Source organism: Xanthomonas sp. WHRI 1810A, from assembly GCF_040202885.1.
Classification (GTDB): domain Bacteria; phylum Pseudomonadota; class Gammaproteobacteria; order Pseudomonadales; family Pseudomonadaceae; genus Aquipseudomonas.
The window spans coordinates 230,687-287,240 of the sequence record NZ_JBEGED010000003.1; the positions used below are offsets into that span (position 1 = coordinate 230,687).

The window sequence follows — 56,554 nt, forward strand, 5'->3', positions numbered from 1 at the left end:
GATGCCAGTTCAAAAGGTAACTTATCGTATTGAGTGGAGGTCAATCGTCTAGCTATACGATCTGGATCAAGCCCGGTATTGGTACTTATCTCCTGAGCTATAATCTCTACTGCAGCTATTTTATCCAACTCTGTGATAGAGTCTGCACCTAACATCCCAGGCAACGCTTCAGACACAAAATAAGATATTAGGGCGCTATCAAAAGTAAGCCCGGCCTCTTCAGGGAGTAGTAGCTTCCATAGCATCAGAACCAGATCAAGGTCTGCACCATCTGTTTTAGTCAATGGCGCTTTCATCCAGTAAGCGTCATAGCTAGATATGTTCCTAGCGGTGTGGTCATCACTGACCTTTGCAAGATCGATGCCCCAACCTTGAATTGTCTTAGTTGGCTTTACATATTGGAGGCCTTTTAGGACTTCCGATAGCGGCACCTCCGTTGTGAGCTTTATTTGGTCTTCAAATAAACTCTTCGCGTCTGATCTACCGGTCCAGTGCTGCCACAATCCCCACACTGCCTTGTGAGTCGGAGAGCTTTTGACAATTTTTCTAACACCATGCTGATCAACATAGTAATGAGCGTTTTGCTTTACCCTAATTCCGCTCCAACTTAGTAGTGACAGCGCGGCACGTAGCTCGGCATAATATGCAAAATGAAGAGATGTCTGGTGAGAGTTATTGAGGAAGGCAGCAACCGCTGCTGACGCATATCGCCATCCCTCCACCATATGAAATACTTGCTCAGCAGCCAACTCTTTTGCTCCAGGTACAGCACCCGGATACAACAAATCTTCAAACTTATTTACTGGCCCTAGATTATTGAAAGCTTTTTGCACAGCAACGCCACTAGCATTAGCGCATATATTTGCATAATCCGTAATGTCAGTACTTTTTTTTGTTTTAGGCGGCATCAGGCGTTCCCTTGCAGACGAGACGCTAATGCTGCCTTTTGTGAGATCAGGGAGAAATTCGACTCAGCAAGTACCTTGAAGCATGCTTTCTGTAGTAAAGAATATCCGCTACTACCTCGGTACGCCGCCTGCATCTGACTCTCTTCCGATGAAAGAGATTTCGAGCCGCTTGTTCTCCAATCGATATTGTTCACGAGCTCATTCGAAATATTTCTCAGATAATCAGTTATTTTGGGAAACCCAGCTAGCTCTTCCAAAGCAATGGAAACATCACTATCATTTGGCTTATCCGAAACCTCACTAGATTCCCACTCTTCAAGTTCCAGCTCATTGTAGGCGAGCTGACTCATTGCGTTAAAAACAATGAATATCACCCTACAGCCTTGGTCTGTAGCTAGGAGTGTATTAGGCCCAGAAAAAGCTACGTTTTTTTCAAATTCGTTTGCGATAAGCTGCTGACTTTTATCGTGCTCTTGCCGTAACGCCTTGGCCCATTTAGCGTCAGTTCTTTTTACGGCTATATGCACTTGAGTCCAACACGCCACGAGGAAAGCAGCCTGCTGAGAGCGCTTCCAGGGAAGAACTTTTTCTGCGCCATTGCCATCTATCGATCCAAACAGCCCTCCAATCTTATGAAGCGCGCCCCACCGCCTAACGAAACTAACCATCAAAGATCTGATAAACGCGGCGTTTGAGACATGACCTTCCTTGCGTCCGCCATGTAACTCAATACGCTCTTTCCACGGGCTGCTTTCGTGCCTCCAAAGAACTTCCGTCAACTCCTGCGCGCGATGCTCTTGGTAGACTTTGACACCCTCTCCACTTTCTAACCAAGATTGACTACGAAGTTCTGGATAAAGATCGAATGCTAAACTGGTATTGATTTTTCTCGGCTCAACGTTGATCACCCAAAATAGGTACGCTTGCCATGATTCAGTTAATCCGTGGAAGAAAACGACGGGGACCTCGTAATCGTCATCGACCCCAGCGTGTAATTCATCAATAGCAAACAACCTGTGCTGACCATCGATAATTTCGACGGGCTCTAATGAATAGTTCTTCCGGCTATCCGGTACCTTTTTAGGAATTTCTAAGACATGGCCCACACCATCACTGCTTATTTTTAGAGCGCTATCATCTTCGAGCACGACTTGTTTTCCGGCACGACGTCGCGTCTCTCCGGGTTTAATTATATTTACAAGAATCGAAGTCGGAAGCCAACCAGGATGGATGAGCTGCTTATGCTCTTCTACATCGAGATTTTTTTGATTGGAGAGAGGATAGCCATACTGTATATATCTTGCGATATTCTTAGATCTACTAAGTTGGTGCGCCCGCTGGTACCCCACGTTTTTGTCACCGCTTCGACGGTCCTCTACAGTTCGCCTGCTAACACCTGCTAGACCCCGAAGAACGCGGAGGGATACAGATGCTATGTAAAAATGATGCGGAGGTTCGGGCAGCTCCGGTTGCCATTCGCTCATTTCCCAAGACTTTAACCACTGGTTCACCTTTAAAAGCGGCAATCTTACGTCTGTGTCCATACATTTTCCTCACTTAAACAGTAACCGGCAGCCAAAGCAGTAGCCTGCTGCGATGCTATCAGCTCCTTTTTTTAAAAACAGTTAATTCGGTTCTGTAGGCAGGTTTAGGGGTGAAAGCCGGTGTGGCCCTATGTCCGTGTGGCAGACCCATAGCAGATCCTCTTGCCTGCACGATAAAAGCACACCTTAAAAATCTCTTTAACCGCCACCACGCCGCTGGTTCGCGCATCCGAAAGCCAGTCACGAGCAATATCAAACCATTCATTTGAAGGAGTGCACATATTCCAACCCCGTCGACGATTCTAGTGGCAATGTCGCAACCTCCACGCTCGTCAAGCTGATCACCCTATTTCTTCTGGTGAGTTGCGGACGTCAATACCGAATCATATCAACCGATAGGGGTCTTGTGGATGGCAAGTATATGGACTGGGGATAGCTCGTCAACCGGGCCTTGGGGTGTAGAAAGCAGTGCACACCTCCCTTGCCCTTCCGAAGCAACTGCGCATATAGTCCGCATCGTCGCTGCAAACTCAGCGAACGGGCTTGGCCGCTCGACCACTAGGCGCATAAGCGCCCACCATCCGAAAGCAGGCGCTTTTTTTGTGCCCGCAATTTCGAGTTATGGCAGCTGTGCGTGGGACACCTTTGGGTGTGCCGGGCACCTAGTCTCGGTCGGCCAACCCGCGTACAGCTGCCACCCTATTTTGCTTGGCCGCAAACGGTGGCAGCTCCTCTTACTAGGAGCATCACATGAAGCAATCGCACGCCCTTAATTTCTCCCTACGTGTTTTCCGCCCAGCCGTACGCAGGACCATCGCTGTACTCCCTGCAACCTCCAGCCTCGCCAGACGCCCTGCTTGTTTCAACAGCCATATGCAACGGAACCGACCTGTAGTGTCCGCCACCTGTTTCATGCAGGAGGCGAACTGATGAGCACCTATATCCCGTTGACTAACAACCCATCCAACACCCCTGTCCTGCTGATCGACGCAACTGCGTCATATCTAGACCTTGAAGCCTGTGCGGATCGACGTTTGAGCGCCGCGAAGGGTCTGCTGGACAGTCTTGCGCACATGAAGCTCACCGATGTGGAGCCCAAGGATTTACATCATTTGGCCGATGCTGCTTATTTGCTGCTGGAGGATGCGAGCGATTTGTTTCAAGCGGCGCGGGCCGTAGTAGTTGGGGAGCGGGGGCGATTGAATCCAGCGACGGAGTGATTCAGGACGGTTGCATGGTCAGGTTTGCTGCCGCTTCGCGGCAGATCGCGGGCAAGCCACGCTCCTACGCCTTCGGCAGAAGCGGTGTGATGCATATTTGGTGCTGATTCTCTTGGAAGCGGTAGGAGCGCATCCGGGCACCGTGGGCTTATCCGGGTTGGCCTGATGCGTCTGGGCGTGTCAGGCATGCTGGGTTCGCAGGATTTGCTGCCGCTTCGCGCCAGATCGCGGGCAAGCCACGCTCCTACGCCTTCGGCAGAAGCAATGATGCATAACGGATCTGTTCTCGTGGAAACGGTAGGAGCGCTTTCGGGCAATGTCGGTTTATCCGGATTGGCTTGTTGCGATTGGGCGTGCCAAGCATGCCGCGTCCTCAGGCTTTGCTGCCACTCCGCGCCAGATCGCGGGCAGGCCGCGTTCCTACGCCTTCGGCAGAAGTAGAAGGCGGCGCCACGACAGCGAACTGATCTAGGTCCTCGGTGGCTTTTACTGTTCAGTCTATCCGCAGTCCGGAAGCCAACTGGAAGTCATTCGAGATCACAGCAAACCCCGAAAAATCACGCCTATCCACCACATCTGAGTTGACGCTGATGTCACCTTTGGATAATTATTCTCACAACGCATGAGACCAGCTCTCGTGCCTACCTTCCGAGACCCGCCTAGCGAAAGCTGCGGGTTTTCGTGTTTCTGGGGCAAGGATGCAGCAGTGATGCAGCAGTTATGACGCAGTATGTCGCGTGCTTGGACTAATTTGCGCACGGCGGCCAGTACATTTCATGCGGCCTGGAACATCAAAAAACAGCCGAAATTCCAGCAGAGAAAGCCGGAGAAGCTATGCCGGATGCAGCGGGTGAACTTGCGGGCGAGCAGTAAATGTTGATTGGGGACTGCGGCTGAACCAGCAATGTTGAGCTAATGCGCGCTTGCGGAGTAAGCGGGCGACAGCCGGGACGACGCTAAACGCATAACTTGTAGAAGCTGCCGAAAGCTTTGGGGTCGCGCTCGACTGATGTGGTGTGTCAGTAAGATCGATTCGCAGCCTTCGGCGGCTCGGCAGCTCCTACAAAGGGCGCAGCGATTGGGGGGGGGAAAAATCAAGCAATGGCCGAAACGCGGTGTTTTTTGAAAAAAAGATGCATTTTTTTTCATACACAAATTGACACACCTCATCCCCCTGAACCCGTACCCCTTAGCCGATACAACCGGGCACGTTGTCGCACCCAAACGAATGGGTCGCGGTTGCAGTGAATCGTTTCATCTGTCATAACAGGTTGGCTTCGGGCTCGAAAATCTAGAAAAACATAGATTAATGGGTCGACGATAGCTGCTCCAACGTCTGACCCCGCGCGTCAAATAATCAAGCCAGTTTTGCTCGCTGCCCGAAGCGGATGCCTGTGCTATCCAGTCTGCCTTTCAACCTCATCGAGGCCATTCATACGGCGCGCCCAAACGCCGTGCATCAAAAAGGACCGGAAAATTGAGCGATCAATCGACTCCGAACACTCCACTCGTTAGATTCTGCGACAAAGTTGGTATCCCTTATCCCATGTTCTGGGGTTTTGTCGGCCTGTTGATCTTCATGATCGGCGATGGCGTAGAACTCGGATACCTCTCACCCTTCCTCAGCGAACGCGGCATGCCCGGCGACGAAATCGCCATGATCTTCACCATCTACGGTGTCACGGTCGGCATTTCATCGTGGCTCGCCGGCGCGCTCTCCAATATCTGGGGCCCGAAACGGGTGATGTTCCTGGGATTGATCATCTGGAGCGTGTTCGAAGTGCTCTTCCTGGTCTACGGCCTGCAGGAATTGAGCTACTCCATGATTCTGCTGACCTACGGTTTGCGCGGTTTCGGTTATCCGCTGTTCGCCTACGGTTTCCTGGTCTGGATTGCTGCTTCCACCCCGTCCCGCAAAATGGGTATGGCTGTGGGCTGGTTCTGGGTGGCCTACGCAGCAGGCCTGCCGATGCTGGGCTCTCTGGTGGCGAGCATCGCAATTCCGCTGATTGGCGCATTGCAGACCTTCTGGTTGTCCTTCGGCCTGGTGGTCGTGGGCGGTGCGATTGGCCTGATCGGTATGCGTGAAGCGCACGGCATGCGTCGATTGGCGCCTGAGGGTGAACGCCCGCTGGTGTCGATGGCCAAGAACATCACCATCATGTGGACGCGCCCGAAAGTGTCGTTGGCCGGCATCGTCCGCGTTATCAATACCTCGTCGATGTTTGGCTTCCTGGTGGTGATGCCCGGGTTCTTCATGGATACCGTCGGCTTCACCCTGGAAGAATGGCTGCGTCTGCTGACGATCGTGTTCATCTTCAACATCATCGGCAACATCAGCTCCAGCGTGATCAGCACCAAGATCGGCTACCGCAACACGATCCTGTGGTTCGGCGCGGTGGGCAGCACGATCAGTACGCCGCTGTTCTTCTTCATGCCGCAGGCGTTCCCGAACGACTTCCTGATTGCTTCGGTCTTCGGTGCTTTCTACGGCCTGACACTGGCCTGCTTCGTGCCGCTGTCGGCGCTCGCCCCTGCGTTGGCACCGCACAACAAAGCGGCTGCCTTATCGGTGCTGAGCCTGGGTGCAGGCGCGTCGACGTGGGTCGGCCCTGCGGTGGTCGCGATCTTCAATGAAAGCTATGGCATTGAAGGCGTGGTCTGGGCGTTCTGCGGGTTGTACGCGCTGAGTGCTGTGCTGACCGCGTTCCTGAAAGATCCGGAACCGGTGCATGACCCGATCCTGATCAAGATCAAGCGTCGGATCAAAGTGTTCGCGCCGCGTCTGGATTATCGTTGGGCCCACGCTGAAGACCCGAAGCAAGGGGAAGCTAAGTCATAGCCCCAAGCTTTTGTAGCAAAAAAAGCCGCCGCAGATTGCACACGCAACCTGCGGCGGCTTTGTTTTAGCCAGACGCTTAAGCCGCCCTACGCGCGATGCAACGTCGCCAGGAAGGCGGCCGCGCTGACAAACAGCCCGGCAAACGTGCGGTTCATTCGGCGTTGCTGCCGGGGTGTCTTGAGCAGGCGCAGGACCTTGGACGCCAGCCCCGTATAGCCCGCCATGACGATCAGGTCGACGCTGACCATCGTCGCCATGATGATCGCGTATTGCGGCACCTGGGCCAGATGGGTGTCGATGAACTGCGGCAGGATCGCCAGCATGAACACCAGCGCCTTGGGGTTGCTGAGGTTGATCAAAAAGCCACGAGCGATCAGCGCCAGCGGTTTGCCGGCGGGGCGAACGGACGCGTCACCCGCCAGGTCGCTGGGCAAGGCACGCCACTGCTTGATCCCGAGATACACCAGATAGGCCACGCCGAACCATTTGATCAGCGTGAAGGCCAGTGCCGAAGTCGCCAGCACAGCCCCAAGGCCTGCACCGACGATTGCGATCTGGACCATGAGCGCCAGCTGCAGGCCAATCGCATTCCAGTAACCGCGCCAGAATCCGTATTGCAGGCCCGCGGACATGGACGCGATGGCGCCCGCGCCGGGCGAAATACTGATGATCCAGCAGGCGGCAAAAAAAGCCAGCCAGGTTTCGAGCGACATCACGCACCTCAGGCAGTGAAAAAGCAGGCGTTCAACCTAGTATTTCCGCTGACCGAAAACCAATGATTTCTAACTGTTGCGGTGAGATGAGTTGAAACTGTGTTCGCGCGGCGAAAGGATCAGGACTGTGCCTGATCCACCGGACGGCGCTCGCCCCTGATGAGGGGCAGCGCCAGCGATTCTATCAGGACAAGGCTTCCAGCTCGGCCTGCATCGATTCCAGCAGTTCGAGTGCCGTCATCCACGCGTCTTCGAGTTCGCCTTCGCGGACTTTCAGGCGGGCCTGTTCAGCCAGGGTGTCGCGCAGTTTGTCCTTGCTCGCCGCTTCGTAAATCGCGCTGTCGCCCAGCACGGTTTCGATCCTGGCCAGCTTCTCGTGCAGCGCGCCCAAGTCTTTTTCCAGCTTGTCGGCTTCGCGCTTGTGCGGCGCCAGTTGCTGACGCAAGGCGGCCGCCTGCTGACGCTGAGCCTTCTTGTCGGTCTTGTCGACGTTGACCGGCGTGTTGCTGGTCGGCGCATTGCGCAGCCGATAATCCACCAGCCAGCGGGCGTAGTCGTCCAGGTCGCCGTCGAATTCCTGCACAACGCCATCGGCCACCAGCAAGAAGTCGTCGGTGGTGCTCTTGAGCAAATGCCGATCGTGAGACACCACCAACACCGCGCCGCTGAATTCCTGCAGCGCCATGGTCAGCGCCAGGCGCATTTCCAGATCCAGGTGGTTGGTCGGTTCATCGAGCAGCAGCAGGTTCGGTTTGTCCCACGCAATCAGGGCCAGTGCCAGACGCGCCTTTTCGCCGCCTGAGAAATTCAGCACCGGCTCGTCCAGGCGAGCGCCGCGGAAGTCGAAGCCGCCGAGGAAGTCGCGCAGGGTTTGTTCGCGTTCGGTCGGCGCAATGCGCTGCAAGTGCAGCAGCGGGCTGGCCTTGGAATCGAGGGAGTCGAGCTGGTGCTGCGCGAAATAACCGACCACGGTGTTCTCGCCACGCACCATACGCCCGCTCAACGGTTCAAGCTCGCCGGCGAGGTTTTTGATCAGCGTGGATTTACCCGCGCCGTTCGGGCCCAGCAGGCCGATGCGCGCACCCGGTGTCAGTTGAAGCTTGACCTTCTGCAGGATCGTGACGTCGCCATAACCCAGGCGCGCGTCAGACAGATCCAGCAACGGGCTGGAAATTTTGCTCGACTCGCGGAAGGTGAAATCGAACGGCGAATCCACATGCGCCGCCGACAACTCTTCCATGCGCTCAAGGGCCTTGATGCGGCTCTGCGCCTGCTTGGCCTTGGTGGCCTGGGCCTTGAAGCGCGCGATGAATTTCTCCATGTGCGCGCGCTGCGCCTGCTGCTTGTCATACGCTTGTTGCTGCTGCGCCAGACGTTCGGCACGCGCCCGCTCGAAGGCACTGTAGCCGCCGCGATAGAGCGTGATTTTTTTCTGTTCGACGTGGGCGACGTGATCGACCACGGCATCGAGGAAGTCCCGGTCGTGGGAGATCAGCAGCAATGTCCCGGGATAGCTCTTGAGCCAGTCTTCGAGCCAGAGGATGGCATCGAGGTCCAAGTGGTTGGTCGGTTCGTCGAGCAGCAACAGGTCCGATGGACACATCAAGGCCTGCGCCAGGTTCAGACGCATCCGCCAGCCGCCAGAGAAATCGCTGACAGGGCGCTCCATCTGTTCGTTGGTGAAGCCCAGCCCGGCCAGCAATTTGCGAGCGCGCGCATCGGCGGTGTAGCCATCGGCGCTGTCGAGCTCCGAATGCATCCTGGCCTGAGCCGCGCCGTCCTGGTTTTCTTCGGCCAGCGCCAGATCACGCTGGACCTGCCGCAAGCGGATATCGCCATCAAGGACGTAGTCCACCGCCTGACGATCGAGGGTGTCGATCTCCTGGCGCATGTGGGCGATACGCCAGTCGGCGGGCAGCAGGCAATCGCCGGAGTCTGGGGTCAGTTCACCCAGAAGCAATGCGAAGAGGCTGGATTTACCGGCGCCGTTGGCACCGATGAGACCGGCTTTCTGGCCGGCGTGCAGGGTCAGCTCGGCGTCTTCTAGCAGACGTTGCGGACCACGCTGTAAGGTAAGGCTTTGAATTCGGATCATAATGGCGGCGGAGTCTACCAGCTTCGTCCAGAACAGGTGGATGACTATGCCCTCAGCGCTTTGGACTTTCACCCTCGATTTCTACGCACGACCGGGCGTCGAGCAGGCCTGCCTGACGTTGCAAAGCCGTGGCGCCAATGTGTGCGCGCTGTTGTGCGGCGTGTGGCTGGCGCAACGCGGCGTCGAGTGCAGTGATCAGCGTGTGCAAGAAATCGGACAGTTGGCCACGCCGTGGCACGCAGACGTCGTGACGCCGCTGCGGGAATTACGCACGCGCTGGAAAAAACAGTCGGCTGGCGATGAACAATGGGAAGGCCTACGCGAGCAGCTCAAAGGGCTTGAACTGGAGGCTGAGCATGAACTGTTGCGCAGACTGGAAGCGTTGACTCAAGGCTGGCCGAGGCAAGACGCGCACGACGCAGATGCCTGGTTGAACGAGCTGGCCGGAGCAGCTGCCTACGAACACCATGACGCGCAGCAAGCGCTGCGCGTCATGGCGAGCTTCGTTTAGGAAGCGCTGCCCGGTGTTGAACCGTTGGCAGGTGTGGCTGCAGCGGACGGTGTCGCTGGAGTAGCGGCAGGCGCTGCTGCAGGTTTGGCGGCGTCTGAAGACGCAGCTGCAGGAGCCGCCGGTTTTGCTGCCGGCTTCGCGGCAGCCTTGGCTGGCGACCTGCTGACCGCTGGCTTGGCGGCAGGCTTGGCCACTGCAGACTTGGCAGCCGGTTTCGCCGCAACGGATTTGGCAGCGGCTGGTTTGGCGGCCACTTTCACTGGGGCTTTTGCAGCAGGTTTTGCAGCAGCAGCGCTGGTGGCCGGCGCTTTAGGCGCGGGCTTGGCCGCCGACTTCGGCGCAGCAGGTTTGGCAGCAGCCGTTTTTGCAGCCGCTTTAGGCGCAGGCGCTGCCTTGACGGGAGGTTTTGCAGGCGACTTCGCTGCCACAGGTGCCTTGGCAGCGACTGGCGCTTTAGCCGCAGGCTTGCTGGCTGCCTTGGCCGCCGGTGCTTTCGCGGGCGCTGGTTTGGCAGGCACTGGCTTCACAGCGGTTTTCGCGACAGGCTTGGCAGACGCTTTCGCAGGGATTGCCGGTGTTGCTTTGGCTGGTGCTGCTTTTACAGTCGCCGGCTTGGCCGCGCGATCACTCAGCGCTTTGCCCACGGCTTCTTTCACACGTCCAATACCTTGCGCCAGCTTCAGGCTTTCCTCAGCGTCGCGCTTGAGGTTGAGGATGTAGGAACGGGTTTCGGTCTGACGATTTTTCAGGGCGTCGAGCAGGGTTTCCAGCTCGGTAACGCCGTCTTTGGCCTTGGACTGTGCCTTGGCTTTTCCAGCGGTCGCGGCGTCCTGCAATTTGGTGCGCGACTTGTGCAATTTTTCCTGCGCCTTGCCGCGTTGCTTTTCCAGCTTGGCGAGCAATTTCTCGGCGTCAGCCAAAGCCTGGGAGCAAGCGTTTTCAAGGTGTTCGAGCAGGCTGCTGGACAGTTGTTGGAGTAAATGCAACGGAGTGTTTACTGGCTTCTTTTTGGCCGACATGACTTACCTCCTGGCTGTTTTGAGTGCGGCTCATACTAGACCTCTGCCTGCACCGCCGCTAGGGCATCTTGACACTACAAACCCCGCTCTGTTGCACATCGCGGAAAATCCCTGCATATCCTCATCACATTAGCAGCGCCGCGCTGGCATAATCCCCACTTCCCAGGCCGGAGAGCATTCATGTCGCGCTACCTGTTCACGTCATTGTTACTCTTGCTACCCCTCGCCCACGCAGCTGATGCCCCTGCCTCCGACACCGCCCACGATCTGGCGTACAGCCTGGGAGCAAGTCTGGGTGAGCGTCTGCGTCAGGAAGTGCCGGACCTTCAGTTGCCCGCGCTGATCGAGGGCCTGCAGCAGGCGTATCAGAACAAGCCGCTGGCGATCAAACAGGAGCGCATCGAGCAGATCCTCAGTGATCACGATGCCGCTGTCGCTCAGGCTGAAACCTCAGGCCAGACCGAACCGCAGACCGAAGCCGCGCTGAAAGAAGAACGCCGCTTCATGGATGCCGAGAAAGCCAAGCCGGGCGTGCGGGTGCTGGCTGATGGAATTCTGATGACGGAACTGACGCCAGGCACCGGCCCCAAGCCGGACATCAATGGCCGCGCGGAAGTGAAATACGTGGGCCGCCTGCCTGACGGCACTGTCTTCGACCAGAGCACAGCGCCTCAATGGTTTCGCCTCGACAGCGTGATTGCCGGCTGGACGACGGCGCTGCAGGAAATGCCCGTCGGTGCGAAGTGGCACTTGGTGATCCCGTCGTCGCAGGCGTATGGCGCAGAAGGCGCAGGCGACCTGATCGATCCGTTCACGCCGCTGGTATTCGATATCGAGCTGATCGCGGTCTCTCAATAAGGCCGCTTCTCCAGCCAGCGCCTGACGCCGGGAACAAAAAAGGGGGTGCATGCATGCACCCCCTTTTCATTGCCAACCGTGCAGCTCAACCCTCAAGCCTGAACAGCGGCGTCCTGTTCTTTATGCGCGTTGTGCAGCACTTCGATCAGGCAATCTTCCAGCTCGAAACGCTCGTGCAGCAAACCACCCAGCTTGTTGAATTCAGCGGCGACCACTGCGCAGTCTGAAAAATCGCCTTTGTCGCACCGGTCATTGAATGCCAGCGCAGTCTCGGTGATGACGTTAAGCCGTGGGTAGATCGTGTCAGCCAGTTCCAGACCGCGATCGTCATTGAACGCCTTGGCTTCGCTGTTGAGCTGTTCATAGACTTCAAAGTGGCCGGCAGAAACGTAATCAACCAGTAACTCGCAAAACGTCTGCAGTCCCTTTCGGTCGGCGGCCAATGCTTCAGGCGTATCGCCCAGTGCATCGTAGGACCGGATCAGTTCATTGCGACACTGCAACCAACGATCGATCAGCTTGTGAACCCCACCCCAGCGTTCCTGAGCGTTCTGACAACTTTCCAACATGATGTTCTCTCTTCCCTTCAGGGGATGCTGCCTGTGATCGAATTGAAGATGCGGCCTGCCGAGCAGAAACCGGATCAAGACACGCCGACAGCAGCAATATTCCAATAACGCGTGCGGCCCAGATTATGCCCGCACGACTGGCCCATCAAGGTACGCAGGACAGAAAGTTCATACAAGCGTTTAATCCCTGACGTCGGCGTCCATTGATCTGAAGCGCATAAAGCCGATTAAAAAGAAATACAGCGCAAACAGGCTCAGGCCGGTAAACGCCAAAAGGCTCCATTCAGGAATGCTGAGGCCGAACAGTGACCAATTGATTTCAGGACACCCCGCATTGCCTTGCAGCACCAGGATAAGGACCTTCAGGTAGGGTTGGGTATCGACGAGGTAATGCAGATTGGCCAGGCAGGAGGCCATGTCTTCCGGCGCAGATGCCTGGAGGAATACTTGTCGGCCGGCAATCGCGGCACCACTTGCCGCAATCAGGAGCAGACTGCCCGAGTAGGCCCGCCAGCCGCGCTTGCCCGGCGCATGCACGACCGCCAGCAGACAGATCACGCCGTACGCGGCGTAAAGGCAACGCTGCAGCAGACACAGCGGATTCAGGGAAGGCCCAAGGTGGTACTCAAGATAAATCCCGGCACCCAGAAAGGATGCACAGGCGTTAGACGCCAGGAAAAACAAGGTGCGTAGCCGAGCCAAATGCATGGAAAATCCGTGACAAAGGACGAAGGCGGTTACGGTAGAGGAAAGCATGCATCGCTTTCAAGGACGCCGGATAAGGATATTTCTTTGTTTAACTAAGGACTTACTGATCCCGGGCAGAAGATTTTATACAGGCGGTTCTAGGAAAGAGCGACCAAGGCGCAAAAATCAACGAAAGCTCCTACTGCCTGGAGCGCCGAAATGAAAAAAGACCCATTAACGGGTCTTTTTTTCACGGCCTCGGAATGAGGTCAGACGCTGCTCAACATCGGCAGTGGACGCGCCAGTAAACGCTTGTCAAGCAACCCCAGACCTTCCTGGAACAGCTGATTGCTGCGCTCGGTTTCGCCCAGTTGACCCAGCAGCCTGGCAAGCTCCGCGCACGCTTCCGGGTGACGCTGCACGCGCAGGCTGGCTTCCAGGTAATCGCGTGCCTTGCCCCACAGACTGCTCTGCAAACACAGACGCCCCAAGGTCAACAACAGGCCTGGATCTTCAGGGTGGTTTTTGAGCCAGCCTTCTGCCGTTTGCAACTGCTTGGCCGGATCGCTGCCGCGCACCAGCCCGTAGAGACGCGCCAAGTGGCTGTTGTAGTCGCGCTTCATCGCAGCACGCAGCACTTCTTCAGCCTGCGCATCGGCACCGAGGCGACGTAACTGCTCGGCGTACGCCAGCACCAGCGTAGGCTCCTGGCGCTGCGCCGAACTCAGTTGCTGCCACGCCTTGTCCAGTGCCGGCAATCCCGTCAGGTCCGCGTCGGTGGTCTGTTCGCGATAGGCCGCCAGCGACAGGTTTTCGCCCCACGCGCGACGCTCCAGCTCAGCCAGTTCTTGCGCCGGCAAGACCTTGTCCTTGCGCAACTCCGGCATCATGCGAATGACTTCCGACCACTCGCCCAGCTGGCGATACAGACGCTGCAACTGGCGCAACACCTGCGCATTGTGCGGGTGGCGCTGCTGCATGGCCTGCAGGGTCACGAGTGCGCCGTCGCTGTCGCCACGGTCCAGTTGCAGCTGCGCATGGTTCAGCGCAATCGCAAGCTCGGCATGGGGTTGACGCTCAAGCGCCCGTTCCAGCAACGCATCGCTGTCTTCGTAGCGGCCTTGCTCGTTGGCCGCCCGAGCAGCACCGAGGTAGTAAAGCAGCGGCTGGCGTTCAGCTTCGGCCGCACGGTGCAGATGACGCTGTGCGCTGGCCCATCGACCTTCCGCCAGGTCCATCTGGCCTTGTTCGATCGCGATTTGCACACGACGGCTGCGGTTACGGTTTGACCAGGGATTGACCACGCCACTGGAGGTGGTCAACAGCCCCAGCAAAGCGCGCACCAGCCACACCACCAGCCAGATCGCGGCGAGCAGCGCCAACAGTGCCCAGAGGCTGGATTCGTATCGGAAGCTGTCGTAGGAAATCAGCACGTAACCGGCGTGCTCGGAAATCGCAAGCCCCACCAGGGCAGCGATCACGATGACCGCGAACACGATCAGATAGGCGCGCTTCATTGAGAAGTCTCCGGCTGCGCCTCATTACCCTGCTTGCTCAAGGCACCGCCGACTGGCGTGTGGCGCTGTTCGAGATACGCCTGCACCGCGCTCAGGCTTTGAGACAGGTCTGGCGTCACCACGGCAACCGGTTGTTTGGACAACGCGTCGATCTGCGCGCCCATCAACTTGCTCTGTGGATTGTCCTGATTGAAATTGCTGTCCAGCACGCTCCTGGCTTCAGCCATGGCCTTGGCGTAAACCTGTGCTTCGCCATTCAGCGCTGCCCACTGCGCTTGCTCAAGGGCAAGGCTCAGGGCCAGGCGCACTTGCGTCAGGCTCTGCCCGGCCAGCAATGGACGCACACTCTTGTCGGCGTTGAAATCGATGCGCACGAAACGGGAAATCTGATCCCACCACTTTGCCCAATAGGTGTCTTCGTTGCCCTCGGTGAGGCCGAACAGCGATTGGCCGTCGTCCTTGTATTCCGGGGCCAGTGCGTTGAGTGCGATGGCTTGCTCGCGTACCGCAGCCAGCTTCAGGAACAGGCCGGTACGGTCGGGCTGATCAACGCTGCCCAAGGCCGCGAGGCTCTTGGCCAACTGTTCCCGAGCGCCAAAGGCTGCGGGATCGTCCTGCTCACGCAGGATCTCATCGGCGCCTTCCACCAGGGCGTGTGCGCTGTTGACGTCCTGCAGCGCGGACAACCGCAAGCTGGCCAATCTGAGCAGATGTTCAGCCTCGGCCAGGCGCCAGTCTTTGCGGCTGGCGCCCAGGACCGTTTCAACACGCTGGCTCAAACGCTGTTGATCGCCCTGCAACTGGCTCACAAGACGGCGGCGCTCTTCAAGCTCGTCGGCCGCGGGTAGTTTCGCAAAACGCTCGGTGAGCAGTTGTTGGTTCTGCTTGAGCACTTGCGCCTGGGCGCCCACGTCCTGCAATTGGCTGGACTGTTGCTGAGTGCCGCTCTGGATCGCGCGCAGTTGCCAGACACTCCAGCCCCCTACGGCAACGCCGGCGGCGCCCAGCAACAACGCCAGAATGATTAGCCCACTGCCGCGTTTGCCCGAAGGCTCTTTTCGCACGGGTTCCGGGATTGGCTCAGCGTTGTGGGTCAACACCGGTTCAATGTCATCTTTAGGCAAGACTGTCTCGCTCACGTATCCATCCTTTGCATTTGGGCGTCATCGCGTCACACGACCCGTCGATTTTTACGCCTGAGAGGCAGGCTCGGGGTATTCCCCCAACGCCGCCAGCAAGGCCGCGGCACTCGCGCCACGGCAGTCCACTACGTTGCGAGCCCCTTGGGTGCGCGCTAGCTCAGCAACCCGAGGGCTCGGTACAAATAAGGGCAACTGCGCCAACTCAGGCCAGAAATCGCCCGCCAGCTGACGCAAGTGCTGAAAACCTTGTCCACTGCTGACCACCAGCCCGTTCAAGCGTTCCGCCCGGACACGATCCGGCAACGCCAATGCCTCGTATTGCGGGAGCTTGCGACGGTACAGTGGCAGATAATCCACACTCACACCGCGTTCACGCAAACGCTCCGCCAACAGCTCGCGCCCGTCCTCGCCGCGCATGATCAGGACCTTGGGATCGTGACCGGCGATGGCGTGCTGCAACTCGGGCAAGTCAAGCAGCGCCTCGCTGTCGTCGCCTTGCTCGGGGAAGCTCACCTTCAGGCCATAGTCATCAAGCAATTGCGCGGTACCGGCGCCCACGGCAAACCAGTCCTGGATCGGCGGCTGCGGCCAGATCTCGTCGAGCATGTCCAGGCCCAGCCGTGCGGCCGGCTTGCTGACGACGATCACGGCGCAGTACTGATGCAGCTTATAAATAATCGACTGGTTTTCCGGCGTGATCGGCAGCGGTTCTATCTCCAGCAACGGCAGGCTGGAACTGAACACCCCGGCGTCGGCCAGCACTTGGGCAAGCGCCTGGCACTCTTGTGCAGGACGGGTCAGTAACAGACGCCAGTTGCTCACGCTTCATCCGCCTCGCCGTACACCGCCTTGAGGATCTTCGCCGCGCCCTGGGTCAGCAACGCTTCGGCGACTTGAACACCCAGCGCCTGAGCGTCGACTTGCGGCCCGCGTGCCTCGGCATGCAACAGCACGGCGCCGGAAGGGTCACCCACCAGGCCCCGCAGCCACATCTGGTCGCCCTCCAGCACCGCGTAGCAAGCAATCGGGACTTGGCAGCCACCGTTCAGGTGTTTGTTCAGCGCTCGCTCCGCGGTCACGCGCACAGCGGTGTCGTCGTGATGAAGGGGGGCCAGGAAGGCATGCAGTTCGGTATCGACGCTGCGGCACTCGATACCCACCGCGCCCTGCCCGCCAGCCGGCAAGCTGTCCTGCACGCTGATGGTGGCGGTGATGCGGTCTTCGAAACCCAGACGTATCAAACCGGCAGCAGCCAGGATGATGGCGTCGTATTCGCCGGCATCGAGCTTGGCCAGCCGCGTGTTGACGTTGCCGCGCAGGAAATGAATGGTCAGATCAGGACGGCGCGCCAGCAATTGCGCCTGACGACGCAGGCTGGAGGTGCCGACGATGCTGCCGGCGGGCAATGCTTCCAGGCTGGCGTAGGTGTTGGAGACAAATGCATCGCGTGGGTCTTCGCGTTCGCAGATGCAGAACAGCCCAAGGCCTGGGGGGAAGTCCATCGGGACGTCTTTCATGGAGTGCACGGCGATGTCGGCTTCGTGCTCGAGCAACGCAGTCTCAAGCTCTTTGACAAACAGACCCTTGCCGCCAATTTTCGACAGCGGCGAATCCAGCAGCTTGTCGCCGCGACTGACCATGGGCACCAGCGTGACCTGCAATCCTGGGTGCGCCTCTTGAAGACGGGCTTTGACGTATTCGGCCTGCCAGAGGGCCAGCGCGCTTTTGCGAGTAGCGATGCGGATTTCGCGAGAGGACATGAATCAATCCGTACTGAGTAATGCGGCGGATGATAGCAGCTCGGCCCCGCAGGGCCTCATTGCCGTCGATAATCTGCGCGCATCATGATCTCAATCGATTCGGCCGCGCCATGTGGCGCCGTGTCGCCGCTGGGTATGTTTCCCATGTAGGAGTGAACATGCTCGCGAGACTTCAGCACATCCAACGCAGGTGTCGCGCGAAGAGCATCGCGAGCAAGCTCACTCCTACAGGGAGCTGCCCGCAGGCGATCCCTTTACAACTGCTGCATCATCTTGCGCACACCGGCCACGTGCCGGCGGCTGACGATCAGCGCGTCCCCGTTGAGGCCTTTGAGGAACAACTGGAAATGACCCAGAGGTGTGCGTTGCAGACGCTCGATGCGGTCACGGGCGACCAGCGCGTTGCGGTGGATACGCACGAACCGGTTACCGAATTCGTCCTCCAGCGCTTTCAACGGCTCGTCCAGCAACACCTCGCCGTCCTCATGACGCAACGTCACGTACTTGTGGTCGGCGATGAAATAAATCACGTGGTTCAGCGGAATCAGCTCGATCCCTTTACGGGTGCGTGCACTGATGTGGCTGCGCGGCCCGCTGCCGCTTTCGGCTGCAGGACGCGTCAGCGCCGCCAGCTGCACACGGTTAGGTCGCTCAGCCTTGCGCAAGGCATCCACCAGATGCTCGGGGCGCACTGGCTTGACCAGATAGCCCACCGCGCTGACCTGAAAGGCTTCCAGCGCGAACTCATCGTGCGCTGTGCAAAACACAACCGCTGGAGGGGTGTCGCGTTCGCACAATTTAGCGGCGACCTGAAGGCCATCCAGGCCCGGCATGCGGATATCCAGTAACACCACATCTGGCTTGAGGCTGTCGATCAAAGACAACGCTTCTTCGCCATTGGTGGCGCTGGGTTCCAATACCCTATAGCCCTCAAGCTCACCGACCAGGCGACTCAGTCGCTCGCGGGCAAGGGGTTCGTCATCAACGATCAGGACATTCATATTGCTCTGGCTTCCTGCGTGAGTCTCGCACAAGGATAGCGTAGACAGGTGAAGTGACGACCGTCACGGCGCTCCACGCTCAGACTCGCGTGGGGTCCAAAAAGTGCCGTGATTCGAGCCCCGATGTTTGCCAGGGCCTGCTGTGTTCCATTTGAAGGAAGCCGCCCGGCCACTTCGTCGTAGGGATTACTGACGCGCAATATGAATACCCCCTTTTCATAATCCGCCTCGACCCTGACAACACCGCCCTCAACGCGAGGTGCAATGCCGTAGATCAGCGCGTTTTCCAATAATGGCTGCAAGGTTAGCTGGGGAATCGGCAAGTCGTCGGGAATTGCGCTGACGTCCCAGTCCAACTGTAGACGCTCGCCAAGTCGATATTGCTCAATCGATAAGTAACGTTTCGCCAATTCAAGCTCTTCGCCCCATGTTGTCAGGCTTCCGGGCTTGGCCAGACTGGCGCGAAACAGGTCAGACAGGTCCAGCACGGCCTGCTCCGCCTTGATCGGATCAGTCGCGACCAGGCTGGCAATGCTGTTGAGTGTGTTGAACAGAAAGTGCGGCCGGATCCTGGCCTGAAGCGATTCGATTCTGGCACGCAATTCGGCCTGCTGTTGTTTGCGCCACTGACTCTGCAGATAGAAGTAACGCAGCATCAGCGCCGACAGGATCACGGCAATCAACGAATAACGCAGGTAGCGCTCGATCATGCTGTCGACAGACAAGTCGCCGGTCAGCTGGTAGTAGTCAGTCACCGCCGTACAGGCCAGCGTCACCGCCACCACCAGCAGGCAGCCCACTGCGCCGGCCAGGCCCGGGTGCAACCGCGCAAGCCAGGGCCGCAACCCGCACAACAGTGCAGCGGACAACAACACGACCCATTGCACGAAGAGCGACATCAGCGCCATCCGCACCCAGTCGAAACTCGGCCGCGTCGGCTCGACCAGCATCAGCACGAACACCAGCAATTGGGCCAGGACGACGAGCACCAGCAACGCCTGGGGAAGACACAGTTCGGGGAGGAAAAATTCTTTGCCCGGAGGGCCGCTTCGAGCCGCGTCGCTTTGCTGTTTTCGCATCGCCTCAGTCTCTGCGCTCGCACCCCTCAGCGGCAAGCTGTCCGGAATAAAAAAACGGCAATGCTGTTATTATCGTCGGCGCCTTTTCAAAATCGGCCCACCGCACTTTTCAGTACAGCAACCAGCAGAACAGCGAGCCAATTCATGAGCACCGACAAGACCAATCAGTCCTGGGGCGGCCGCTTCAGTGAACCCGTCGACGCCTTCGTCGCGCGCTTCACCGCCTCCGTCACTTTCGATCAGCGCCTTTACCGCCACGACATCATGGGCTCTGTCGCCCACGCCACCATGCTGGCCAAGGTCGGCGTGCTGACCGATGCAGAACGCGACACCATCATCGATGGCCTGAAGACTATTCAGGGCGAGATCGAAGCCGGCAGCTTCGACTGGCGCGTGGACCTGGAAGACGTGCACATGAACATCGAAGCGCGTCTGACTGACCGCATCGGTGTCACCGGCAAGAAACTGCACACCGGACGCAGCCGCAACGATCAGGTGGCCACCGATATTCGCCTGTGGCTGCGCGACGAGATCGACCTGATTCTGGCTGAGATCACTCGCCTGCAAGAGGGTTTGCTGGGGCTGGCCGAGCGAGAGGCCGAGACCATCATGCCGGGCTTCACTCACCTGCAGACTGCCCAACCGGTAACGTTCGGTCACCACATGCTGGCGTGGTTCGAAATGCTCAGCCGCGACTACGAGCGTCTGGTGGACTGCCGCAAACGCACCAACCGCATGCCCCTGGGTAGCGCCGCCCTGGCCGGCACCACTTACCCGATCGACCGCGAACTGACCTGCCAGTTGCTGGGCTTTGAAGCCGTCGGCGGTAACTCGCTGGACAGCGTGTCCGACCGGGATTTCGCCATCGAATTCTGCTCGGCCGCCAGCATCGCGATGATGCACTTGTCGCGTTTCTCCGAAGAACTGGTGCTCTGGACCAGCGCGCAATTTCAGTTCATTGATCTGCCTGACCGCTTCTGCACCGGCAGTTCGATCATGCCCCAGAAGAAAAATCCTGACGTGCCGGAGCTGGTCCGTGGCAAGAGTGGCCGGGTGTTCGGCGCCCTGATGGGTTTGCTGACCTTGATGAAGGGCCAGCCACTGGCCTACAACAAGGACAACCAGGAAGACAAAGAGCCGCTGTTCGACGCCGCCGACACCTTGCGCGACTCGTTGCGTGCCTTCGCTGACATGATCCCGGCGATCAAACCCAAAACCGCGATGATGCGTGAAGCCGCGCTGCGTGGCTTCTCCACCGCCACCGATCTGGCCGACTACCTTGTGCGCCGCGGCCTGCCTTTCCGCGATTGCCACGAAATCGTCGGCCATGCTGTGAAGTACGGCATCGAGAGCGGAAAGGATCTGGCGGAAATGACGCTGGAAGAACTGCGCCGCTTCAGCGACCAGATCGAGCAGGACGTCTTTGCCGTGCTGACCCTGGAAGGTTCGGTCAATGCACGGGATCACATCGGCGGCACCGCGCCCAATCAGGTCAAGGCCGCGGTAAGTCGAGGACAAGCGCTGCTTGCCGGTCGCTGAAACACGTATTCGCCCGCGCTGCCGGCTGGCGGCGCGGCTTTCAGACAAGACATCGAGACCCTCATGAGCGACCCAATCGACAACGATGAAGAAGATTTCGCCGAAGCAACACTGACCGAAGCCATCGAGAATCAGATCGAAAGCGACAACCCGCCTGCCGCCAAAGCGACCTTCAACAAACTGACGCTGGTGGGCTACGGGCGCGAAGAGATTCTGGAAATGATGGCCCACGTGCTTGCCGTGGAGATCGACGGCATCCTCAAGGACGACCGCCCGTTCGACACTCAGTGGTATGAGGCCGCGCTGCGCGCCCTGCCGGACATGCCGCCGGGCGTGAAAGTCGCCGAGGAATAACTTCCTCTTGTAGGAGCGCGCTTGCCCGCGATGGCGGCGTGTCATTGCCGGATCCGGTGCAGACACACCGCCATCGCGGGCAAGCGCGCTCCTACAAAAATACGTGATACCGGCTCCCCCCTCGCAACATTCCCCCGGCAATTCCCCCAGACACAACTACACTTTGAAACGTCCCGCTGCCGCTTGACCCACGGGGCTGTCACGCCTGCGATTCACATCGCCCTGTATCAACTACAAAAGTCTGGAGCGCCTATGTCGTTTACACCTGAATTGGTTGCTGAACTGGAAATCCTGTCGCTGTTCAATCTGAGCAATACCCAGGAGGGCCTCAAAGTCCATCATGTGGCCGCGCCCACAGCCATTGCCGCCGCAAAAAGACTCCACGAGAAAGGTCTGACGACTCAAGTCGACGGGGGCTACCTGACCAGCCTGGGGCTGGATGCCGCTGAACATGCTCAGTCGCTGCTGATCATTCTGGCCGTTTCCCAAGAAGCTGCCTGACCAAACCGACATCGCGAAACCTCGCCGGGACGCGTGAAATAAAGGTTTCGCGAACCCTTCATTTGTAAGATGCTGCGCCGATAAATGTCGGCGCAGTATAAGAATCACATCAGCCGCTGAACGCCCACACCAGCGCTGTCCTTCTTTTTTGCCGTCCTGCTCGCCACCCCTGCATTGCCGCTCGCCGGCCTGAGTCGCGATGAAGCGTAGTTTTGAAATTCGACCCGATCTGGACGAAGGCATTGACCGCAAGGTACTCAGCCAGCTGCGTGCGCGCTTTCTGACCCTCAACGAAGGCCGGCTTGCCCGCGCCAATGAAGGGTTGTCGACGCGCCAGCAATCGGTGCTGACGCTGTTACCGCTGTTCTTCCACGTCAATCACCCGCTTCTGCCGGGATATGTCTCGGGCAGCACGCCGGCGGGGGTGTCTCACTACGAGCCAGATGCTCCGGCGCTCACCGAAGCACAGCGCCTGACCCGATCGTTCTCGTACAAACCGCGTCGCGGCAGTGCACCGGACCCCATTCACGGTATTTTCCTGATGGGCAGCCTCGGCACGCTGGCCCAGGCCGATCAAAGCGACATGGACGTCTGGATCTGCCACGACACCACGCTCAGCGCCGAGGCCGTCGAAGACCTGCGCAAGAAATGCCAGGCGCTGGAAGTCTGGGCGGCCACGATGGGGGCTGAGGCGCACTTTTTCCTGATCGATCCGGCGCGGTTTGCTCTCGGCGAGCGTGATGCCCAGCTCAGCGCAGAGGATTGCGGCACGGCCCAGCATTACCTGCTGCTCGATGAGTTTTATCGCACCGCAATATGGCTGGCCGGGCGCACGCCGCTGTGGTGGCTGGTGCCGGTGTACGAAGAGTCGCGCTACAGCGATTACACCCATACGCTGCTGTCCAAGCGGTTCATTCGCGCCGATGAAATCCTCGACCTCGGCAACATGGCGCACATCCCGCCCGGGGAATTCATCGGTGCCGGGCTCTGGCAGCTGTTCAAGGGCATCGAGTCTCCCTACAAGTCGGTGCTCAAGCTGTTGCTGACTGAGGTTTACGCCAGCGAGCACCCGCACGTGCAGTGCCTGAGCATGGGCTTCAAGCAGGCCGTGTTTGCCAATCATGTGGATCTGGACGAGCTCGACCCGTACATGATGGTGTACCGCCGGATCGAGGAATACCTGCGCAGCCGAGGCGAACCGGAGCGGCTGGAGTTGGTGCGGCGCAGCCTGTACCTGAAGGTGAACAAAAAACTCACGGGCCCCGCGCGGACTCGCAGCAGCAGCTGGCAGCGCGAGCTGCTGGAGCGGCTGGCCGTCGAATGGCAGTGGGACGACCGTCAATTGGCGCTGCTGGACAGCCGCAGCCAGTGGAAAGTCCGGCAGGTCGCCCATGAGCGACGCGCGTTGGTCAATGAGCTCAATTACAGTTACCGCTTTCTGACCCAGTTTGCACGCACCCAAAACGCCGTCAGCCTGATCACCAAGCGTGACCTCAATGTGCTCGGGCGCCGCTTGTACGCAACCTTCGAGCGCAAGGCAGGCAAGGTGGAGTTCGTCAATCCGGGCATCGCACCGGACCTGGCCGAAGACACGCTGACGCTGGTGCAATCGCCCAACAAGCGCGAGCCGGGTCAGTACCAGTGGGGACTGTACAACGGCAATCTGGGCGTTCATGACTGGGAGAACTTCTCGCCGATCAAACGCAGCCGGGAACTGGTGCAATTGCTCACCTGGTGCCATCGCAACAACGTGATCGATACCACCACTCACCTGGCGCTGCACCCCGGCACCAGCGATCTGACCGAATTCGAGCTGTTCAATCTGCAGGGCGCGCTGCAGCAAAGCATTGTTTTGCCGCTCCAGCCCGTCAGCGAAGAAGCGCTGCTGAGCCCCAGTGTCCCGGTGGAAATCCTGTTGCTGGTGAACGTGGGCGTGGATCCGCTCAAACACCACAAGGACCTGAACATCCTGATGACCACCGAGCGCACCGACTCGCTGAGCTACGCCGGGGTCAGGGAAAACCTGGTGCTGACCTTCGACCAGGTCACGCTCAACAGCTGGCATGAGGTGCTGGTCAATCGTTTCGATGGCCCCCACGCCCTGCTCGACTGCATGGCCGAAGTGCTCAACAGTTTCCCGCAGAATCGACCAGCACCGCTGGTGCGCGTACGTTGCTTCTGCCACAACCGGGCACCGGCCATTGCCCAGCGCGTCGAGGAGCTGATCAATACCGCGACGTTGCTGCTCAAGCGCAAACTCAATCACCGTTACCTGATCCAGGTTCAGCAGCACTACCACGTGCTGGAGATCATTCCCGGACAGGTTAGCCACGTCGCGCTGAACAGCCTGCCTGCGCTACTGGACTACTTGAGTGAGGAGCTGCCGGCGTACAGCCCGCTGCATCTGGACCCTCAAGCGCTGGACGACAGCGATCTGTCGATGATCATTCCTTATGGTCAGCCGGAATGCCTCCAGGTGTTCTACCGCGTCAACGAAACCCAGGCTGAGTTGTACGTGCTCGATGAACACAACGCCGTGTGGCATCAGACCTCGCCGTTTTACGATGAGTCGAGCCTGTTGCTGCCGCTGCAACGCTTCCTGCATTCGCTGATGTACCGGCGCGGCGCGACGTTACCTTTGCAGGATCCGCTTGAACCGTCATCGCTGGAAACGCTGTATTACCGGGTCTTGCCGGACGGCGCAGGCCGCGCGCGACGTGTTGAACAGCGACCACCCCCGACCCTGGCGCTGGACAAGGCGTTTTATGACGTGCAGGCGATCGTCGAGGAAGCCTCGCCAGGGCTGGTGAGCGTCACGCTGTTCTGCAACAACAAGGAGTTTTCCGAGCTGGAATTTGGCGAGCAGTTGTTTGCGGTGGTCGCCCGGGAGATTCTTGACCGACGACGCGAGCCGCAGCGTTATCGCTGTTACATCACGGATCTGGATTTGTCAGGCGTGCTCAGCGATCAGCGCGGGCAGACCATCCTGTTTCTGCGGTACAAGGCGCAGCTGGAGAAGTCGCTGAACGAGGCGATGGATCAGGCGTGACGCTTCAATCTTCTGTAGGAGCGCGCTTGCCCGCGATAACTGGGCGTCTTCACCGCATCGGGTGACTGACACACCGCAATCGCGGGCAAGCGCGCTCCTACAGTGAAGGTGTGCTCGCCCTGCGAACCTCGGACTCGGCCACGATCTCTCGCCGCCGCTCATCCGTCGCCGCGCGCCATTCGCGGATGTCTTCGACGTGGCGGTAGCAGCCGGTGCAGACTTTTTCGTCATTGAGGCGGCAAATGCTGATGCACGGCGATTTCACCGCCGGGCTGACGTTACTGAACAGCGGCTTGGCCGGACGAGGCGGACTGGCAGGGGTCGCGGAAGTGGCAGTCACGATCAATTTCCGTCAATCGGCTCGAAATCGATGTCGACGCCGGCCTGGCTCTTGGCCAGACGATGAAGCATCTCGCCCAGCAATTCCTCGCTCTTGTCGCACACCCAGCGCTTCTCTTCTTCGTCGTAGTCGAAGTGAAAACCACCGGCCGGCGCGGCGAGCCACAGCTGACGCAACGGTTCCTGACGGCTGAAAATCAGCTGGGTGCCGTTCTCGAATTTAACGGTCAGCACACCAGCCGAACTCTCAAGGTCCAGGTCCAGATCGCTCTCGTCGAAGATATCCTCGAGTTTTTCTTGGGTGGCATCGACCAGGTCGTGAAAGCGGGCTTCGGTCAAACTCATTGCAGGAACCTCGGAAGTGTCTACTGATGGCGCAGCGACGCAAGATACGGTCGCACTGCAGCAAATGCAAAGCATACCCGCCCAATTGCGGGTCGCGGCGCCAAAAATCCGCACCATCGCCGCACCTTTGCGCACAGTCGCGTCAAAGCCCCGCCGGACGGGAACTGCGGCGCATAGGCAATCTGTCGGGTGGTCGGTATACTCGGGCGCAATTAATGCTTATACAAAGGATTTCGCCATGAAGCGCCTGATCTCGTCCCTCGCTGCGCTCCTAGCGGTTGCGTGTCTTGTCACTGCCTGCGGTCAAAAAGGCCCGCTGTATCTGCCGGACGACGACGCGTCCAATGCCAGCAGCCCTGAAGCCAAGACCCATCCCGCCCCGCACAAGCACACGACCAACTAGGGAATATTCATGGACGCCTTCAACTACCGCGACGGTGAATTGTTCGCGGAGGGAGTTGCGTTGTCTGCCATCGCCGAGCGCTTTGGCACGCCGACCTACGTTTACTCCCGCGCCCACATCGAAGCCCAGTATCGCGCCTACGCCGATGCGCTGAGCGGCATGCCGCATCTGGTGTGCTTCGCCGTCAAAGCCAACTCCAACCTGGGCGTGCTCAATGTCCTGGCGCGTATGGGCGCCGGTTTCGACATCGTGTCCCGCGGCGAACTGGAGCGTGTGCTGGCGGCAGGCGGACAAGCCGACAAGATCGTGTTCTCCGGCGTCGGCAAGACCCGCGACGACATGCGCCGCGCCCTGGAAGTCGGCGTCCATTGCTTTAACGTCGAATCCACCGACGAGCTTGAGCGCCTGCAAGTGGTCGCCGCCGAACTGGGCGTTCGCGCACCGGTTTCACTGCGGGTCAACCCGGACGTGGACGCGGGCACCCACCCGTACATCTCCACCGGGCTCAAGGAAAACAAATTCGGCATCGCCATCGCTGACGCCGAAGACGTTTACATCCGCGCCGCGCAACTGCCCAACCTTGAAGTGATCGGCGTCGATTGCCACATCGGCTCGCAGCTGACCACACTGGAACCCTTCGTCGATGCGCTGGATCGCCTGCTCGCGCTGGTGGATCGCCTCGGCGACTGCGGCATTCTGCTGAACCACATCGATTTGGGCGGCGGGCTGGGCGTGCGCTATCGCGACGAAGAGCCGCCTTTGGCCAGCGACTACATCAGCGCGGTGCGTGAACGCCTTGAAGGCCGTGACCTTGCGCTGATGTTCGAGCCGGGTCGCTTCATCGTGGCCAACGCCGGCGTGCTGCTGACCCGCGTCGAGTACCTCAAGCACACCGAGCACAAGGATTTCGCCATCGTCGACGCGGCGATGAACGACCTTATCCGCCCGGCGCTCTATCAGGCCTGGATGGACGTGACCGCCGTGCAGCCGCGCGACGGCGCAACGCGCACGTACGACATCGTCGGTCCGATCTGCGAAACCGGTGATTTCCTGGCCAAGGAGCGCGACCTGGCCCTGGCTGAAGGCGATCTGCTGGCTGTGCATTCCGCCGGCGCCTATGGCTTCGTCATGAGTTCCAACTACAACACACGCGGCCGGACTGCCGAGGTGCTGGTAGACGGCGCCCAGGCATTCGAAGTCCGTCGCCGAGAAACCGTGGCCGAGTTGTTTGCCGGCGAAAGCCTGCTGCCGGAGTAATCCCATGCTGCTGCGTTTTACGAAGATGCATGGCCTGGGCAACGATTTCATGGTGCTGGACCTGGTGAGCCAGCACGCGCACATTTTGCCCAAGCACGCCAAGCAATGGGGTGATCGACACACCGGCATCGGTTTCGATCAGCTGTTGCTGGTCGAAGCGCCGAGCAATCCGGATGTGGACTTTCGCTATCGGATCTTCAATTCCGACGGTTCGGAAGTCGAACAGTGCGGCAACGGCGCGCGCTGTTTCGCCCGATTCGTGCTCGACAAGCGCCTGACCGCCAAAAAACAGATCCGGGTCGAAACCAAGAGCGGCATCATCGAGCTGGATATTCGCAGCGACGGCCAGATCAGCGTCGACATGGGCGCGCCGCGTCTGGTGCCCGCTGATATCCCGTTCGATGCGCCAGCCCAGGCCGACAGCTACACCGTCGAGGTCGATGGCGAACAACTCGAACTGGCCGCCGTGTCCATGGGCAACCCCCATGCGGTACTACGCGTCCACGACATCAACAATGCGCCGGTGCGCACGCTGGGCCCGAAGCTGGAACACCATCCGCGCTTCCCGGCCCGGGTAAACGTCGGCTTTCTGCACGTCGTCGATCGTCAGCGCGCACAATTGCGTGTCTGGGAGCGCGGCGCCGGGGAAACCCAGGCCTGCGGGACCGGCGCCTGCGCGGCGGCAGTGGCGGCCATCAGCCAAGGCTGGATGGATTCGCCGTTGTTGATCGACCTGCCCGGCGGGCGCTTGTCCATCGAGTGGGCCGGCCCCGGTCACCCGGTATTGATGACGGGCCCTGCTGTTCGTGTCTACGAAGGCCAAGTACGTCTATGAGCGAGATCATCCAATGACCGACCAGCCGAAGACTTCAACCGACACGCCCGGCGCCGATCACGCAGCGCCAGCCCTTGAAGCCGAGGCGGTCGCGGCCTACCTGCAACAACACCCGGAGTTCTTCGCCGAGCACGATGAGCTGCTGTCGGCGATGCGCATTCCGCACCAGCGCGGCGATACCGTGTCGCTGGTCGAACGCCAGCTCAAGCTGCTGCGCGAACGCAACATCGAGATGCGCCACCGGCTTTCGCAGCTGATGGACGTGGCCCGGGACAACGACCGACTGTTCGATAAAACGCGCCGCCTGATCCTTGACCTGATGGACGCCACCAGCCTTGAAGAAATCGTCATCGCCGTGGAAGACAGTCTGCGTCAGGACTTTCAGGTGCCTTTTGTCAGCCTGATACTGTTCAGCGACAACCCGATGCCGGTCGGGCGCTGGGTCAGCAGCGAGCAAGCGCACAAAGCCGTGGGCGGGCTGATCTCAGGCGACAAGACGATCTGCGGCGCGCTGCGCGAGCACGAACTGGATTTCCTGTTTGGCGCTGATCAGAGCAAGGAAGTCGGCTCGACCGCTATCGTGGCGCTGAACCATCAAGGCCTGCACGGCCTGTTGGCCATTGGCAGCCGTGATCCTCAGCACTACAAAAGCTCGGTAGGCACCTTGTTCCTGAGCTACATCGCTGACGTGCTCGCGCGTCTGCTGCCCCGCCACGCCAACGCTTTGCGCTCGGTTCGCTAGTCATGCAATCGCATCTGGATGCTTACTGCACTCACCTGCGCAGTGAGCGCCAGGTGTCGCCTCACACCTTGGACGCCTATCGGCGGGACTTGAACAAGGTGCTCGCCTATTGCGATAAACACCAGGTCTCGACCTGGACTGCGCTGGACGCCCCGACCCTGCGCAGTCTGGTTGCGCGCCTGCATCAACAAGGTCAGTCGTCCCGCAGCCTCGCCAGGTTACTGTCCGCCGTGCGCGGGTTTTATCAGTATCTTCATCGTGAAGGGGTCTGCGAACACGACCCCGCCGACGGTTTGTCACCGCCCAAAGGCGAACGACGCCTGCCCAAGACGCTGGATGCCGACCGCACGTTGCAGCTGCTGGAGGGTGGCGTCGAGGATGATTTCATTGCCCGTCGTGATCAGGCGATTCTGGAGCTGTTCTATTCGTCCGGGCTGCGCCTGTCTGAACTGACGGGCCTGAACTGCGAGCAACTGGACATTGCCGACGGCTTGGTCCAGGTACTCGGTAAAGGCAGCAAAACCCGCGTCCTGCCTGTGGGCAGCAAAGCCCGCGCGGCGTTGAGCGAATGGCTCACGCTGCGCGCGCTGGCCAACCCGCAGGACGACGCCGTGTTCGTCAGCCAGCAAGGCCGCCGCTTGGGCGCTCGCGCCATTCAGCTTCGGGTCAAGGCCGCGGGCGAGCGCGAGCTGGGCCAGAACCTGCACCCGCACATGCTGCGGCACTCGTTTGCCAGCCACTTACTGGAGTCATCCCAGGATTTGCGCGCGGTACAGGAGCTGCTCGGCCACTCCGACATCTCGACCACTCAGATCTACACCCATCTGGATTTCCAGCATCTGGCGACGGTGTACGACAGCGCCCACCCGAGGGCCAAACGCAAGGGTTCTTCTGACCATGAGCATTAAGCTGATCACGTTTGATCTGGACGACACGTTATGGCACACCGCGCCGGCCATCGTCGGTGCAGAAGCGTCATTGCGCGACTGGCTGGCCGAGCACGCCCCAAAACTGGGCCCCGTGCCGGTAGAGCATCTGTGGGACATTCGCGCGCGACTGGTGGACGCTGATCCGACTTACAAGCACCGCATCAGTGCGCTGAGACGCCGCGTGCTGTTTCATGCCCTCGAAGATGCCGGTTATGGTCATGATCAGGCGCAAGCACTGGCCGAGGAAGGTTTCGAAGTGTTCCTGCACGGACGCCATCAGCTGGATATCTTTCCGGAAGTGGTGCCAACGCTGGAGATTCTGACCAAGCGCTACACCCTTGGGGTGGTCACCAACGGCAATGCGGATGTGCGCCGCCTGGGGCTGGCCGATTACTTTGCCTTCGCCCTGTGTGCCGAAGACCTGGGGATCGGCAAGCCCGATCCTGCGCCCTTCTTTGAAGCCCTCAAACGCGGCAACGCGCAGGCCGGGCACGCGGTGCATGTGGGCGATCATCCGGGCGACGACATCGCCGGGGCCCAACAAGCCGGTCTGCGCGCGATCTGGTACAACCCTGCCGGCAAGCCGTGGGAAGCAGACAAAGCACCCGACGCCGAGATCAGCAGCCTTACGCAGTTGCCGGATGTCCTTGCGCGTTGGGGTTAAACGCTTTCAACCTGTAGGAGCTGCGTCAGCCGCAAATCTCAAGCAAAAAAAAGCCCGCAGCGACAGCAGGCTTTTTCCAGCGCGGTATCTGACACCCTTAGATAGGGCGGCTACCGTACTTGTTGTCAGGCTTCTTGGGCGGATCAGCGACCACGTTGGCCTCCACTTCCTGCACCTTGCCACCACGGGAAAGGAACTCTTCCATCGCGCGAGCCAGAGCATCACGCTCTTTGTTCTTGGCCTCTACGCTAGGCAGTTCATCAACCGAAACGGCGGCCTTGGCCTTGCCTTTGGTTGGCGTTACTGACGCTTCGGGGCTGTCTTCAGCGTCCGAACCATCATCTTCGGGAGCAGCGGCAAGCTCCTCACCGTCCTCTTCACCTTCCAGATCGTCTTCCAGACCTTCGTTTTCGATGTCGTCGTCGCTCATGTTCTACCTCATGACTTGCGAAAGCAGATTAGTTATAGCCCAGCTGCGCGTAATTTCTAAGACAGCCGGGAAAAATTCAACATCCGCCGTTAAACGGCGGTCATGCCCCTTCACCCTGGAGAGTGGCGAGGACGTTACGCGCACCGCCCGCATCGCGATGCTCTCCTAAATAAACACCTTGCCAGGTGCCCAATGCCAGTCTTCCTGCCGTAACAGGTAGAACAAGATGGCAGCCTAGCAAACTGGCTTTGAAGTGCGCAGGCAGATCGTCGGGACCTTCGTCATCGTGTTCATAGCCGTGAACGCCCTGGGGCACCAGACGGTTGAAAAAACGCTCGAAATCTCGTCGTACTGCCGGGTCGGCGTTCTCGTTGATGGTCAACGACGCCGAGGTATGCTGCAGCCACAAATGCAACAGTCCGACACGACACTCACGCAGCTCGGCAATCCCTGCGAGGATCTCGTCGGTCACCAGATGAAATCCGCGGGGCCGGGCCCGCAGGGTGATTCTGGTCTGTTGCCACATACAGTTCTCCGCCCTTCGGCGCGCATTCTAACGCGCTGGAAAAAAAAACAAAGCGAGTAATGAACCACGTTGTTTGTAAGCCTCTGGCTAACGCAGGAACCCCGTCGGATAACCCCGCCAGCCGCGATAATCAACCGGCTTCACCCCAGCCATTGCGCACGTCAGCGTGCGTGAACACCCTATCGACAAACACCAGACAAAAAAATGCCCGGTCGCCCGGGCATTTTTTCAAACGTGATTACAAGTTGTAGCCACGTTCGTTGTGTTGCGCCAGATCGAGGCCGACTGCTTCTTCCTCTTCGGTGACACGCAGGCCCATGACCGCGTCCAGCACCTTGAGGATGATGAAGGTCACGATACCGGTGTAGACCACCGTGAAGCCGACGCCTTTGCACTGGATCCAGACTTGGGCAGCAATGTCAGTCACAGTGCCGAAGCCGCCCAGCGAAGGGGCTGCAAATACACCGGTCAGGATCGCGCCGAGGATACCGCCGATACCGTGTACACCGAAGGCGTCCAGGGAATCGTCGTAGCCCATTTTGCGTTTCAGGGTGGTGGCGCAGAAGAAGCACACCACGCCCGCTGCAAGACCGATTATCAAGCCACCCATCGGGCCGACTGTACCGGCCGCTGGAGTGACTGCAACCAGACCTGCAACCACGCCCGATGCGATACCCAATGCACTTGGCTTACCGTGGGTCAGCCATTCAGCGAACATCCAGCCCAGTGCCGCAGCGGCGGTCGCGATCTGGGTAACCAGCATCGCCATGCCTGCAGTGCCGTTGGCCGCAGCAGCGGAACCGGCGTTGAAGCCGAACCAGCCCACCCAGAGCATTGCCGCGCCGACCAGGGTGTAACCCAGGTTATGCGGAGCCATTGGCGTGGTCGGGAAACCTTTGCGCTTGCCCAGTACCAGGCAAGCCACCAGACCGGCAACACCGGCGTTGATGTGCACGACGGTGCCGCCTGCGAAGTCGAGTACGCCCCAGTCCCACAACAGACCACCGACGCCGCTCCAGACCATGTGCGCAATCGGCGCATAGACCAGGGTGAACCAGATGGCCATGAAGATCAGCATCGCAGAGAACTTCATGCGCTCGGCAAACGCACCGACGATCAACGCCGGCGTGATGATGGCGAAGGTCATTTGGAAGGTGACGAATACGGCTTCCGGGAACAGCGCAGCTGGACCTGTGATGCTCGCTGGGGTGATACCCGCCAGGAACGCCTTGCCCATGCCGCCGAAGAAGGAGTTGAAGTTGACGACGCCTGCTTCCATACCGGTAGTGTCGAACGCAATGCTGTAGCCGTAGATGACCCACAGGATGCTGATCAGGCCGGTAATGGCGAAGCACTGCATCATCACGGAAAGAATGTTTTTTGAGCGGACCATGCCGCCGTAGAACAGGGCGAGACCGGGAATGGTCATGAACAGCACCAAAGCGGTCGAAGTCAGCATCCAGGCGGTGTCGCCTGAGTTGAGGACTGGGGCTGCCACTTCGTCTGCCGCCATGGCCAAGCCAGGGGTGACGAGGGACAACAGGGCTCCTAGCCCTGCGAATTGACGCAGAGTCATATTGTTTTCTCCTGGGGCGTTGGGGTGGGCGGCTTAGATTGCGTCGGTATCGGTTTCGCCGGTACGGATGCGAATGGCCTGTTCCAGATTAACCACGAAGATCTTGCCGTCACCGATTTTGCCGGTATTGGCGGCTTTGGTTATCGCTTCGATAACCCGATCCAGATCCTTGTCATCAATCGCAACATCGATCTTCACCTTGGGAAGGAAGTCGACTACATATTCCGCACCGCGATACAACTCGGTGTGGCCTTTCTGACGTCCGAAGCCTTTCACTTCAGTTACCGTAATGCCCTGCACGCCGATTTCGGACAACGACTCGCGTACGTCATCCAACTTGAACGGCTTAATGATGGCAGTGACTAGCTTCATGAAACTTTCTCCCGAATTGGTGGACTTGCCCCAGGAAAACAAACCCGACTCAAGTCTAAGCGCAGTGTCTGGCTTTGTAACGCGTCGATGGCCCGAATCATTCCAGATCAACGCCAGAAAACTGCTCCTGACGAAACACTTCCCCGCTTCGCCTGTCGCACTGGATTCGTCACAGCGACTGCATCAGTGCATGGGTCATAAGCCACTAAGCAGAAAGCTTGCCATTTCGCTGAATTTCATTGAATACGGTGTATCTATCAAGATTAGTGCAAGTGAGCACGTCGGCAAGATGGCCCTGCGCACAACAACAGTGCGCGCATGCACGCCACGATGCGCGATTACCGTGCAATGCCCGTCCATCCAAGGACTGTAGACCCTGCGTGGTACACTGCCGCGCATCTGAACCTGGAATCCCATCATGCTCGCGCCCAAAGATTTTCTCGACGCCATCAGTGCTCAAGCTTCCCGTTTGCTGAAAGGCGAATCCCCGGTTTCGAGCAGTGAATTCGAAACGCAATTCAAAGCCCTTCTGCAAAGCGGTTTCAGCAAGCTGGATCTGGTCAGTCGAGAAGAGTTCGACAGCCAGATGGTCGTCCTCACCCGCACCCGCGCCCGACTTGAGGCACTGGAAGCGAAGATGGCGGAGATGGAAGCCCAGTTGGCGACCCAGCCGAAAGCGTCAGGGGATAAGCCACAGGGTTGAGCGTTTAACGCTGCGGGTGCTCAGGCGCAGTGCGCAATGCGCTGAACCTGGGCCTTGATCGCCTCACCCCGCTCTATCTCTTCTTTGCGCAGGTCGTAAGTGAGCTACAAGTTCAGCCAGAACTCCGGGGTGGTCTCACAACGGGCCGCATTCCAATCTTGGTCATGGCGCCCCTGAGTCCGTCGACTTCTCCACATGCCGTAGAACATGCACGAGGCCATGCGCCGCAGCAACGACTGTCTATGAAGGTTTCGTTCAGCCACCCACTGGCGAGCAGCCTTGAGCAGCGTGCCGAACATAATAGTTATCAAATTCACCAGCTTCGACGAACTGAAAACCATGACGAGTGTAAAACCGATTTGAAGCGCTTTCCTTCAGCGCCCCAACATATAACGTCAGTGCCGCCGCATCTGCTTCCATGAAGATCTGACGAAGGACAATCGAACCTATTCCTGATCCTTGTGCGACTGGCTTGATGTAGAGGTGATCGAGCAACAGTCCGTCGATACGCGGCTTGACCACGACAAAACCCACCCGCTTGCCGGCGACCACAACGTGACGAGTAAATTCGGGGGAAAAGCCGTCCCGGAAACGTTCGCGGGCGCGCACGGGATCAAATCGACCAATGCGCTCAAGGCTCTCACGCATGGCGTCAATCCGGATGGCAACAAGCGCTTCGAAGTCACCGGCTCGCGCCCCGGCGTAGGTGACCGCAGAGGCCAGCGGTCCGAGAAACTCCTCGCTTGGAATTTCCCCTGGATGCACAGGCCACTCTCCATTACTGGTCATCACTCTTCCTTCCATTCATACACATGCCGTAGAACATGCACGGGGCCACGCGCCGGAGCAATGACTATCCTTCAGCTCGCCGCAGGAAGCGGTGCTGCCTTCAAGGAAAGACATGTCCCTCGCGATCGTTCTGAGCCGTGCCCAGGTTGGCGTCGAAGCACCCGCCGTCACCGTTGAATGCCATCTTGCCAACGGCCTGCCGACGCTGACGTTGGTGGGTTTGCCCGAAGGCGCGGTGAAGGAGAGCAAGGATCGCGTGCGCAGCGCCATCCTCAACTGTGGACTGGAATTCCCGGCGCGACGCATCACCCTCAACTTGGCACCCGCCGATTTGCCCAAGGACGGCGGATACAGATTAGTTGATGCCATGGACTCGATATGAATAAGTGAAACCATGGACATTATGAGGATAGGCGAAGCCCTCCGCGACTTACCATTTTCATACTGTTATTTTGGCTTGCTCAACGTGCGCGAACAGCAGGAGCCTCACCGAGTATCTGTCAACTCAACACCTCCTACGTGATTAAAATTTAGAGGTACCACTTTGAATAGCATTTTCGTATAGCAACTCACGTTGAGCCGAGCGCGAGACCGAGCCATACGACTAGCAAGAGCTAATGAACTTCAATACTAGCCGAGCGCCACGCCTATGCCATGCATCTCTGAACACGGCAGAAATAGGCATTAAATCTGCTTTTGATGGCCCCACTTTGGTTGGTCTTTTTGTGACTGTAAGAATTACCGTAAAAAATTGCTCTTGCTAAACACGCCTGATAGAGCATTGGACAACCGGCCGAAATGTTGATAGTTATTGAAGACCTGGTGAGCAACGAAAGCGCCCAAAATGGCAAGATTAGAAAGCATCAAGTATCATGCAAGCCATGCACGCATTGAGCTTGACAAAGTGCATTGGGAACAGTCCGAAGAAATAACAGTGCATGACTTGCCTGCATTGTTTTGGAAAACTTGTACGCCATGGAGGGAAGCTAACTCTTGGCTTCGGGAACAAGTCATCGCTAATGGAAAGGATGTTAAAACAGCGCTATCTCAAGCCTATGCTCTCCAACATTATGCATCATGGTTAGAGAAAGAGAGCTTGGACTGGAAATATTTTCCTACACGAAGGGACGAACGCTGCCTCCTGCGATATCGGGGATATCTTATTGCAGAAATGAATGCAGGGAATATTGCGCCTTCCACAGCTAAAACCAGGATGAATCAAGTTATCCATTTCTACCGTTGGGTAAAGAAATGTGGACTGATCCCATCTGCGGCCAAGCTTTGGACAGACAAAAAAATAACTATAACAACTCAAAGTATTACGGGATTTGAGCGCACGCTGCAAATTGAATCAAGTGACTTAAGCATCCCTAATGCGGGCAAACGGGGCATAGAACTGGAGGATGGAGTCTTTCCAGTCTCCGCCGAAGACCGAGAAAGAGTTTTGGACATTGCCGAGAAGTACTGTCCTGTGGAGTTATACTACATGCTTCTTTTAGGATTTCACTCGGGCATGAGAATTCAAACAATATGCGACTTGAAGATCAAGAATCTTTTGATGGCCACGCAGCACCCCGTCCGAGATAAAACTTTTCTCGTTAGGGTGGGCCCGACAGCATCTCCCCCAGTGCGCACTAAATACAACATCTCTGGACTGATAGAAATTCCGGCACTGCTGCTGGCAACATTAATCACTTACAGCAATTGTACGCGTCGAGCCAAAAGAGAGGTTCAAGCTAAAAAAGCAAATAAAGACTTCCTGTTTTTAACAAGCCGCGGTAACTCTTATGCACAAAGAGGAACTACTACCTCACCTGCAGTGAATGTGGCGATGGACGATCTAAGAAAAAAAGGGCTGTCCCGCGGCTTAGCCGTAATGCATGGGTTTTCTTTTCATCGGTCTAGAGCCACTTTCGCCACCGAGTATACTAAGGTAGCATTATCTATAGATCCGAAGCACGCGCTCACGATGGTAAAAAACGCATTACTGCACAAAAATGAAAGTACTACGCTTAGGTATATTAGGTTTGTAGAGAGCACCCCGATCAAAGCGGAAGCGAACAACAGATTCACAAGAGAGTTTTTAGGTAGGTATTATGATAACTAACCACTTGCCTGCTTTAACGTTTCCAAGTGTTAATTATGGGGCTGCGGAAACCCGCCATGACTTGCGTTGCCTAGTGTACGAGAATGGCGTAGTGGGAAACGTGCGAAATAGCAAAAAGCTGTTAGCCTCTAAAAATAAAAGACTTCTCGTCGAAAGGCTACCCCTCGTAGTCAAAATACATGAAGTCCTTAACGGAAAGATTGTAGGTGGGGGCAGCCCGTTGACGCTTAGAGGGAAGATTGTCGCAATTAGAGCATTTTTCAGGTGGGCAGAAGAAAGACGCGCGTCCATAACCATCGAGAGCATTGAAAACCTTTATTTGGCATGGGCTGACTACCTGTGGGAGCGCTTTCGCAATGGCGCCATCGATGGCGAACATGCAACTAACCTCGCCTCAAAACTAGGGTCTCTCATAGACGAGATATTGGGTTTTAACCTCGGCCTGCATTCGCGCACCCCATTTTGCAAGAGCAAAATCAGAAGCCGAAATCGGTCAAGAATGAAGAAAGCGTCTGAAAAATTGGATTTGCCAAGGGCATTCGAGTTTGGGCGATTTCTGCATGATGTTACGCGCAGCCTCACAATTGAAAATATACAATCGACCATTCCTGTAGTAATTTCACTTAGCGACGGGCGAACACTAAAAGAATACTTACGCTACAAGCCGGGTAGCAAGAATTTTAGAGTCGCCGCAATAACTTCATATACGCCCCCTGCGGATATTATAACTGAAACTTTTAGTTCGAGGTACCCTCTAATCAACCTAAGGGTAATGGCCGAATTGTTGATTTTTATATCGCAGACCGCAATAAATCTGGCCGAAGCCAGAAAGCTGAAAGTCGGGAAATTTTCCTACAAAGGCTTGAGTGACGGTTACGAAGTTAGGCGAATATACAAAAACCGAAAGAAAGGTGCTGTGGAATTTGAGATCTTTAGCGGATATAAAGAAATATTCGAGCATTACCTTAAGTGGCGCAATGAGCTTTACCCACTTGAGGCCAATGATCTACTTTTCCCCTTCTTCTCACACCAACGCAAGACATTCTCAGACTTCGCCCCAAGTTTTGAAGCTGTGAAATCGCGGTGCGAAATGCTCGGTATAACATCAATACTCGCCAGAAATCTTAGGAAATTGAAGCTAAACTGGTTTGCTCGGCAAACCAAAAACCTACAGTTGACTCTCGAACAAGGACAGCACACAAAAGAAACTTACTTTCGACATTATCATATTCCAAACTTTCAGATGGCGTTAGTTGAAATAAGCTCGTTTTACAAGGCGCATGATCCGACACTCCAAGCGGCAGGTGCGGGGGGTTGTAGTATTGCGAGCCCTCTAGCAATTAGCGCAATACCCAAGCATGCAACAGTTCCAGACTGCATAAGCCCTGCGGGTTGCCTATTTTGCGCAAGTCATCGTGACATTGATTCTCAAGACCATGCATGGTCTTTAGCATCGTACCGCCACTATAAAACGTTGGAACTCGCCACCTATAAGTCCCAACTCATTCAGCATAACTCGAATCCCTGCGCGCTTGCAATAGATGCCGTTACTTCGAAACTCCGATCTTTTGCTGAGTCAAATCAAAATCGCGCCAAGTGGGTAAAGGAAGCACTCGACAGGGTAGCCGAAAGCCATTATCACCCGAAATGGGATGGATTTATTCAACTATTGGAGGCGGCAGATGAAGATACCGCGCAATATTAACATTAGGGTTGAGTCGACGGGTGACTACATACCTAATTTCGTGTTAGATACATGGCCTCCACGATCCGACTTCCCCATTATTCGGGACAAGCAGGGCGCGACTATAAGCCAATATGGAGATGTCATATGGGATCTAACGCCCTGGTCGTCCTCCTCTTCCATAATAAATTTCAACGATAGTGCAGAGCTTAAGTTTAAGGCAAAAAATAGTCTATTCAACGGCGATAGGCTTCGGCAGATCTGCGCTTGGTGGTTGTATGGGCACCAGCCTGTTGGCACGGCCGCAAACCTAAAAGCGAGGTTCGTAAAATTATATAAAATTTTCGAGTGCTGCAGTAGGTACGGAATAAAAATCACAGAGTTGAATTCTAATATTCCAATTCTGGAAAAAATCTCGATGGAATTGGCCTCATCCGCCGCCGCTGGTCTGGTGTCAATATTGCACGGCCTCTATGAGCATCGAGCGTCTCTGGGATTCACAGTTCTCGAACCGAAGCAAATTGCGCGGCTTGTATCATCCTCTGGCACTCACGCAACCCGACAAACCCCATATATACCTCCACGAATTTGGCAATATCAGGTAAGCAGACTGCGCGAGTTCCTCGATGACTTCGTGAGCAACAGCGCTAATCTCGAGGCCTGTTTTTGTCACTGCCTAGAGGTAAGCTTACAATTCTACGGAGTGGAGGCATGCTATGGTAACCGAAAGGGTCTTGGTGCTGCTTTCGGATCTAGAATCTACAAAGATCATAGAAGCGCAGTTCACGGTGGAAAGTTCTCGAGCATTCTTAAAAAGTACCAACTGGAAACGCTGTTCCAAACCTGGATCCTTGAAGAAGACACTGAGGTAGATAGCTATGGACTCGGAATAACATTGTTCGCCTCGCTGTTAACCATGGCGCAACAAGTCGGCTTGGCATACCTGCTCAGTTTTTCAATGATGAGATACCGCGAAGCTTCTGAGCTACGCGCTGACTGCCTAAGCTACGTAGACGATGACCAATTTGGGCGTCTTTGGCTGGTATCGGGCGAGACGACCAAGATCTATCATGATTCTGACGCCCGGTGGGTAGTATCTCCGTCCATCGAAATTGCGATTCGCGCCATGTCGTTGGTTGCAAATTTACGTATGCGCTGTGCACGACAAGACCCGACGGTACCCTATGATAATGAGTACGATGCTAACCCCTACCTCATTAATAGAGCGTATGAGCCTTGGTCAAAACGTGCTGGGGTTGAAATGGATATGACTAAACGCCCATCCTACTTTTCATATATGGAAGTAATAGCCACTCATCCTAGACTTTTCGATCTGACCGAAATCACTATCCAAAGCCGCGACTTGGAAGTTGCCCAGTTGGTCACGCCATCCCTTGACAGAGAAAAGTTCTCGGTCGGCAAAGTTTGGGAATTTACATGGCACCAACTGAGGCGAACAGGCGCTGTTAACATGCACGCCTCAAATATGGTAACAGATGAGTCAGCTCAATATCAACTGAAGCACCTTTCGAGAAATCAGTCGTTATACTACCGCCAAGGATACTCTAACATTTTACTCAACGAAGAGGCCAAGTCGGAATATCTAAAGGCAATGTACGATGTCCAGGCTTCTGGCGCCTTAAGTTTTCTGGAGGACCGTTACATATCTGCCTATGGGGTTGAGCGCAAACGTGAAATGCTTTCTCCTATATGTGAGACCGATTATAAAAGCTTAACGCGCGCTGCAAGAAATGGCGAGCTGTCCTGGAGAGACGTCCTGCTAGGTATCTGCACTTATCGCGGAACCTGCCAGTACGGCGGAGTAGAAAACATTCTTAGATGTGGAGGGGGGGTGGATACGGGTCCTTGCGCTCACCTTTTGATCGATAAAAATAAGAAAAAATCCATGGTTAAATTGGAATCCATCATACGAGAACGGAAGTTAACTGCTCTTGTGCATTCTCCTTACGAACAGTCACTAGAAGCACAGCACTATGCCGTTCGGAGCATTTTAAAAATCATTGAAATCGCGGAGCACTGAGGTGGCGCACCCTACTTCAAAAGCGGAAGATAGATTTCGCGCGGCCTTCGAAAGGTTAATAAAGAGGGAGTCTTTGATCGTCCCTGCTGGAACTGTGATCACTCAAAATAATGTTGCACGAGAAGCCGGGCTAGATCCGTCAGCGCTAAAGAAAAGCCGGTTTCCAGCCCTAGTTCTCGAAATCCAAAATTGGACAGAATCGTTCTCTCCTTACATAAATGCCTCCAAACACAAGAAGCTGGGGAGCCACAGAGAGAAAAATCGGAGCCTACGCGACCAAATTCGAGACATAAAAACTCAGCGAGATAGTCTGCTATCGCTGTTATTGGAGGCAGATGCTAAGATTTTGGAACTTTCGACAGAGTTAAGTGAGTTAAAAAAATCTGTCACGATTGAGTAGTATGGATTCTAGGATCAACGAATTAAAGCCAGCCATCTAAACGTACTCTGCCAGCACTCTGTCGAGTGGCTACGGCGACAGGCGAATCGAAGATTTTGACTAGCATAGCTATATCCATTAGTATCCGTCATTAGGATATTACATTGACGCTGAGGTTGAACAGGTCACATCACCAAAACCATTAGAAAGACCATTGATATTCAGCCTGTTTATAACTTGACCACAACCACGCTTGTTTCACTGACATTACAACGCTGCTGCTCTATTTAAAAGCGAGACAAGATCCGATTCGCACGCCTTCCCCCCAAGTAATATCCTGAGCACCTCATATAATACCTAGAACTACTATAGTTCGTAGAAAATGGTTATCATTTCACAACATGAATATGAACTAACTGAGGCGATCACACAGCAGGATATAAATAAAACTGGAGGAGCCACTGGTGGTTGCTGCTGACCGAAACCCTGCCAAGAGGGGCACGGAGATGAGCTTTCATGTGCTCGCCCAAACCTCAAATGATACCGAGCACGTCGGTATCACAGCGCTGCTTACCGCAATCAGAGCGTGAACGCAGCCGCTAGGCTTACCAGTTAGAAGCCGTCGGGCCGCTCACGCGGCCTAACGCTACAGACGCTATTCGACTCGCTATGCTAACTCGTGCTCAAGATCGCTAATTCAATAGAAAACGCTCGCGACTCATGCTTTTCTGGGTGTTAAACCCGTTGTCATTTAGCTTAGGCCAAAAGCGGCGCATCCTGATATCCATCTATACTAGAGTGAATTTGTATTGCTCGAGATCACTGGCAATAAAATAGGTTATCACCAATTATTACCGTTTATCCGATCTTCGTACGCTGAAAGCTTAGCGCGGTGTTTTTGTGACTGGGATGACCATTAGTGATCGTGACGGTGCCAACAGAGAGATAGATATGCAGGAACTGACGAAAACTGCCCAGAACGATCAGCGTAGGCTGACGGCGGTCGAATTTCAGGATTTGGCTCGGGTACCCGCTGCAGTCGAGTGGTTTGCCAACCTGGACAACCCTCGAACACGACGCGCCTACCAAAATGACCTGGAAGACTTCTGCGGTTTTGTCGGTTTGGCTTCGGCCGATGAGTTTCGTGTGGTGACCCGATCGCACGTTCTGGCCTGGCGTGCCCAGCTCGAGCATCGCGGCTTAGCGGGAGCGACGATCCGGCGCAAATTGGCCGCGCTGGCCAGCCTTTTTGATCACCTCCTGGAAAGCAATGCGATCGCAGGTGGCAGTCCCGTGCATGGGGTAAAACGTCCCAGGATAGAAAGCAACGAAGGCAAGACGCCGGCACTGGGCGATCACCAGGCGAAGGCGCTGCTCGAAGCGCCGGATGAAGCAACACTTAAAGGGCAGCGCGACCGGGCGATATTGGCTGTTCTTCTCTATCACGGGCTGCGCCGTGAAGAAGCGGCGCTGCTGCAGGTGAGCGACATCCAGGAACGCCGCAGATATCGATCAGCACACTTAAGTAACAACGCTTCAATGTTCGCCTAAAGTCTTTTCACTGCGCCACCCATGAACATCTCAATGGCTGACGCGGCCATGAGCTTGATTCGTGCCAGCGTCACCGGCTCTGGTGCAATCTGATACACCCGTTGTTCACATTCCACCGTTATGAGCGACAGCAGTTGCGATGCTCGCAATGACGCATTCTCCTCGAGCAAAATTCCGCGGCGCATTGCAGTGCTCAGCACTTCAGATAGAGCATCAACGCATTGCTGTGGCCCAGATTCATGAAAAATCTGGCCGACCTTGGAGCGCCCCGACTCGCCCACTACCATCCTATAGACCGCAAGGGCGGTAGTATCATTGGTAACTACCGTCAGGACGCCCTCGGCAAAGCGTAAAAGCAAGCATCGCAGACTTTGCACATCCTGACTGTCAGCATTCAACATCGACACCGCGCTAGACAAATGAGACATGGCATAGCACTCAACTACAGCGGCAAACAGTTCATCCTTGGAGGTGAAATAGCTGTATAGCGTCGTCTTGGAACCACCAGCTCTTCGTGCGACCTCGTTCATCGCGGCTCCCTCATAGCCCATTTCCAGAAATACGCTGGCAGCAGCATCGATGATCGCGTTGCGGCGTGATTCTGTTCTAGCCCTCATTCCTTATGACCTAAAAAAATCATTGACAACTCCAAAAAGCCGAGAATATTATAATTCATAAGTGTACCGTACGGTACGGTACGATTTATCTGAAGATGAAGCGGCACACATCACTTTAATAGTCCTTTTCCATCTGTTTACGAAGAGCCAATACAATTATGGAAGAAATAATATTTTGCCTGCAAGGAGTCGTATTTTTTTTCCTAGCCCTCACAAACTGGCCTTCTGGATACCCTGGAAGTCCATTCCAAATCGATTACTTTGAGGAAAATGGCGATCAATAATAAATGTTGTAGTATCGAGTGCAGAGTGCATCGAGCACGGCTCCCCCTAGAGCATGGTCTACACCATCGACTTCTGGATGCCGCTGCGCATTAGTGATCTTGTGCCTGAAGGGCGGTAATCTGCTCTATTCCTTAACCTGAAGAAACAGATACGCCTCTGATTCGACGGCCTGCGTGCCCTGCATGGCCTGGATAACGCCGCGATAAAATCATCCGGTTTGGCTGCTATAGAGGTCGCGCAAGGCAAAATGGTAGAACGCGGTAATTCTGGCGAGTGCTTGATCGAGCGATCCTGGCGCCAAGTCATCGTATGATGATTTAATGGGGGTTCCGCACTGATCGATTACATCAATAATGATGCCCAGACCCTAGGACGCCAATAATGATTCGTTTAGCAGCCTTAATTCCTCTTGCCTTTTCATTGACGTCAAACGTTTCGCAGGGCGCGGAGCCTTTTTGGTGGGGGGCTGCCTCAGCTGCTTATCAGGTGGAGGGAGCTACGCGAATGGATAATCGTGGCCCCTCCATCTGGGATGTTTACCTCGATGATCATAGCCTCGCTGGGCCGGGCGTCTCTGGTGCCACGGCAATCAATTTCTATGATCGCAGCCAGTACCTTGAAGATATCGCCATGATGAAGAAGCTCGGGTTAACGAGCTATCGCTTCTCGATTTCCTGGACTCGACTGATTCCTGACGGCTTGGGGCCAGTAAACCCGACAGCTGTCGCACACTATCGTCAATTCATTACCGATCTCAAGGCAGCGGGAATCAAACCGATGCTCACCCTCTACCACTGGGATATGCCTGCGAGCCTGTCGCGTGAAGGGGGATGGGCTAATCGCAAATCCGTGGATTGGTTCAAGAAATACGCAGACGTGGTATTTGCGAATTTCCACGACCAGGTTGACCTGTTCGTCCTGGTCAACGAGCCATCCGTTGAGCGCGCCACTCAAGAAATGGCTGAAGAACGGCTGGCCGGTAAGCCAGGGACGCTAGCGATCATTCCTGATGCGGCTCACCTAGAAAAAGCACTTAAGGTCTTCAACCACATCCTGCTTGCATCCGCTGCCGCCAAAGAAAGCTTTGCGGCGAGCGGGTATCAAGGTCGACTGGGTCTAGCGGTGCCGCTATTCCCCATGCTGACAGGTGATGGAGCGTCTGTTGAGGATAAGCGCGATGCTAAGCTCGCTGATGGGGTGTTGAATCGCTGGTTCCTTGATGCAATGTACAAAGGCCATTATCCAAAGGACGTTCTTGATCTTGCCAGCAGTAGAGGCCTCGCTATCGATGTGCAGCCGGGAGATGCGGAGCGGATCGGTGCGGCGAAATTTGACTATTTAGGCGTTAATTTCTACTCGCCGCTGTACGTTCGGCATACGGCAGGTGTCAGTGAATACAATCCCCAAATGTGGATTCCGGCCGGAGTTCGAGCAGCTTTCAATGGGGCAGTAAGACCAGACCAGTTTCGCCTTCTGCTCGATCGGATCCGCTCCGATTACGGTAACCCAACCGTATTCATCACTGAAAACGGTGCCGGCTTCCCCGACGAGGACACGCTGGTTAATGGCTCAGTGCATGATGTCAACCGATGCCGATATCTGGTTACCCACATTGACGCTATGAAGCAGGCGATTGAGGCAGGGTCAGATGTACAGGGCTACCACGTCTGGTCTAGCCACGATAACCTCGAATGGCTCAGCGGCTACGGCAGCCGGTTCGGGATGATTTACGTCGATTTCGACACACAGAAAAGAACTCCGAAAGATAGTGCGCTGCTCTATTCAAGGATTATCAAAGGGGAACAGGTTTCTGAAGCCGATTGCTCAAAGCCTTGATGGAGGGGCTTGTCGCTCGACATTCAACAGCATCTAAAATGGGGAATCGCCCCCCTGACATCATTGATTTTAGGAGAAGCACCATGCCGACTTTCCGACTGGGTAAGATCCCCGGTATCGAACACATCGTTTCGGATAACGAATCCGTCCAGAGTGAACCGTGTCCGGGAGAGATCACGGTACGGGTGTTGGCCACTTCGTTGAATCAGCATGATTACAATGTCGTGATGGGTCGATTGCCTAGTGAACCTGGCCGCGTCCTGCTTTCTGACGCATGCTGCATAGTGGAATCAGTAGGGGACGGTGTAACTCAATTCCAGGCAGGAGACCGCGTCATCAGTTGCTTCTTCCCATCTTGGAACTCAGGTCGACAAAAAGTACCTGGATTTTCTACCGTTCCAGGTGACGGCGTAGATGGTTTCGCTTGTTCTTTTGTGACCAAACCGGCCTCACATTTTGTTCATGCGCCCAGCAACCTTGATGCCTTCGGATGCGCAACGCTGACGACCGCGGCTCTTACGGCCTGGCGTGCGCTAGTGGTCGAGAATCAGGTCAAACCGGGGGACTCCGTGTTAACGCTGGGAACCGGCGGCGTATCGATATTCGCTGTGCAGTTCAGCAGGATGCTGGGCGCAACGGTTATCGGTACATCGTCAGCTGATTCTAAGCTTGAAAAGCTTCGTGCGCTGGGTGTCGGCGAGTGCGTGAACTATTCGCAGGATGAGAACTGGGGGCAGCGCGTCAGGGCTTTAAGTGGAGGGGTGGGAGTTGATCATGTCGTTGAGGTCGGCGGGCAGGGAACGTTGGCCCAGTCCATCGAAGCATCTCGTGTGGGCGGCTCTATCGCATTGATAGGCGTGCTTACAGGGATTGGTGGCTATGTTCCGTTGGCGGCGATGATGGGCAAGCAGATTCGCTTGCAGGGCATCACCGTAGCTTCCCGGCAAGATCTTGAAAACATGGTCAAGGCGATTGAGGCAAATCAACTGCAGCCAGTGATCGACACCGTATTTCCGCTTTCGGATTTACAAGGCGCTTTCAGACATATGGCGAGCGGCCAACATTTTGGGAAGATCGTGATAGACCATACGAAATAGACAATGGGTACTCGTTGAAAGTGGGCACCATCGGGTGCCTACTTTTTAGCCCTTAAGTCTCTTAACCCAAGTGGGCACGTTGCTGCTGGTGGCCGGCCAGTAGGAGTACTGCAATGACCAACCCCAGAGCCGCTGCACTGGAAAAAATGACCTCGGGATTACCAGGGATGAGATCCATACCGGCGGAAATAAACTGACCGAAGAAGATGGCCATCGACAGATAGGCAAGGTTTCGGCCGCGTAGCTGGCTGTGGCTTTGCTCAATCGTCATGTGGTTGACCAAGGGTACTGACAGTCCGAAACCCGCGCCGAGCGCGATCGCGCCCCCTAGATAAATCGACAATCCATCGCCTATAGCGAAGACGACATGGGCTACCGCGTAGCAAGCAAACGCTATGGCAATGGTGCGGTGTTCCCCAATCCTATTGACGAATCGGGGCATCATGGCGGCGGCGCCGACAGCGATCAACGATATAAATGACAGAAAATACCCGGTCTGGGCTTCATTGAGTCCGAGCTCACGCAGAGCGATTGGCAGCACGATAATGCCGGTAAAGAAGCACAGCATTGACATAACCGCAGCTGTGAACACTATCTTCAATGATTGGGGCACTGCCGCATCACGGCCGCCCTCATCGCCTCTCTCTTGCGGGCTGTGCTGTAGGCGCGGGACGAAGCAAAACAACATCGCGGCGAAAATCCAAGCGACCAGGTAGAGCACAAATGGCCAAGCCCATCCGATCGTTGCAAGCAAGCCGCCGATGAACAGGAATACAACCCCTCCCAATTCGATCGACATGCCCTGTCGGGCAATCATGGTTAGGCGTGCGGATCCGGTGTAGAGCGCGGAAATCAATCCTGTACCACTCGACATGATAACTGCGGTAGCAGCACCGAGACAGAGGCGGTCGGTGTATACAGCCCATGGGCCGTGTATTGCGGCCCCAGCCATCCCCAGCGCTCCATAGGCAATCAGCCCTGCCATCAAGGAGTTATACAGCCCAAATCGATCCACAAGCCTTCCTGCTATAGGCCCAAACAGTACTACGCCTAGCGCCGGGAGGGTCACGAGAAGGCCGACCCCGTGATCGATCCCGAGCTCTTCAGCAATTCTAGGAAGGCCAGGGACGATTACGCATCCCACCATAATTGTGAGGCATGCAATCGCAAGGAGTGTGAAGGCAGCTAAGGCTGACGGGGTGGAAGTGTGAGAAGTCATGCTTTACTCGTTCCGTATGGTGGATTATAAAACCACTGAGCGGAACATGCTCATCGCTCAAGCTTGAGCTGTCAAGCTTTAACCGCCGGATAACCTTATCGATAACGCGCTGCGGGCCGACCGTGGCATAGGGAGGTCATGGATGAAGGATGAGGTATGCTTTCGAGATGATTGCTTGGTAGGGAATTTATAGATGAGTCAAGAGAAAGAAGGGTCTGGGAAGCAAGTGATCGCCCGTGCCGCAGCGATCCTGACGGCTCTTGAAAAGTTTCCGTTCGGCGCGAGCCTCGGAGAGTTGAGCCAGGCCTGCGATCTACCTAAGACTACAGTTCATCGGATGGTCAGCTCGCTGGAAGCACAGCAACTGGTGAGCACTGATGGAAGCGGAGTGAGACTTGGGCCTGCCTTGGTGCGCTTGGCGGCGTCAGCGCACAAAGACGTAATCGGCATTGCTCGTCCTTACATCGAAGCGCTTGGGCGTAGCACCCGAGAAACGGTCGATTTATGCATCTACCGGGGTACCCATTCTGTTTTGGTTGACCAGTACGCGTCAGATCAGGAACTGCGGGTTGTTTCTGCAATAGGTACTGCGTTTCCGATTCACTGCACGGCCCACGGCAAAGCGTTGCTGGCCCAGCTAAGCGACGATGTCTTTGCGATGTTGTCGACAGGGTTTTCGTTAGAAAAACGCACTGAACAGACTCTTGTGAACATTGATGCACTGAGGGCTGACCTGGTAGTCGGTGCGAAGTCCGGATGCTTTATCGACAGGGAGGAGCATGCGCGTGGGGTGTGCGGCATAGGCCTGACACTGCGCACCGGATTCGTCGATCAGTATGCGTTGGCCTTGGCAGTACCGGCGCTCAGATTCAAAGACCATTTTGAAGAACTGAAAAATGCGCTTATTCAATGCAAATCTCAAATCGAAGCGGTGATAGGTGCTTAGCTCAGTCCTGCTCGTCCAACGCGACCAAGAGCCCTAACGCTTGCTTTAAAGGTTTGGCGCAACGCCTGTACCGCCCCTTACCAAGGGCGATACGGACATTGAGGCAGTCCCGATACGAAGTTTTTTTAGAAATTAAGCCATGTATCAACCAGCAAGGCGGCTTAAGGATCGAGGCGGCCAAGTTTGCACGTGCGCACTCCTCCACTGTCTGACTGCCCGTCATTACGGATTTCTGGGCGAACGAGATCGTTATAGGTTCCTGGCTATGCTCATCCCGTCCTACGCTGATTGCACTAGGGTGCCTTGGCGCTATGGAACAGGTTTGCACTCTCCTTTTTTCACGCCTTGAGCCGTACGGCGCCTCGTCAGGTGACCTTTGACAGGGTGTGAGAAAGCGTCCAGTATAAATCATCAATCGATGATTTATGGATGCATGAGTTGAAGGACAATATATTTTCTGACGCGCTGATAATGCCTCGCCGCACAGTTTTGGCAGGTGCAGTCAGCATCGCCTTCATGTCTGCTCTCGGCAATGTTGCTAGAGCCACCACCATTGGAGATGACGTCATGAAAAAAACGTTTCCCACCCGAATTTATGGCAACAAGAGTCTGCCAGTTCCTTACCGTAAAGCTATGCCTCCAGAGGCTCCCCGCGCCCGGTATATGGGGTTTTCCCCCGGCCAAGTCGTTCTGCCTGAGGGCTCAGTCCGACGTGCCGGTGCCAAGCCATTGCCGGTGGATATCGTTCTAGAGCGCGACGTCGCGGTGAAGATGCGCGACGGCGTGACGATGTATGTGGATGTGTTCCGTCCCGCAAAGAGTGGGAAGTACCCTGCGCTGATCTCGTGGAGCCCTTATGGAAAGCAGCTAGGAGGCCAATGGTTGGACGACATTCACGGCCGTGCTGGAGTGCCGCTGGAGTGGGTGTCGGAGCTACAGAAATTTGAAGGTGCCGATCCGGCTTTCTGGGTTGAGCAGGGATATGTAGTGTTGAACCCAGACCCCCGGGGTGCCTACAATTCTGAGGGTAATATCTCCTACTGGGGGCGTCAGCTTGCAGAGGACGGATATGACTTCATCGAATGGTGTGCCGAGCAGCCGTGGTGTTCGGGGAAGGTCGGCATGGCTGGCAATTCCTGGTTGGCCGTTTCGCAATGGTTCATCGCGGCGGAGAAACCTCCACATCTGGCCGCAATCGCTCCCTGGGAAGGTTTCAGTGATCATTTCCGTGAAACTGGAAACCGTGGTGGTATCCCAGCCCCCGCGTTTCCTGAAGCAATCATCCAGACCTTCGCTGGTAAGAACTACATTGAAGATCAACCCAGGATGATCATTGAGCAGCAGTTGATGAGCCCTTACTGGGAGGACAAGAAGGCACGGCTCGAACGAATTCAGGTGCCCACTTATGTTGTAGCCAGCTATACAAACGCTGCTCACACACATGGAAGCTTCGAAGGGTTCCGCAAGCTGGGTTCGAAAGATAAATGGCTGCGAGTCAACAACACCAATGAGTGGCTCGACTTCTATACGCCAAAGTATGAGCAGGAATTGCTGAAGTTCTTCGATCATTACCTCAAGGGTGAGGCCAATGGATGGCAGGACACCCCTAGAGTCCGCATTTGCGTCCTGGATCCGAGCGGCACCGATGTGGTTGACAGGGTGGAAGATGCCTGGCCTCCCACGCGCGTTGAAGCCAAAAGCCTCTACTTAAATGATTCAAATGGCTTGATTGAGGAAAAGCCTCCACATGAGGGTAAAACGACCTATCAGGTTGCGCCCAAAGGCAGCGTCCATTTCACCTATCGGTTCGATCAGGATGTAGAGCTTATCGGCTACATGAAGCTTCGTCTGTGGGTCGAGGCTGAGGGCGCAAACGACATGGAGCTGTCAGTCACGGTCGAGAAGCGCGATTCGGAAGGTAATCCATACAATCGCGAGCTCGGTGAAGGCATGGTGGGCCCAGTGGCGGCAACCGGCCTACTGCGCGTATCCCAACGAGAGCTTGATAGCGCTAACTCGACTCATTTCGAACCGTACCTGAAGCATGAGCGTGAGCAATTGCTGAAGCCTGGGGAGGTCGTCCCTGTCGAAATTGGGATCTGGCCAATGGCGATGCGGTACAAGCGGGGGGAGGAGCTATACCTGACCATCAGCGCTCACCAGCCAATGGACACCCGGTTCGATATGGGCTTCGGGGCGGTGCCCATTGAGGTAGCACAGGACAGTTTCACCTACGATCCTAAGCAGAAGGTCGCGGTGCGTTCCTATGGTGGAAAAGCTGACACCTCGCCGAAAGCTATTGGGGAACAGCGGGTTCCGACGCCCGTCTCATGCAATCAGGGTCGCCATGTCATCCACATGGGCGGCCAGTATGATAGCCACCTGTTGATCCCTTTGGTTACCATTTGATCGAGCCGTGGCCAGTTGAGCCTCAATTGGCCACGGCTTCAAAGACGTATCGCACTAGCTTCCTCCCATATTAGGAAATTCGTTGAACGAGACATTGCCAGTCAAACCGGCACGCGGTCGGCGCCGCAGCGGCGAGCCAAGCGGTAGAGAGGCACTGCTACGATCAGCGCTTCAGTCCTTTTCCAAGTACGGCTATGAAGGCGTTTCGCTAAGAGCCCTGGCGTCTGACGCAGGAGTTGACATGGCCCTCGTTGGCCGGATTTTTGGCTCCAAAGCGAATTTATGGAACGCGGTTGTCGAGCACCTTGCTGAAAGACAACTGCACCATCTGGAACAACTAAGGCTTTTGGCCGTTCAGGTGGATAGCCATCCTAGGGATGCAATCATCGGATTTATTCGTTTGTTTGCTGACATTTCATATGAAATGCCCGAGTTCCCAGCATTTCTCATTCAAGAAGCCAGCAACCCTGGAGACCGATTAACTAAGCTGAGCGTCGAGCTTGTCGGGCCCTTCAGCGTCTCTTCAAAACCGATCATTGCCAAGGCTCAAGCGGCAGGCGTGATTGTCGCCCCGAATGAACGCCTCTTCTTCGGGATGCTGACTTCCGCTGTGTCATTGCCAATGGTGGCACCCAGCGTGTTCTGTGGCAAAAAAAAACTGACTTTGAAGCTGAAAAAAGAAATCGCCGAGCAAGCCATCGCAATGTTTGTACAGGCGTTGCCTGCGTAGCCACTGCCAACGAAGCGCCGTTTTCGAGGATCTGGTGGCGGAGAGGGTAAATTATCGCCCTTGGGGGGGGGAACAGTGCGCAAATCCTCAGGCGCATCTATTTGACTTCTAGCCCAGCTCTCGAATTTTGCTCGGCTTTAAGAATGTGTTAGTGACGCTGATTGATATGCTGGAACTTGGAACCAGCAAACCTATGGCCTGCTGGCACTTGATTCATGGGAGTTTCAGGTTTTGAAGCGGGCTACCATCTGATTCAAGTTAACTGCCAACTGCGACAGTTCGTTACTGGCGATCAAGGTCTGCTGCGTGCCCTCGCTGCTCTGGAGTGAAAGATTGCGGATGCTTATCAATGCGCGATCCACTTCGCGAGCCACGTGGGCCTGCTCTTCAGAAGCTGTGGCGTAAGCGTCCGGCCAAGTCATCTACCCAGCCCCGCAAAGCCAAGACATGGTGTGCACTTAAATTTAAGTGGGCACCAGTTCTAGCCTTTTAAGCGGGTATTTCATGCAGCCAACACGCCGCTCCTACTCCAAGTCCTTCAAAGCCCAAGTCATTCAAGAGTGTGCCCAGCCCGGTGCTTCGATTGCCAGCGTCGCACTCAGCCATAACCTCAATGCAAATCTCGTCCACAAATGGATTCGGCTGCAAGCGCAGAAAAGCACAGCGCTGCAACCTGCCTTTATTCCGTTGCCCGTGTCGCTGGCTGGGGCGAAATCCCACCTGTCATCATCGAACATCTGCGTTGAAATACAGCACCCGCGAGGCACCGTCAAAGTGAACTGGCCCACTGAAAATGCTGCTGCCTGCGCGACCTTTCTTCGAGACCTTTTGCGATGATTCGCATCGACGCCATCTGGCTCGCCACCGAGCCGATGGACATGCGCGCCGGTACCGAGACGGCATTGGCCAAGGTGATCGCGGTGTTCGGTGCGGCGCAGCCGCACTGTGCTTATCTGTTCGCCAACCGCCGCGCCAATCGCATGAAAGTGCTGGTACATGACGGCTTCGGGATATGGTTGGCGGCGCGCCGGTTAAACCAAGGCAAGTTCCACTGGCCTTGCATTCGCCATGGTTCTGAAATGGAACTGGATCCCGAGCAACTTCAGGCATTGGTGCTGGGTCTGCCATGGCAGCGCGCAGGTTCTAGAGGCTCGATCACACTGCTTTAACGGCTGCCATTAGCCTATCGGTTTATCGCCGCGAAGCGCCTGCTCTGGCAAAATCCGGCGCATGACTTCTTCTCCCAATCTCGACCAAATGTCCCCCGACCAACTGCGTGCTTTGGCAGCGCAGTTGCTGTCGCAAGTCGACACGATGGGCAAGAAAATCACCCGTGATCAAACAGTCATCGAGAAACTGACCTTCGAGATCGCCCAGCTCAAGCGTTTGAAGTTTGCCAAACGCAGCGAGCACATGAATCCCGAGCAAGCCAGTTTGCTCGATGACCTGATCGATACCGATATCGCAGCGATTGAAGCAGAGCTTCAGGCCTTGCAAACAATGCCAGCGGCGACCGAGAAAAAGCAGAAGCCCAAGCGCACTGCATTACCGGCTGAGTTTCCACGCACGCTGATCCATCACGAACCTGACAACACTCACTGTTCATGTGGCTGTGCCCTCAAGCGCATCGGCGAGGACGTCAGCGAGAAGCTGGACTACACGCCAGGCGTATTTACCGTTGAACGCCATGTACGTGGCAAATGGGTTTGCGACGACGGCGAAACGCTGATCCAGGCTCCGGTTCCGGCACAGATTATTGATAAGGGCATCCCAACCGCCGGCCTGCTGGCCCACGTCATGATCGCCAAGTTTGCTGACCATCTGCCGCTTTATCGTCAGGAATCGATCTTTGGTCGAGCGGGCTTGGCGATTCCACGCTCAACCCTGGCTCAATGGGTGGGTGTGACTGGTGTTCAGTTGCAGCCGCTGGTCGATGCGCTGCGCGACGTGGTGTTCGGGCAGCAGGTTATTCATGCTGATGAAACTCCAGTACAGATGCTCATGCCAGGAACGAAGAAGACTCACCGTTCCTACGTGTGGGCCTACGCCACCAGCCAGTTTTCGGACGTGGCAGCGGTGGTTTATGACTTCAGCCCCAGCCGCGCCGGAGAGCATGCTCGCAACTTCCTGCAAGACTGGAGGGGCAAGCTGGTCTGCGATGATTTTGGCGGTTACAAAGCCAGCTTCGAACTTGGCGTGACCGAGATTGGCTGCATGGCCCATGCACGGCGCAAATTCTTCGAACTGCACGCTGCGAATAAAAGCACGCTTGCAGAGCAAGCCCTGCGTTATATCCAGTTGCTGTACGAAATCGAAAGTGAAGTCCGCGACCTGGAACCGGATTTACGGCGTCGAATACGGCAAGAAAAGGCCGTCCCTATAATGAACATGCTGCACGCCTGGATGAGCGCCCAGCGCGATCTTGTGCCCGAAGGCTCAGCCATCAGCAAAGCACTCGATTACAGCTTGAAACGCTGGGCAGCGCTGTCGCGCTACCTCGATGACGGGGCTGTACCCATAGACAACAACTGGGCGGAAAACCAGATACGACCATGGGCTCTTGGGCGTAAGAACTGGCTCTTTGCAGGATCGTTACGCAGCGGCAAACGAGCGGCAGCGATCATGAGTTTGATCCAGTCTGCGCGCCTGAATGGCCATGATCCGTATGCATATCTGAAGGATGTTCTTACGCGGCTGCCGACGCAGCGGGCGAGTGAAATCGATCAGTTGCTGCCGCATAAGTGGCGACCGATTTAATCACGCAAGGCGTGATGCCCGGACGCTTACTTTTTTTCCACATCGGCAACATTTTGGAAGCGATTTTTCCTACTCTGCTTGTGCCGTGACCTTATCTGACAATCAGTGGGCTATATCGCGGTTTAAATCATCAATCCCCAGCGATCTGCCAATGTCGTAGTCATGAGCGATTCTCAACGTCAGCGGTTTGCGGGGTTTTGGCGTCTCGAAAGTGGATATGACAGTCAATGCTTCGTGGTAAATGGCTGCATCGAACCATTCCTTACGCCCGCCAGCTCCATATGGTACTGCTGGTGGCTCTTTTCTCGCCCAATCAAACAGGCGCTTCAGGTAGCTTTCGGCCGCTAGAGCGCTCGCCTTGTCGTGAAAGGAAAAGCTAATGCTGCGGTCAAGGTCGAACTCGCATTCGAAGGCTAGGGCACGCTGTATCCAGTCACCTGAATAGCCGATTTTGATGCTCGAACTGGCTAAATGAAGAAGCATATACACCCGATAAAGCGGAACGTTTACTGGCGCATAGACTTGCGTTGGAACCTTTACACCGTATCGTTTGAGCAGGGTTGAAACGTAGATCCGCTCACCCGGATATTTTTCGGTGTACCTAGAAGCGCTCCTGGTAACCTTCTCAGCCCCAATTTTTCCAGCCAAGTAGAGCAGGCGGCGAGCGTCCATTTCGTTCCCAATATGGACCCCGTAATGGTCTGCGGGTAAGCCGGCTACAAACGGACACGACTCATTCATGACGGCTTTCATTCTGCGTTTCCTTTAACTGTCTTCCTACGTATCAGCTCAGTACTCATCACACCGTGCGGAAGTATTCGATCAGTTCTTGTGCGCTAGGGCAGGCGGGATGCGCAGAGGCATTTTCAATAGTAAAGCCCCAGTACTTAGTAACCTTTGTGGCAAATGCCACCTTGCTGCCAGGGCCGCGCTTACCGCGTTCCGCTGCGACCTGTTTGAGCCGCTCCCAAGGTTTATCTGGAGTAGCTTCAGGGTTAGACTCATGAAAGTCGTCCGTACCCAACCAAGCATTCATCGCCACGCTATCGGCCAGATACCAGGCCTCCAGTGCCTTCACGGCGATGAAGGCAAGTGGATACGCTGATGCGCCACCCGCTCACGCACCGTCGCTACCTGAGCCTCGTCCTCCAGATCAGTCAGCACGAAGATCCGCTCTGCACCGGCAGTATCCAGCGGGGCGATGAAGGCATTGATGTTCTGCGGTAACAGGTTGCCACCGCCCTTAGCATCGACCACTGGAGTGATCAGCTCGTAACCACAGGCGCGTAGCAGCTCCCTGAACATTGGCGATTCGACCACGATCCTTTCGCTGGCCCCTTCTACAATAAAGCCTGCCTTCACCATGGCAGCCCCCCGTCAAACAGATTGCTTAGCCAGGCGGTATCCAGCGGGATTTGCTTCTTGTCCACACAGGCACTGGTCGCTGTCTGCACCTGGGTTTTGCCGTCCGCCTTGCTGACGAAATACAACTCCGGCGTTTCCAGACTTCTGACGATCGACTCGCTGTGGGTGGTCAGAAAAATCGGATGATCGACCGAGGCGCTTTCCCTCATCGGTTGCACCAGCTCACCAATCGCCTTTGGGTGAATACCGCGCTCGGGCTCTTCGATGATTGTGATACCACTCTTGTGGGCGCGGCTGAGCACAGCAGTGAGAATGCACAGCACAAAGATGGTGCCGTCTGACACCAGCTTGGCCGGGAACGAGTTTTCGTGCTGGTTTCTTTAAAGGTAATTACCGTAGAACCATCAAGGCGCTGCTGCTCGGTGGAGACGTTCTCCATGCCAGGCACGATCAGCTCCAGCCACTCCAGCACTTGTTCGCTAAAGTCCGCATCTCTCTGCAGTACCGATAGCATGGACGCAACATTCTTACCGTGGGCGTCCAGCTCACTAGTATCGGTGGTCGAGCTGGATGGTTCCTTGGCCGCCAGCGGATCGAAACGGAACACTTTAATGTTAGCCAAAAAAACATACAGCGGGCTTTGCCCCAGCAGCATCAGTGCGGTCATATCCTTAGGGTAATCCGGCAGACTCTGCAAACCGTCCGCCTCGGTG

At 56.2% G+C, this 56,554-nt stretch carries 55 protein-coding genes and 1 pseudogene (2 of these 56 cut by a window edge); 28 read left to right on the forward strand and 28 right to left on the reverse strand.

The window, feature by feature from the left end; all coding sequences use genetic code 11:
- Positions 1-908, reverse strand: partial view of a hypothetical protein gene (locus ABQX22_RS07115; protein WP_349797912.1) — the 5' portion only. It extends 325 nt beyond the left edge of the window; 908 of the gene's 1,233 nt are visible here — the first part of the coding sequence; it begins with the start codon at positions 906-908; its stop codon lies off the left edge, out of view.
- Positions 908-2,452: a DGQHR domain-containing protein gene (locus tag ABQX22_RS07120; RefSeq protein ID WP_349797914.1), complete on the reverse strand. Its 1,545-nt coding sequence runs from the start codon at positions 2,450-2,452 to the stop codon at positions 908-910. Before ABQX22_RS07120 ends, ABQX22_RS07115 begins: the two co-directional genes overlap by 1 nt.
- Before the next feature lie 929 nt (positions 2,453-3,381).
- Between ABQX22_RS07120 and ABQX22_RS07125 the strand changes: the two genes are divergently transcribed.
- Both ABQX22_RS07125 and ABQX22_RS07130 read left to right on the forward strand, forming a co-directional pair.
- On the forward strand, positions 3,382-3,672 hold the full coding sequence (locus ABQX22_RS07125; protein WP_349797916.1) for a hypothetical protein: 291 nt from the start codon (positions 3,382-3,384) through the stop codon (positions 3,670-3,672).
- Positions 3,673-5,149: 1,477 nt separating this feature from the next.
- A complete protein-coding gene (locus tag ABQX22_RS07130) occupies positions 5,150-6,514 on the forward strand; it encodes an MFS transporter (protein ID WP_349797918.1) in 1,365 nt (454 codons plus the stop codon).
- Positions 6,515-6,600: 86 nt separating this feature from the next.
- On the opposite strand, the gene ABQX22_RS07135 is transcribed toward ABQX22_RS07130, so the two are convergent.
- Positions 6,601-7,227 (reverse strand): LysE family transporter, encoded by a 627-nt coding sequence (locus ABQX22_RS07135; protein ID WP_349797920.1) that lies wholly within the window; start codon positions 7,225-7,227, stop codon positions 6,601-6,603.
- A 184-nt stretch (positions 7,228-7,411) separates the two neighbouring features.
- The gene (locus ABQX22_RS07140; RefSeq protein WP_349797922.1) at positions 7,412-9,322 is read right to left on the reverse strand and encodes an ATP-binding cassette domain-containing protein; all 1,911 of its coding nucleotides are present in this window, start codon (positions 9,320-9,322) and stop codon (positions 7,412-7,414) included.
- A 46-nt stretch (positions 9,323-9,368) separates the two neighbouring features.
- Here ABQX22_RS07140 and ABQX22_RS07145 point away from each other — a divergent pair, with 46 nt between their 5' ends.
- Positions 9,369-9,833, forward strand: a complete 465-nt coding sequence (locus ABQX22_RS07145) for a TIGR02444 family protein (protein ID WP_349797924.1) — start codon at positions 9,369-9,371, stop codon at positions 9,831-9,833.
- Here ABQX22_RS07145 and ABQX22_RS07150 read toward each other — a convergent pair.
- Positions 9,830-10,852 carry an AlgP family protein gene (locus ABQX22_RS07150; RefSeq protein WP_349797926.1) on the reverse strand — a complete coding sequence of 341 codons (1,023 nt, stop codon included), beginning with the start codon at positions 10,850-10,852 and terminating at the stop codon, positions 9,830-9,832. The two genes, ABQX22_RS07145 and ABQX22_RS07150, sit on opposite strands and share 4 nt — an antisense overlap.
- 180 nt (positions 10,853-11,032) lie before the next feature.
- Here ABQX22_RS07150 and ABQX22_RS07155 point away from each other — a divergent pair, with 180 nt between their 5' ends.
- Positions 11,033-11,710 carry an FKBP-type peptidyl-prolyl cis-trans isomerase gene (locus ABQX22_RS07155; RefSeq protein WP_349797928.1) on the forward strand — a complete coding sequence of 226 codons (678 nt, stop codon included), beginning with the start codon at positions 11,033-11,035 and terminating at the stop codon, positions 11,708-11,710.
- A 92-nt stretch (positions 11,711-11,802) separates the two neighbouring features.
- On the opposite strand, the gene rsd is transcribed toward ABQX22_RS07155, so the two are convergent.
- The 8 genes from rsd to ABQX22_RS07195 form a co-directional block, all read right to left on the reverse strand.
- Complete coding sequence (gene rsd, locus ABQX22_RS07160) at positions 11,803-12,279, reverse strand: sigma D regulator (protein ID WP_349797930.1); 477 nt, start codon at positions 12,277-12,279, stop codon at positions 11,803-11,805.
- Between the two features lie 180 nt (positions 12,280-12,459).
- The gene (locus ABQX22_RS07165; RefSeq protein WP_349797932.1) at positions 12,460-13,035 is read right to left on the reverse strand and encodes a disulfide bond formation protein B; all 576 of its coding nucleotides are present in this window, start codon (positions 13,033-13,035) and stop codon (positions 12,460-12,462) included.
- 200 nt (positions 13,036-13,235) lie between these two features.
- Complete coding sequence (locus ABQX22_RS07170) at positions 13,236-14,483, reverse strand: heme biosynthesis protein HemY (RefSeq protein WP_349797934.1); 1,248 nt, start codon at positions 14,481-14,483, stop codon at positions 13,236-13,238.
- Complete coding sequence (locus ABQX22_RS07175; protein WP_349797937.1) at positions 14,480-15,622, reverse strand: uroporphyrinogen-III C-methyltransferase; 1,143 nt, start codon at positions 15,620-15,622, stop codon at positions 14,480-14,482. Before ABQX22_RS07175 ends, ABQX22_RS07170 begins: the two co-directional genes overlap by 4 nt.
- Before the next feature lie 51 nt (positions 15,623-15,673).
- The gene (locus ABQX22_RS07180) at positions 15,674-16,447 is read right to left on the reverse strand and encodes a uroporphyrinogen-III synthase (RefSeq protein WP_349797939.1); all 774 of its coding nucleotides are present in this window, start codon (positions 16,445-16,447) and stop codon (positions 15,674-15,676) included.
- Positions 16,444-17,385, reverse strand: a complete 942-nt coding sequence (gene hemC / locus ABQX22_RS07185) for a hydroxymethylbilane synthase (protein WP_349797941.1) — start codon at positions 17,383-17,385, stop codon at positions 16,444-16,446. Before hemC ends, ABQX22_RS07180 begins: the two co-directional genes overlap by 4 nt.
- Positions 17,386-17,639: 254 nt before the next feature.
- Positions 17,640-18,386 (reverse strand): LytR/AlgR family response regulator transcription factor, encoded by a 747-nt coding sequence (locus ABQX22_RS07190; protein ID WP_349797943.1) that lies wholly within the window; start codon positions 18,384-18,386, stop codon positions 17,640-17,642.
- Complete coding sequence (locus tag ABQX22_RS07195; protein ID WP_349797945.1) at positions 18,383-19,465, reverse strand: sensor histidine kinase; 1,083 nt, start codon at positions 19,463-19,465, stop codon at positions 18,383-18,385. Before ABQX22_RS07195 ends, ABQX22_RS07190 begins: the two co-directional genes overlap by 4 nt.
- A 144-nt stretch (positions 19,466-19,609) precedes the next feature.
- Here ABQX22_RS07195 and argH point away from each other — a divergent pair, with 144 nt between their 5' ends.
- The 4 genes from argH to ABQX22_RS07215 all read left to right on the forward strand — a co-directional run bounded on the left by argH (position 19,610) and on the right by ABQX22_RS07215 (position 24,908).
- Positions 19,610-21,004 carry an argininosuccinate lyase gene (gene argH, locus ABQX22_RS07200; protein WP_349797947.1) on the forward strand — a complete coding sequence of 465 codons (1,395 nt, stop codon included), beginning with the start codon at positions 19,610-19,612 and terminating at the stop codon, positions 21,002-21,004.
- 63 nt (positions 21,005-21,067) lie between these two features.
- Positions 21,068-21,358: a hypothetical protein gene (locus ABQX22_RS07205; RefSeq protein WP_349797949.1), complete on the forward strand. Its 291-nt coding sequence runs from the start codon at positions 21,068-21,070 to the stop codon at positions 21,356-21,358.
- A gap of 252 nt (positions 21,359-21,610) precedes the next feature.
- A complete protein-coding gene (locus ABQX22_RS07210) occupies positions 21,611-21,859 on the forward strand; it encodes a TIGR02647 family protein (protein ID WP_349797951.1) in 249 nt (82 codons plus the stop codon).
- A 199-nt stretch (positions 21,860-22,058) separates the two neighbouring features.
- The gene (locus ABQX22_RS07215) at positions 22,059-24,908 is read left to right on the forward strand and encodes a class I adenylate cyclase (RefSeq protein ID WP_349797953.1); all 2,850 of its coding nucleotides are present in this window, start codon (positions 22,059-22,061) and stop codon (positions 24,906-24,908) included.
- 97 nt (positions 24,909-25,005) lie between these two features.
- Here ABQX22_RS07215 and ABQX22_RS07220 read toward each other — a convergent pair whose 3' ends face one another.
- Positions 25,006-25,248, reverse strand: a complete 243-nt coding sequence (locus ABQX22_RS07220) for a DUF1289 domain-containing protein (protein ID WP_349797955.1) — start codon at positions 25,246-25,248, stop codon at positions 25,006-25,008.
- Between the two features lie 2 nt (positions 25,249-25,250).
- Positions 25,251-25,592, reverse strand: a complete 342-nt coding sequence (gene cyaY / locus ABQX22_RS07225; RefSeq protein WP_349797957.1) for an iron donor protein CyaY — start codon at positions 25,590-25,592, stop codon at positions 25,251-25,253.
- Positions 25,593-25,830: 238 nt separating this feature from the next.
- On the opposite strand from cyaY, the gene lptM reads away from it, so the two are divergent.
- The 6 genes from lptM to ABQX22_RS07255 are packed head-to-tail and all read left to right on the forward strand — an operon-like array spanning position 25,831 to position 30,422.
- Positions 25,831-25,995 (forward strand): LPS translocon maturation chaperone LptM, encoded by a 165-nt coding sequence (gene lptM / locus ABQX22_RS07230; protein WP_349797959.1) that lies wholly within the window; start codon positions 25,831-25,833, stop codon positions 25,993-25,995.
- Between the two features lie 9 nt (positions 25,996-26,004).
- Positions 26,005-27,252, forward strand: coding sequence for a diaminopimelate decarboxylase (gene lysA, locus ABQX22_RS07235; RefSeq protein ID WP_349797961.1), 1,248 nt, complete (start codon positions 26,005-26,007; stop codon positions 27,250-27,252).
- A 4-nt stretch (positions 27,253-27,256) separates the two neighbouring features.
- Positions 27,257-28,087, forward strand: coding sequence for a diaminopimelate epimerase (gene dapF / locus ABQX22_RS07240; protein WP_349797963.1), 831 nt, complete (start codon positions 27,257-27,259; stop codon positions 28,085-28,087).
- A gap of 13 nt (positions 28,088-28,100) precedes the next feature.
- Entirely contained in the window at positions 28,101-28,829 is a 729-nt protein-coding gene (locus ABQX22_RS07245; protein ID WP_349797965.1) for a DUF484 family protein, read from the forward strand.
- Positions 28,830-28,831: 2 nt separating this feature from the next.
- The gene (xerC, locus tag ABQX22_RS07250; protein ID WP_349797967.1) at positions 28,832-29,737 is read left to right on the forward strand and encodes a tyrosine recombinase XerC; all 906 of its coding nucleotides are present in this window, start codon (positions 28,832-28,834) and stop codon (positions 29,735-29,737) included.
- Positions 29,727-30,422: an HAD family hydrolase gene (locus ABQX22_RS07255; RefSeq protein WP_349797969.1), complete on the forward strand. Its 696-nt coding sequence runs from the start codon at positions 29,727-29,729 to the stop codon at positions 30,420-30,422. Before xerC ends, ABQX22_RS07255 begins: the two co-directional genes overlap by 11 nt.
- A gap of 97 nt (positions 30,423-30,519) precedes the next feature.
- Here the strand turns inward: ABQX22_RS07255 and sutA are convergent, their stop codons facing one another.
- The 4 genes from sutA to glnK form a co-directional block, all read right to left on the reverse strand.
- Complete coding sequence (gene sutA / locus ABQX22_RS07260) at positions 30,520-30,852, reverse strand: transcriptional regulator SutA (protein WP_349797971.1); 333 nt, start codon at positions 30,850-30,852, stop codon at positions 30,520-30,522.
- A gap of 100 nt (positions 30,853-30,952) precedes the next feature.
- A complete protein-coding gene (locus ABQX22_RS07265) occupies positions 30,953-31,378 on the reverse strand; it encodes a secondary thiamine-phosphate synthase enzyme YjbQ (RefSeq protein WP_349797973.1) in 426 nt (141 codons plus the stop codon).
- Between the two features lie 238 nt (positions 31,379-31,616).
- On the reverse strand, positions 31,617-32,954 hold the full coding sequence (locus ABQX22_RS07270) for an ammonium transporter (protein WP_441005248.1): 1,338 nt from the start codon (positions 32,952-32,954) through the stop codon (positions 31,617-31,619).
- A gap of 33 nt (positions 32,955-32,987) precedes the next feature.
- The gene (gene glnK, locus ABQX22_RS07275; RefSeq protein WP_002555808.1) at positions 32,988-33,326 is read right to left on the reverse strand and encodes a P-II family nitrogen regulator; all 339 of its coding nucleotides are present in this window, start codon (positions 33,324-33,326) and stop codon (positions 32,988-32,990) included.
- Between the two features lie 418 nt (positions 33,327-33,744).
- Between glnK and ABQX22_RS07280 the strand changes: the two genes are divergently transcribed.
- A complete protein-coding gene (locus tag ABQX22_RS07280) occupies positions 33,745-34,029 on the forward strand; it encodes an accessory factor UbiK family protein (RefSeq protein WP_349797990.1) in 285 nt (94 codons plus the stop codon).
- A gap of 255 nt (positions 34,030-34,284) precedes the next feature.
- Here ABQX22_RS07280 and ABQX22_RS07285 read toward each other — a convergent pair whose 3' ends face one another.
- A complete protein-coding gene (locus ABQX22_RS07285) occupies positions 34,285-34,818 on the reverse strand; it encodes a GNAT family N-acetyltransferase (protein WP_349797992.1) in 534 nt (177 codons plus the stop codon).
- A gap of 112 nt (positions 34,819-34,930) precedes the next feature.
- Between ABQX22_RS07285 and ABQX22_RS07290 the strand changes: the two are divergent.
- The 5 genes and pseudogenes from ABQX22_RS07290 to ABQX22_RS07310 form a co-directional block, all read left to right on the forward strand.
- A pseudogene (locus ABQX22_RS07290) lies at positions 34,931-35,167 on the forward strand (magnesium chelatase domain-containing protein); the annotation flags it as partial.
- A 495-nt stretch (positions 35,168-35,662) separates the two neighbouring features.
- Positions 35,663-36,925: a site-specific integrase gene (locus tag ABQX22_RS07295; RefSeq protein ID WP_349797994.1), complete on the forward strand. Its 1,263-nt coding sequence runs from the start codon at positions 35,663-35,665 to the stop codon at positions 36,923-36,925.
- Positions 36,915-38,630 (forward strand): hypothetical protein, encoded by a 1,716-nt coding sequence (locus tag ABQX22_RS07300; RefSeq protein WP_349797996.1) that lies wholly within the window; start codon positions 36,915-36,917, stop codon positions 38,628-38,630. The genes ABQX22_RS07295 and ABQX22_RS07300 overlap by 11 nt, the downstream gene beginning before the upstream one ends.
- Positions 38,631-38,991: 361 nt before the next feature.
- The gene (locus ABQX22_RS07305; RefSeq protein WP_349797998.1) at positions 38,992-40,650 is read left to right on the forward strand and encodes a hypothetical protein; all 1,659 of its coding nucleotides are present in this window, start codon (positions 38,992-38,994) and stop codon (positions 40,648-40,650) included.
- A 1,330-nt stretch (positions 40,651-41,980) separates the two neighbouring features.
- The gene (locus tag ABQX22_RS07310; protein WP_349798000.1) at positions 41,981-42,580 is read left to right on the forward strand and encodes a tyrosine-type recombinase/integrase; all 600 of its coding nucleotides are present in this window, start codon (positions 41,981-41,983) and stop codon (positions 42,578-42,580) included.
- On the opposite strand, the gene ABQX22_RS07315 is transcribed toward ABQX22_RS07310, so the two are convergent.
- Positions 42,577-43,197, reverse strand: a complete 621-nt coding sequence (locus ABQX22_RS07315; RefSeq protein ID WP_065987510.1) for a TetR/AcrR family transcriptional regulator — start codon at positions 43,195-43,197, stop codon at positions 42,577-42,579. The genes ABQX22_RS07310 and ABQX22_RS07315 overlap by 4 nt on opposite strands.
- Before the next feature lie 666 nt (positions 43,198-43,863).
- Between ABQX22_RS07315 and ABQX22_RS07320 the strand changes: the two genes are divergently transcribed.
- Positions 43,864-45,318 carry a glycoside hydrolase family 1 protein gene (locus tag ABQX22_RS07320; RefSeq protein ID WP_083233044.1) on the forward strand — a complete coding sequence of 485 codons (1,455 nt, stop codon included), beginning with the start codon at positions 43,864-43,866 and terminating at the stop codon, positions 45,316-45,318.
- 83 nt (positions 45,319-45,401) lie between these two features.
- Positions 45,402-46,415 (forward strand): zinc-dependent alcohol dehydrogenase family protein, encoded by a 1,014-nt coding sequence (locus tag ABQX22_RS07325; protein ID WP_065987511.1) that lies wholly within the window; start codon positions 45,402-45,404, stop codon positions 46,413-46,415.
- A 61-nt stretch (positions 46,416-46,476) separates the two neighbouring features.
- Here the strand turns inward: ABQX22_RS07325 and ABQX22_RS07330 are convergent, their stop codons facing one another.
- Positions 46,477-47,634, reverse strand: coding sequence for an MFS transporter (locus tag ABQX22_RS07330; protein ID WP_349798003.1), 1,158 nt, complete (start codon positions 47,632-47,634; stop codon positions 46,477-46,479).
- Between the two features lie 193 nt (positions 47,635-47,827).
- Between ABQX22_RS07330 and ABQX22_RS07335 the strand changes: the two genes are divergently transcribed.
- The 3 genes from ABQX22_RS07335 (at position 47,828) to ABQX22_RS07345 (ending at position 51,719) form a co-directional block, all read left to right on the forward strand.
- Entirely contained in the window at positions 47,828-48,580 is a 753-nt protein-coding gene (locus ABQX22_RS07335) for an IclR family transcriptional regulator (RefSeq protein WP_065986030.1), read from the forward strand.
- A 429-nt stretch (positions 48,581-49,009) separates the two neighbouring features.
- The gene (locus tag ABQX22_RS07340) at positions 49,010-50,989 is read left to right on the forward strand and encodes a CocE/NonD family hydrolase (protein ID WP_208600721.1); all 1,980 of its coding nucleotides are present in this window, start codon (positions 49,010-49,012) and stop codon (positions 50,987-50,989) included.
- Positions 50,990-51,083: 94 nt separating this feature from the next.
- Positions 51,084-51,719: a TetR/AcrR family transcriptional regulator gene (locus ABQX22_RS07345; protein ID WP_279615245.1), complete on the forward strand. Its 636-nt coding sequence runs from the start codon at positions 51,084-51,086 to the stop codon at positions 51,717-51,719.
- A 224-nt stretch (positions 51,720-51,943) separates the two neighbouring features.
- Here the strand turns inward: ABQX22_RS07345 and ABQX22_RS07350 are convergent, their stop codons facing one another.
- Complete coding sequence (locus tag ABQX22_RS07350) at positions 51,944-52,141, reverse strand: hypothetical protein (protein ID WP_065986027.1); 198 nt, start codon at positions 52,139-52,141, stop codon at positions 51,944-51,946.
- Positions 52,142-52,223: 82 nt separating this feature from the next.
- Between ABQX22_RS07350 and tnpA the strand changes: the two genes are divergently transcribed.
- The 3 genes from tnpA to tnpC all read left to right on the forward strand — a co-directional run bounded on the left by tnpA (position 52,224) and on the right by tnpC (position 54,476).
- Positions 52,224-52,556 (forward strand): IS66-like element accessory protein TnpA, encoded by a 333-nt coding sequence (gene tnpA, locus ABQX22_RS07355; RefSeq protein ID WP_197983943.1) that lies wholly within the window; start codon positions 52,224-52,226, stop codon positions 52,554-52,556.
- Complete coding sequence (gene tnpB / locus ABQX22_RS07360; protein WP_192173336.1) at positions 52,553-52,888, forward strand: IS66 family insertion sequence element accessory protein TnpB; 336 nt, start codon at positions 52,553-52,555, stop codon at positions 52,886-52,888. Before tnpA ends, tnpB begins: the two co-directional genes overlap by 4 nt.
- A 61-nt stretch (positions 52,889-52,949) precedes the next feature.
- Positions 52,950-54,476 carry an IS66 family transposase gene (gene tnpC, locus ABQX22_RS07365; protein WP_349798008.1) on the forward strand — a complete coding sequence of 509 codons (1,527 nt, stop codon included), beginning with the start codon at positions 52,950-52,952 and terminating at the stop codon, positions 54,474-54,476.
- Positions 54,477-54,578: 102 nt separating this feature from the next.
- Here the strand turns inward: tnpC and ABQX22_RS07370 are convergent, their stop codons facing one another.
- The 5 genes in view from ABQX22_RS07370 to ABQX22_RS07390 are tightly spaced (at most 46 nt apart) and all read right to left on the reverse strand, a layout consistent with a single transcriptional unit that may run on beyond the window.
- Positions 54,579-55,229, reverse strand: a complete 651-nt coding sequence (locus ABQX22_RS07370) for a hypothetical protein (RefSeq protein ID WP_065986026.1) — start codon at positions 55,227-55,229, stop codon at positions 54,579-54,581.
- A gap of 46 nt (positions 55,230-55,275) precedes the next feature.
- Complete coding sequence (locus tag ABQX22_RS07375) at positions 55,276-55,554, reverse strand: DUF4276 family protein (RefSeq protein ID WP_244160272.1); 279 nt, start codon at positions 55,552-55,554, stop codon at positions 55,276-55,278.
- A complete protein-coding gene (locus tag ABQX22_RS07380) occupies positions 55,551-55,841 on the reverse strand; it encodes a hypothetical protein (protein WP_244160271.1) in 291 nt (96 codons plus the stop codon). Before ABQX22_RS07380 ends, ABQX22_RS07375 begins: the two co-directional genes overlap by 4 nt.
- The gene (locus tag ABQX22_RS07385; protein WP_244160270.1) at positions 55,835-56,164 is read right to left on the reverse strand and encodes an AAA family ATPase; all 330 of its coding nucleotides are present in this window, start codon (positions 56,162-56,164) and stop codon (positions 55,835-55,837) included. The genes ABQX22_RS07380 and ABQX22_RS07385 overlap by 7 nt, the downstream gene beginning before the upstream one ends.
- A protein-coding gene (locus ABQX22_RS07390; protein WP_244160269.1) for an AAA family ATPase crosses the window boundary here: on the reverse strand, positions 56,047-56,554 show its 3' portion. The gene runs 392 nt beyond the window's last position; only the last 508 of its 900 coding nucleotides appear in the window; its start codon lies beyond the right edge, outside the window; its stop codon occupies positions 56,047-56,049. The genes ABQX22_RS07385 and ABQX22_RS07390 overlap by 118 nt, the downstream gene beginning before the upstream one ends.

What these genes read in the sequence shown, in the direction of transcription:
- rsd (WP_349797930.1), bottom strand. Translation starts at nt 12,279, where the DNA reads ATGTTGGAAAGTTGTCAGAACGCTCAGGAACGCTGGGGTGGGGTTCAC.
- lysA (WP_349797961.1), top strand. Translation starts at nt 26,005, where the DNA reads ATGGACGCCTTCAACTACCGCGACGGTGAATTGTTCGCGGAGGGAGTT.
- ABQX22_RS07310 (WP_349798000.1), top strand. Translation starts at nt 41,981, where the DNA reads ATGCAGGAACTGACGAAAACTGCCCAGAACGATCAGCGTAGGCTGACG.
- dapF (WP_349797963.1), top strand. Translation starts at nt 27,257, where the DNA reads ATGCTGCTGCGTTTTACGAAGATGCATGGCCTGGGCAACGATTTCATG.
- hemC (WP_349797941.1), bottom strand. Translation starts at nt 17,385, where the DNA reads ATGTCCTCTCGCGAAATCCGCATCGCTACTCGCAAAAGCGCGCTGGCC.
- ABQX22_RS07380 (WP_244160271.1), bottom strand. Translation starts at nt 55,841, where the DNA reads ATGGTGAAGGCAGGCTTTATTGTAGAAGGGGCCAGCGAAAGGATCGTG.
- ABQX22_RS07215 (WP_349797953.1), top strand. Translation starts at nt 22,059, where the DNA reads ATGAAGCGTAGTTTTGAAATTCGACCCGATCTGGACGAAGGCATTGAC.
- ABQX22_RS07245 (WP_349797965.1), top strand. Translation starts at nt 28,101, where the DNA reads ATGACCGACCAGCCGAAGACTTCAACCGACACGCCCGGCGCCGATCAC.
- glnK (WP_002555808.1), bottom strand. Translation starts at nt 33,326, where the DNA reads ATGAAGCTAGTCACTGCCATCATTAAGCCGTTCAAGTTGGATGACGTA.
- ABQX22_RS07190 (WP_349797943.1), bottom strand. Translation starts at nt 18,386, where the DNA reads ATGAATGTCCTGATCGTTGATGACGAACCCCTTGCCCGCGAGCGACTG.
- ABQX22_RS07255 (WP_349797969.1), top strand. Translation starts at nt 29,727, where the DNA reads ATGAGCATTAAGCTGATCACGTTTGATCTGGACGACACGTTATGGCAC.
- tnpA (WP_197983943.1), top strand. Translation starts at nt 52,224, where the DNA reads ATGCAGCCAACACGCCGCTCCTACTCCAAGTCCTTCAAAGCCCAAGTC.
- tnpB (WP_192173336.1), top strand. Translation starts at nt 52,553, where the DNA reads ATGATTCGCATCGACGCCATCTGGCTCGCCACCGAGCCGATGGACATG.
- ABQX22_RS07350 (WP_065986027.1), bottom strand. Translation starts at nt 52,141, where the DNA reads ATGACTTGGCCGGACGCTTACGCCACAGCTTCTGAAGAGCAGGCCCAC.
- ABQX22_RS07270 (WP_441005248.1), bottom strand. Translation starts at nt 32,954, where the DNA reads ATGACTCTGCGTCAATTCGCAGGGCTAGGAGCCCTGTTGTCCCTCGTC.
- ABQX22_RS07320 (WP_083233044.1), top strand. Translation starts at nt 43,864, where the DNA reads ATGATTCGTTTAGCAGCCTTAATTCCTCTTGCCTTTTCATTGACGTCA.
- ABQX22_RS07170 (WP_349797934.1), bottom strand. Translation starts at nt 14,483, where the DNA reads ATGAAGCGCGCCTATCTGATCGTGTTCGCGGTCATCGTGATCGCTGCC.
- ABQX22_RS07265 (WP_349797973.1), bottom strand. Translation starts at nt 31,378, where the DNA reads ATGTGGCAACAGACCAGAATCACCCTGCGGGCCCGGCCCCGCGGATTT.
- ABQX22_RS07145 (WP_349797924.1), top strand. Translation starts at nt 9,369, where the DNA reads ATGCCCTCAGCGCTTTGGACTTTCACCCTCGATTTCTACGCACGACCG.
- argH (WP_349797947.1), top strand. Translation starts at nt 19,610, where the DNA reads ATGAGCACCGACAAGACCAATCAGTCCTGGGGCGGCCGCTTCAGTGAA.
- ABQX22_RS07155 (WP_349797928.1), top strand. Translation starts at nt 11,033, where the DNA reads ATGTCGCGCTACCTGTTCACGTCATTGTTACTCTTGCTACCCCTCGCC.
- ABQX22_RS07330 (WP_349798003.1), bottom strand. Translation starts at nt 47,634, where the DNA reads ATGACTTCTCACACTTCCACCCCGTCAGCCTTAGCTGCCTTCACACTC.
- ABQX22_RS07205 (WP_349797949.1), top strand. Translation starts at nt 21,068, where the DNA reads ATGAGCGACCCAATCGACAACGATGAAGAAGATTTCGCCGAAGCAACA.
- ABQX22_RS07125 (WP_349797916.1), top strand. Translation starts at nt 3,382, where the DNA reads ATGAGCACCTATATCCCGTTGACTAACAACCCATCCAACACCCCTGTC.
- ABQX22_RS07300 (WP_349797996.1), top strand. Translation starts at nt 36,915, where the DNA reads ATGATAACTAACCACTTGCCTGCTTTAACGTTTCCAAGTGTTAATTAT.
- ABQX22_RS07195 (WP_349797945.1), bottom strand. Translation starts at nt 19,465, where the DNA reads ATGCGAAAACAGCAAAGCGACGCGGCTCGAAGCGGCCCTCCGGGCAAA.
- ABQX22_RS07370 (WP_065986026.1), bottom strand. Translation starts at nt 55,229, where the DNA reads ATGAAAGCCGTCATGAATGAGTCGTGTCCGTTTGTAGCCGGCTTACCC.
- cyaY (WP_349797957.1), bottom strand. Translation starts at nt 25,592, where the DNA reads ATGAGTTTGACCGAAGCCCGCTTTCACGACCTGGTCGATGCCACCCAA.
- tnpC (WP_349798008.1), top strand. Translation starts at nt 52,950, where the DNA reads ATGACTTCTTCTCCCAATCTCGACCAAATGTCCCCCGACCAACTGCGT.
- ABQX22_RS07280 (WP_349797990.1), top strand. Translation starts at nt 33,745, where the DNA reads ATGCTCGCGCCCAAAGATTTTCTCGACGCCATCAGTGCTCAAGCTTCC.
- ABQX22_RS07140 (WP_349797922.1), bottom strand. Translation starts at nt 9,322, where the DNA reads ATGATCCGAATTCAAAGCCTTACCTTACAGCGTGGTCCGCAACGTCTG.
- ABQX22_RS07285 (WP_349797992.1), bottom strand. Translation starts at nt 34,818, where the DNA reads ATGACCAGTAATGGAGAGTGGCCTGTGCATCCAGGGGAAATTCCAAGC.
- ABQX22_RS07315 (WP_065987510.1), bottom strand. Translation starts at nt 43,197, where the DNA reads ATGAGGGCTAGAACAGAATCACGCCGCAACGCGATCATCGATGCTGCT.
- ABQX22_RS07335 (WP_065986030.1), top strand. Translation starts at nt 47,828, where the DNA reads ATGAGTCAAGAGAAAGAAGGGTCTGGGAAGCAAGTGATCGCCCGTGCC.
- sutA (WP_349797971.1), bottom strand. Translation starts at nt 30,852, where the DNA reads ATGAGCGACGACGACATCGAAAACGAAGGTCTGGAAGACGATCTGGAA.
- ABQX22_RS07150 (WP_349797926.1), bottom strand. Translation starts at nt 10,852, where the DNA reads ATGTCGGCCAAAAAGAAGCCAGTAAACACTCCGTTGCATTTACTCCAA.
- ABQX22_RS07165 (WP_349797932.1), bottom strand. Translation starts at nt 13,035, where the DNA reads ATGCTTTCCTCTACCGTAACCGCCTTCGTCCTTTGTCACGGATTTTCC.
- ABQX22_RS07135 (WP_349797920.1), bottom strand. Translation starts at nt 7,227, where the DNA reads ATGTCGCTCGAAACCTGGCTGGCTTTTTTTGCCGCCTGCTGGATCATC.
- xerC (WP_349797967.1), top strand. Translation starts at nt 28,832, where the DNA reads ATGCAATCGCATCTGGATGCTTACTGCACTCACCTGCGCAGTGAGCGC.
- lptM (WP_349797959.1), top strand. Translation starts at nt 25,831, where the DNA reads ATGAAGCGCCTGATCTCGTCCCTCGCTGCGCTCCTAGCGGTTGCGTGT.
- ABQX22_RS07340 (WP_208600721.1), top strand. Translation starts at nt 49,010, where the DNA reads ATGCATGAGTTGAAGGACAATATATTTTCTGACGCGCTGATAATGCCT.
- ABQX22_RS07210 (WP_349797951.1), top strand. Translation starts at nt 21,611, where the DNA reads ATGTCGTTTACACCTGAATTGGTTGCTGAACTGGAAATCCTGTCGCTG.
- ABQX22_RS07325 (WP_065987511.1), top strand. Translation starts at nt 45,402, where the DNA reads ATGCCGACTTTCCGACTGGGTAAGATCCCCGGTATCGAACACATCGTT.
- ABQX22_RS07120 (WP_349797914.1), bottom strand. Translation starts at nt 2,452, where the DNA reads ATGGACACAGACGTAAGATTGCCGCTTTTAAAGGTGAACCAGTGGTTA.
- ABQX22_RS07295 (WP_349797994.1), top strand. Translation starts at nt 35,663, where the DNA reads ATGGCAAGATTAGAAAGCATCAAGTATCATGCAAGCCATGCACGCATT.